This window comes from Thioclava electrotropha, assembly GCF_002085925.2.
GTDB lineage: Bacteria > Pseudomonadota > Alphaproteobacteria > Rhodobacterales > Rhodobacteraceae > Thioclava > Thioclava electrotropha.
The window spans coordinates 3,631,500-3,685,833 of the sequence record NZ_CP053562.1 but is presented as its reverse complement, the minus strand read 5'-3'; the positions used below and the strand labels follow the sequence as shown (position 1 = coordinate 3,685,833).

The following is a 54,334-nucleotide window of genomic DNA, read 5'->3' as shown; positions in this document are numbered from 1 at the left end:
CTTCGCGCGACACTTGCGGGGCTTCGGTGCGCGAGGTCGAGAGCTTCATCTCGCGGCTGGATTGGGTCATGCCTGCATAAGCGCCGAAGGCCAGGGCAAAGGCCAGCGGGCTAAGCATTGCGATACGGGCGTTGCGAGTCTTGCGGCTCATGGGTCTGCTCCTGTTGTTGAGCAAAACATGGGCGCGCCCCCGAGTCGACGCAACTCACCTTGCGGCGAGATGCGCTGATGCCGGTGCTTTTTCGCCGATCTCATCGGCGGAATTGTGTCCGAGAGGGAGTGCGGCTCAGCGCGCGCGGGCGGCTTTCAGCGCGTCGGGCAGAGCCGTAGCGAAGGCGTCTAGCTCGGCCTCCGGTCCGACTGAAACCCGGATGCAGCGATTTTGCGGGGCGACGAAAGGCATCCGCACGAACACCGCGCGCGCATCCAGTTCCTGCAGTACAGCCCGCGCGAAATCGCCGTCCTGCCCGCAGTCGACGGCGACGAAATTCGTGGCCGAGGGCAGAGTGCTCAGCCCGTTCTCGCGTGCGATCACGTCGATCCGGTCGCGCGCACCGGCCACCAGCAGCCGCATATAGGCCTGCCACGTCTTGTCCTGTAGCGCGGCCAGCGCACCGGCCTGAGAAATCCGGCACATGCCGAAATGATTGCGGATCTTGTCGAAGGCGGCGATCAGCTCGGGCGCGGCCAAGGCATAGCCCACGCGCGCGCCCGCCATCCCATGCGCCTTCGAGAAGGTGCGCATCCGGATTGCGCGGGGATCGTCGGCTTTGATCCGCGCCTCGGTCCCGTCGTCGGCGAATTCCACATAGGCCTCGTCCAGCACCATCAGCGTGCCCGCGGGCACCGCCTCGATCATCGCCTCGATCGTCTCGCGCGGATGATAGGTGCCCATCGGATTGTCGGGATTGGCGATATAGACGAGCTTCGCGCCCACCTCCGTCGCCTTCGCGATCAGCGCCTGCGGATCTTCGTGGTCATCGGCATAGGGTACTTTGTGCAGCACCCCGCCAAAGCCTGCGACGTGGTAGTTGAAGGTCGGATAGGCCCCGTCCGAGGTCACAACCGCGTCGCCCGGTTCGATCACCAGACGGCACAGATAGCCCAGGAGCCCGTCGATCCCTTCACCGACCAGCACATTCTCGACCGCGACACCGTGATGCTCGGCAATCGCCGTGCGCAGCTCGAAACTGGTCGAGTCGCCGTATTTCCAGACATCGCCTGCCGCCGCCGCCATCGCGGCAATCGCGCGCGGCGAGGGGCCGAAGCCGTTTTCATTCGCACCCAGCCGCGCGGCGAAGCGGCGGCCGGCAAGGCGCTCGTGTTCCTCGGGCCCGACGAAGGGCACGGTGGCGGGAAGGCTGTCGATCAGGCGGGTATATCGGGGTCCGGTCATGGCTACAGGCGTAAGCGCAAAGCGGTCATGCGGCAAGAGGGCGCTTCAATAGGTAGCGAGGGAAGCCGGAACACCGGAACCGGGGACTAGGCTAAGGGCTTGTCCCGGCGTAATCTTTAAAAATCACATATGTTTGGGAAGCCAGCCGATGAGCGCCAGCGACACCTCTTTCTCCACCTCCCTGTTCGAGACGCTGACAGGGGACCGCCCGGGAAATGTGAAGGAGTTGAGCGAGAGCGCCGCCGAGCACGAACCCGGCAGTTTCCTGCGCCATGTCGGCTCGTTGTCGATGACCAAGCTGGCCGACGGGCTGATCGATCCGAAACTGGTGTTGAGCTGGCTGATGCAGGCGGTGGGCGCGCCCGCCGCGCTGGTCAGCTGGCTGGTGCCGGTGCGCGAGGCGGGCTCTCTGTTGCCGCAGCTGTTCACCGCGCCGCATGTCCGCCAGATGCCGCAGCGCAAATGGGCCTGGGCGGCGGGGAGCTTGATCCAGGGGCTGGCGGCGGCTGCGATCGTGGTGATCGCGCTGACGATGCAGGGGATGGCCGCGGGGCTTGCGATGCTGGTTGCGCTGGGCGTGCTGGCGATTGCGCGCTCGCTGTCCTCGGTGAGCTACAAGGATGTGCTGGGAAAGACCGTGGACCGGACGCGGCGCGGCACGACGACCGGGATCGCGACGAGCGTCTCAGCCGCCGGGGTGATCCTGTTCGCAATCACCCTGATGACTGGGGTGGTGGAGCGGATGAGCCTCGTGATCGCGGCGATCTCGTTGGCCGCCGTGCTCTGGGTCGCGGCGGCGGCGTTGTTCTCGACGCTGCGCGAGGAAGATCAGCCGGGCGAGGACAAGGGCAGCATCGGCCTGTCAGAACTGAGCCTGCTGTGGAAGGACGCCGATCTGGGCAAGTTCGTGATCGCGCGGGTGCTGCTGCTGCCGACCGCGCTCGCGCCGCCCTATATCGTGCTGCTCGCGGCCCAGGCGGGCGATAACCGGTTCGGCGCGCTGGGGGCGATGGTGCTGGCCTCGGCGCTGGCCTCGCTGGTGAGCTCTTATATCTGGGGGCGGCTGGCGGATCGGTCCTCGCGCAAGGTTCTGATCTTCACCGGGCTGGTCGCGGCCGCGTTTCTAGCGCTGGCGGTGGTGCTTGGCTGGTCGGGGCTGATGGGCACGATCTGGGCCTCGCCGGTGGCGCTGTTCGGGCTGATGATCGGCTATCAGGGGGTGCGGCTGGGCCGCTCGACCTACCTCGTGGACATGTCACCCAGGGATGATCGCGCGGCCTATACGGCGGTGTCGAACACGACCGTGGGGATGATGCTGCTGGCCTTCGGGGCGGCAAGTTCGGCGCTCGCGATGGCGGGGCCGGAAATGGTGCTGATCGTCTATGCGGGGATCTGCGTGGTCGCCTCGGGCGTGGCCTTCACGATGAAGGAAGTGTCGGAGTAAGGCCTCCGCTCAGCTCATGGCGCGGGGCGACCAGCCCCGGGCCGCGCCCGACCCTCCCCCCGGGAGGGCGCATTGGCGATGTCGCACGCGCTCATCCGTCGTTCGGTCTTGCGAGATAAAGTGCAGACCTCACGTGTCGAGCCGCGCCCACCCGAGGGTCAGGCGCGGCCCTGATCGCTAAAGGCCTCGCTCAGCCCATCTCGGCCAGACGCGCCACGGCCTGACGCACTTTCTCGGCCTCTTCCTCGGCGCGGGCGAGGTTCTCGCGGGTTTCCACGACGACCTCGGGATCGGCATTGGCGATGAATTTCGGATTGTTCAGACGACCCTTCATGCCGCCGATTTCCTTCTCCATCTTGCCCAGCGCTTTCTCCAGACGCGCCTTCTCCTTGGCGATGTCGATCACGCCTTCCAGCGGCAGCCCGAAGAGCGCGCCCTGCGCCGGGATCGAGATCGCCCCTTTCGGGATCGGCGCCTCGGTGATGCTCTCGATGCGCGCCAGTTTGAAGATCAGCGCCTCGTTATTGGCGAGCGCTGCGCGCGCGGCGTCATCGGCCTCGGCCAGAACCATCGGCAGTTTCAGCCCCACCGGCACGCCCATCTGCGTGCGCGACGACCGGATCGCCTCGATCAGTTCGATCACCCAGTTCATCTCGCGGTCGGCGGCCTCGTCCACCAGATCGGCGGCTTTGTACTCCGGCCAATCGGCATGGACGAGCATCTTCGCGCGATCGCCCTGCGGTGCGGTCAGCTCCCACAGCTCCTCGGTGATGAAGGGCATGATCGGGTGCAGCAGCGTGTAGCACTGATCGAGCACCCAACGCATCGTGGCGCGGGTTTCCTCGGCATGCTCGCCGTCGAAGAGCGGCTTGGCGAATTCGACATACCAGTCGCAGACCTTGCCCCAGACGAAGCCGTAAAGCCCCAGCGCCGCGTCGTTGAAACGGTAGGCGGCGAAGGCTTCGTCCACCTGTTCGCGGATCTTCGCGGTCTCGCCGATGATCCAGCGGTTCACCGTATGGGTGGGCTGCGGAATCTCGGTCACGACCGGGCCTTCGAACACGCCGTTCATCTCGGCGAAGCGCGTCGCGTTCCAGATCTTCGTGCCGAAGTTCCGGTAGCCTTTGATGCGCTCCTCGGAGAGCTTCAGCACGCCGCCCATCGCCGCCATCGCGGTATTGGTGAAGCGCAGCGCATCCGCGCCGTAAGCGTCGATGATCTCGAGCGGGTCGATCACGTTGCCCGTCGTCTTCGACATCTTCTTGCCCTTCTCGTCGCGGACGAGCTGGTGCAGGTAGACGGTGTGGAAGGGCACCTGATCCATAACGGCCAGCTGCATCATCATCATCCGCGCCACCCAGAAGAACAGGATGTCGAAGCCGGTCACGAGGACATCGGTCGGGAAATACTTGCGCATCTCCTCGGTATCCTCGGGCCAGCCCAGCGTGCCGATCGGCCAGAGCCCCGACGAGAACCAGGTGTCGAGCACATCCGCGTCGCGCCAGACCGGGTAGACGAGCTGCGTCGGATCCTCGGTCATCTCGTATTGCGCGAGGCTCGCGGCGAGCACTTCGATCGCCTTGTGGCGGTCTTCGACCTCGACGATGCGCGCCACGTTCAGCGGCGTCGGCAGTTCTGCGTTCTGTGCCTTGAACCAGCCGATGACGCTCTCGAAATCGGAGGCGCAGTGGTAGCGGTCGTCGCGATGAACCATCTTGGTCTCGACGAGCAGGCGGCCCATTTCCACGAGGTCGATCGTTCCGTCGCCTTCGTCATCGCGGAAGTCGGGCGCTTCCATGTCCAGACCGTACCAGACGGGGATCTGGTGGCCCCACCAGAGCTGGCGCGAGATACACCAAGGCTCGATGTTTTCCAGCCAGTGGAAATAGGTCTTCTCGCCGGCTTCGGGCATGATCACCGTGTCGCCGTTGCGCACCGCATCCAGCGCCTTGCCCACGATCTTCTCGGCATCGACGAACCACTGATCGGTCAGCATCGGCTCGATCACCACTTTCGAGCGGTCGCCGAAGGGCTGCATGATCGGCTTGTCTTCGACGTAAGGAATGGTGGTTTCGGTCTCGTTGCCGTCTTCGTCGGTGACGGTCTTCGTGATCGTCACCGCGAGGCCCTCGTCGGTGATCTGACGGATCACGGCTTCACGCGCCTCGAACCGGTCGAGCCCGCGCAGTTCCTCGGGCACGAGGTTGAGCGCGTCGATCTCGGCCTCGGTGAACTCGGCCCCTTTCGAGATGTCCATCGCACGGGCCGCGCATTCCTCGTAGGACAGCCCGTCGGCGCGCATCGCGCCCTTGGTGTCCATCAGGCGATACATCGGAATGCCGCCGCGCTTGGCGACCATGTAGTCGTTGAAGTCATGCGCGCCGGTGATCTTCACCGCGCCCGAGCCGAATTCGGGATCGGGATATTGATCGGTGATGATCGGGATCAGGCGGCGATGCTCTTTCGGGCCAACCGGAATTTCGCAGAGCTTGCCCACGATCGGCGCGTAACGCTCATCGGACGGGTGCACCGCAACTGCGCCATCGCCCAGCATCGTCTCGGGGCGCGTGGTCGCGATCGAGATGTAGTCGCGCTCTTCGGTGAAGAGGACATTCCCGTCCTCGTCCTTCTCGACATAGGTATAGGTCTCGCCGCCCGCGAGCGGGTATTTGAAGTGCCACATGTGACCGGCGACTTCGATATTCTCCACCTCGAGGTCGGAGATCGCGGTCTCGAAATGGGGATCCCAGTTCACCAGTCGCTTGCCGCGATAGATCAGGCCCTTTTCGTACATGTCGACGAAGACCTTGATCACCGCGTCATGGAAATTGCCCTCGTTGCCTTCCGGCGCACCGGGCGCACCCGACATGGTGAAGGCGTTGCGCGACCAGTCGCAGGATGACCCCAGACGCTTGAGCTGGTTGATGATGGTCGAGCCGTATTCGCCCTTCCATTCCCAGACCTTCTCGAGGAATTTCTCGCGGCCCAGTTCCACCCGCTTGGGCTGGCTGGTCTTGGCCAGTTCCTTCTCGACCATCAGCTGGGTCGCGATGCCCGCATGGTCCTGACCCGGCTGCCAGAGCGTGTCGAAACCGCGCATCCGGTGCCAGCGTACGAGGATATCCTGCACGGTGTTGTTGAAGGCGTGGCCCACATGCAGCGCGCCCGTCACGTTGGGCGGCGGGATCATCACGCAGAAGGTCTCGTCGCGCGATGCGTTGGCCCCGGCCTTGAAGGCTCCGGCCTCTTCCCATTTCGCGTAGATCCGCGGCTCGGCGCTCGCGGCATCGAAAGTCTTGTCCATCGTCATGTCAGGCATCCTTGGCTCGGCTTGAGGGCTGTTTAGCCCGCGCAGGCGACAAGGAAAACCCCGTGCGCGCCGGTCCAAAAAGCGCGGCGGGCACGATCGGGTCAACAAACTGCCGCGATTGCCCCTGAAGATAAGAGAAACTTATCCTACATTGGATAGTATAAGCCCAACTTATCTGAGGAGCGCTGATATGCGCGGTCTCTTCGAGCGTGTGATCTCTGCCCTGCGTCGCCGCAGCCCGGAACGGGCCGAGGCGCGCGCGGCAGCTGGTGCAGGCCGTGGGCCGGTGGATCATGTTGTGCTGCTCGACGGGACGCTCGGCTCGCTGCGGCCCGACCGCCTCACCTCGATTGGGCTGATCTATCGCTTCCTGCGCCGGGCGGCGCCGAAAGTGTCGGTCTATTACGGGCGCGGGCTGCGCTGGCGGGACTGGCACGACATGTCGGATGTCTGGTTCGGCTGGGGCGTGAACCAGCAGATCTCGCGCGCCTATGGCTGGCTCGCGATGCGCTACCGTCCGGGCGACCGGATTTTCCTGATCGGCTATTCTCGGGGCGCCTTCGCGGCGCGCTCGCTGGCGGGGATGATCGGGCGGATCGGCCTCTTGCGCCCGGAACATGCGATCGAGCGGAACACCCGCCTCGCCTGGCGCCATTACGAGGAAGAGACCCCCGCGGACATCCTGCAAAGCTTCCGCAACAGCCTATGCCACGAGAATGTCGAGATCGAGATGGTCGGCGCGTTCGACACGGTGCAGGCGCTGGGCATCCGCGTGCCGTTCTTCTGGATCGTCAGCGAAGAGCGCGTGCGGTTTCACGATCACCACCTGAGCGATCATGTGCGCCATGGGTTTCAGGCGCTCGCGCTCGACGAGCGGCGCTCGGTGCTGGAGCCGTTGGTGTGGGAAAGCGACGAGGGGGCCTCGGAGGCAGATCCTCCCGCGACCCGGATCGAGCAGCGCTGGTTTCGCGGCGCGCATGGCGATATCGGCGGGATGCTGGGCCATTTCGGCGATGCCCGCCCGCTCGCCAATATCCCGCTCGTGTGGATGCTGGAACGCGCCGAGTCGCTGGGGCTGAGTCTGCCGCCCGGCTGGCAGGCGGAGTTTCCGCGCGATCCGAATGCGCCATCCGTCGGCACATGGACCGGCTGGGGCAAGCTGTTCTGGCTGCGTGCGCCGCGTGTCGTCGGTCGCGACCCCTCCGAGGGGCTGCATGAGAGCGTCGTCTTGCCCGAAGGCTCGCGCGCGATTTTCCGACCGCGCATCCTGCGCCCCGAAATCCGCCGCCTCGCGCGCGGCTCCGCGCCGGCCTCAGACCTCGGGCGTCATGACGAAACAGGTGGCGGTGCCGGTCGCGTAGAGGCGTCCATCCTCGGCGCCCCGGATCTCACCCCGCGCGACGCCAGTTGAACGCCCGATATGATCGAGCTGGCCTACGCCGATCACCTCGGTGCCGGGCTTGATCGCGCGGATCAGGTTCACCTTGAATTCGAGCGTCGTCTGCGTCTGACCCTTCTTCAGTCCGGTGATCACCGAGCAGGTCATGACCGTATCGAGCATCATCGCATACCAGCCGCCATGAATGCCGCCATAGCCGTTGGTCTGCGGATGCCCCGGCGTGCCGCGACAGGTGACGCGGCCTTCCTCGGCCTCGGTGATCCGGTACGCCATCAGCTTCTGCACGGTGGGGGAGGGGACGTCGCCGGTGACCATCTTGCGGACGTAGTCTAGCCCCGACATCGAGAGGACCTCCTCGAGCGGGAGGAAATCGTCGGGTCCTTCGGCAAAATATTGGTCGGGCATGTCTGGCTCCTGTTGGGTCGGGCGACAAGCTATCGCGATGGGCCGGAAAGGGAAGGGGGAGCGTTTGCGATCCGCGCCACAATGGGCGGCATTGCCCTCGGAGCCAGCATCGCGAGGCGCGGCGCGCCTTGATGGCGCGGCGACGTATTCATTTGAGAGCAGATCGGCTTGACTACGTTCCTGTAAGAAAAGCTATAAATTAAAAAAGCCCATTAACGTCAGGATCGTCATGAAGAAGTGGGTTTTTAGAGTAACAATTATCTTGATCGTCGTATATGCGGCTTCGCTTACTTACACTTTCTATCGAAAAGGCTACTTCAGCCTGCCAGACCTACCCGACGGAGCATACACGCTGTCTTCCGACAATGGTCTACGTGCGATCATTCTAGACGCGGATATTTCCAACGAGGCTGACTACACACCACCGAAATTTTTTCGAAATTTGGCAACTGCAAATCGAGATCGTAGGTACTTGGGTTTTCCGCTCGAGGTTGAGCCTTGGTTCGAAGAGGCTTGGTCTTGGTGCAAGAAGCCAACGGCTTTAGAAAGAGATGAACTTGAAAGAACCCCAGAGGAATTCAAGCGCCAGATCGCGAACGCCCGGTTCGAAGCTGTCTGTCGCATTGATGTCGATGGGAAAGAGATCGTCCGTGGACTGATTTTCTCTGTGCCTCGGCTCTGACGTTGCTCCAAGGGTGTTTGAGGGTTTTCTCCGGTGGATGGGCCGTCTTGTGCTATTCTCGAGCCTCACTCCGCGGACGGAGTGGGGCGTCTTGACCGTCTTCCGTTTTGATGGCCGCGCGCCGAACAGCCATTGGGAGGACGATCTCATGCAAATTGCTATCGTACAGCAACCGCCGGTCTACATGAACAAGACGGCGTCTCTGGAGCGAGCGGTCGAACTGGTCGCCGAGGCGGCTTCTCAGGCGTGCCGACTGATCGTGTTTCCCGAGACATGGTTGCCGGGCTACCCCACTTTCGTCTGGCGGCTCCCGCCGGGGGCAGGGATGAAGAAGACCGACGATCTCTTCGCGCTTTCGCAGGCCAATTCGATCGATCTCAGCAAAGACGAGCTTGCGCCGATAAAGGAAGCGGCAAAAGAGCATTCGATGGTGGTCGTGATGGGCCATCAGGAGGTGGATGGGGCGGTCAGCGGCAGCACGCTTTTAAACAGCGCAGCGATCATCGACGCCGACGGGACCCTTCTGAACAACCATCGAAAGCTGATGCCGACAAACCCCGAGCGTATGGTCTGGGGGTTCGGAGACGGCTCGACCCTCAAGGTCGTTGAGACCGCAGTCGGGCGTGTGGGCGCCCTGATATGCTGGGAAAACTACATGCCGCTGGCGCGGTTCGCGCTCTATGCCCAGAATATCGACATCTATTGTGCACCGACCTGGGACAGCGGCGATACCTGGCTGGCGACAATGCAGCATATCGCGCGCGAAGGCGGATGTTGGGTTCTCGGCTGCGCCACGTCGCTCGAGGCAAGCGACGTGCCCGCGGATCTCCCCTATCGTGACGAGCTTTTCCCTGACGACAACGAGTGGATCAATCCCGGGGATGCGGTGGTCTACAAACCCTTCGGCAGTTTGCACGCGGGCCCGATGAGGAAGGAAAAGGGGCTGCTGGTCGCGACGGTGGACGTGGATGCCGCCAGGGCTTCACGCCGCAAATTCGATGTTAGTGGTCATTACGCCCGGCCGGATGTTTTCACTCTCAACGTCAACCGAGCCAAGCAGTCGCCCATTTCCTTCGACTGACACGGTGAGGCCGCCCGCCGCCAAAGAAAAAGGGGCCCAGCCGGGCCCCTCCGTTCAATCCATTTGGGTGCCCTTTCAGGCCACTTTCTCCAGCACCGTGTCGGGCGTCACACCCAGCGCGTGGCAGACGTCGCGGGTCAGGCCGGGGCGGTTGAGCGTGTAGAAATGCAGGTCTTCCACGCCGCCCTCGATCAGCTTGTCGCACAGCTCGGTGCACAGCGCGGTCGCCAGAAGATGCTCGCGCCCGTCGCGGATCGCGGCCTCGAAGGCTTCCTCGACCCATGCGGGGATGGAGGTGCCGCAGCTTTGCGCGAATTTCTTGGCGCCGTTCCACGACTGGATCGGCAGGATGCCGGGGATGATCTTCGCGTCGATCCCTTCGCGCTCGCAGGCGTCGCGGAAGCGGAAGAAGGTCTCGGGCTCGAAGAAGAACTGGGTGATCGCCGAGGTCGCGCCCGCCTCGACCTTGCGCTTGAGCCAGCGCACGTCGGCCATATTGTCGGCGGCGTCGGGATGCGGCTCGGGATAGGCGCCCGCGCGGATCGTGAAGCGGCCATCCTCGGCCAGCGCCTCGATCAGCTCGACCGAAGAGGCGAAGCCCTCGGGATGCGGCGTGAAATGCTTGGCGCCCTGCGGCGGATCGCCCCGCAGCGCCACGATCTCGGTGACGCCAACCTCGGCATAGGCGTCCACGATCTCCATCGTCTCGGCCTTGGTCGCTTCCACGCAGGTCAGGTGGGCGGCGACATTGAGGCCGTAATTCTTGTGGATCGTGCCGACCGCCTCATGGGTCAGCTTGCGCGTCGTGCCACCCGCCCCGTAGGTCACGGAGGTGAACTCGGGTTTCAGCGGTGCCAGAACCTGCGCGGTTTCCCACAGCCGGAACGACGCATCGAGCGTCTTCGGCGGGAAAAATTCGAAGCTGACCTTGGGCGTCGTCATGGGAATCTGTCCTTTCGTTCGCTCTCTTGTGCCAGATCGGGCTTTGTGAGACAAACTCATAATCTTCAAAATCGTTATGAGTGTAACAACAAGATGCATCTCGAGTTCCGTCACCTGCGCACAATCAAGGCGATTCACGATGCCGGGGGGCTCGCGAAGGCAGCGGACGTGCTGCACATAACACAATCGGCGCTGTCGCACCAAATCAAAGGGCTGGAGGACCAGACCGGGGTGGAGCTGTTCGTGCGCCGCTCGAAACCGCTGAAGCTGTCGGCGGCGGGGCAGAAGCTGCTGCGGCTGGCCGAACGCATCCTGCCCGAGATCGCCGCGACAGAGGCCGAGTTCGACGCGTTGCGATCGGGTCGCGCGGGGCGCCTGCATATCGCGATCGAGTGCCACGCCTGTTTCGACTGGCTGTTCCCGGTATTGGAGCGCTTCCGCCACGCCTGGCCCGATATCGACGTGGATATTCGGCCCGGTCTGGCCTTCAACGCCTTGCCCGCGCTGAGCCGCGAAGAGGTCGATCTGGTGATCTCCTCGGACCCTGAGAAGATCGACGGCGTCACCTTCAATCCGCTTTTCGACTATGCGCCGACCTTCATCGCCGCCGCGAATTCTCCGCTGGCCGCGAAGCCCTATATCGAGGCGCAGGATTTCGCGGATCAGACGCTGATCACCTATCCGATCGACCGGGGCCGCTCGGATATCTTCACGCAGCTTCTGACGCCCGCCCGGGTCGAGCCGAAAGCCGTGCGGCAGGTGGAGCTGACGGCGGTGATCCTGATGCTGGTCGCCTCGAATCGCGGTGTTGCGGTGCTGCCCGACTGGGTGCTTCGCGAAGTGAAATACCAGCCCGATTACATCACCAAGCCGGTGACCGAACACGGGCTGACCAAGCGGCTCTATGCCGCGACGCGCTCCGAAGATGCCACCCAGCCCTTCATGGCGCATTTCCTGCGGCTTGCGCGCACCGAACCGGTGAAGCTGCAACGCGCCTGACCCTTCTTCTCGACCGAAATATCCCAGGGGGTGAGGCGGAAAATGCCGGCCTTCCAGTGGAAGGACGCTCCACCGAACGCCCGGAGCGCAAGCGGAGGGCTGGCAGCGAGCGGGGCAGAGCCCCTCCTCAGTTTGCCTGACGCGCCAAAGGTCTTGGATTTTCCACGCAACCCCTGTAAGGCGACCGCTTGAAACGCGAAGGAGCCCAGAGATGCAAGGCAGCGCAAACCTCAACCTGATGATCAAGGCCGCCCGCAAGGCAGGCCGCTCGCTGGTCAAGGATTTCCGCGAGGTCGAGAACCTTCAGGTCTCCTCGAAGGGCCCGGGCGATTTCGTCTCGAAGGCCGACCGCGAATCCGAGAAGATCATCAAGGACGAGCTGCGCGGCGCGCGCCCCTCCTATGGCTGGATCGGCGAAGAAACCGGCGAAGAGGCGGGCGACGACCCGACCCGCCGCTGGATCGTCGACCCGCTCGACGGCACCACGAACTTCCTGCACGGCCTGCCGCATTGGGCGATCTCGATCGCGCTGGAGCATAAGGGCGAAATCATCGCAGCCGTGGTCTTCGACGCGGCGAAAGACGAGATGTATTTCGCCGAGAAGGGCCTCGGCGCTTTCATGAACGACACCCGTCTGCGCGTATCGGGCCGTCACAAGATGATCGAATCGGTCTTCGCGACCGGCGTGCCCTTCGGCGGCAAATCGACGCTTCCGGCGACGCTGAAGGACCTTGCCAAGCTGATGCCGCAATGCGCGGGCGTCCGGCGCTGGGGTGCGGCCTCGCTCGATCTGGCCTATGTCGCGGCGGGCCGCTACGAGGGCTATTGGGAGCGCGGGCTGAACGCGTGGGACGTGGCTGCGGGCATGCTCCTCGTGAAGGAAGCGGGCGGTTTCGTGGAAGCCGTGCGCGAAGGGCGCGGCGTTCTCGAATCGGGCTCGGTGATCGCGTCGAATGCCGAAATGTTCCCGGCCCTCACGAAAGCGCTTCGGTCAAGCGACTGAGATATCTCTGAAATTTAGATGTGGCGGCGAAAGGCGGACGAAGGTTCACCTTTCGTTCATTCCGTTGTGCCAGCCTGATGCGGTTACCAGAAAGGGATGCCGCCATGGTTGGACAGGAATACGGAGCTACGTCGATCGCGCTTGAACAGCGTGCGTTGACTGCGCTGCACGGGCCGGGCGATTGCGCCGTCGACCGCGCGTTGGAAGAGTTGCGGCAGGCGGTCTCCGATCTCGCTTTTGCCGAGGCGGCCGACCTGATCGCGCGTCACCGGGTCGCGTTTCTGGACGAGATGATTTCGGGTTGCTTTGAGGATGCGGAAACGGCCGAGCCGGACACGGCAGCGGCCCTGCGTGCGGCGGCCGAAGGGCTGCAGGAAGAGCGGGTGACTCTGGCAGAGACATTGCCGCTGGAGCTTTCCCTGCGCGCCGATCAGCGCGACGCGGCCTGCGATCGCATCCGCGCCGCACAACGCCGCCTGCGCAACATTTCTCAGATGCCCGATCATTTCGGCTGTGCCTGGGCGTGTAGCCGCGTCGGGGCAGGGCCGTGCGAGGACGCGGCAGAGCAAATCCAGCAGGCGCTGCGTTTCGATGCGGAAGCCATCGCCGATATCGCCCGGCAGGAGGCCCGCGCACGTCTCAGCGACGGCTTCGCGGCCTTGCCGGTCGCATCGCCTCTCTCGCCTCGCCGCGGAGGTGATACGGGGACCACGGCGGCTCAGGTCGCCCGCCGCCTTGTCGAGGATGCGCGACGGAGACTTTGCTGAGCCGCGATCCCGTCTTGATACGGCCCGCTATGCCCCGCGTTGGAAGCTATGCAGACCCGAAGATCGTGCTAGCCTGTTGCGGCGCAAAAGGCGCATCGGAAAGAGGGTCTGAAATGATTCAGGAATTCAAGGATTTCATCGCCAAGGGCAATGTCATGGACATGGCGGTTGGCATCATCATCGGCGCGGCCTTCACCGCGATCGTCACGTCGCTGGTCGGCGACATCATCAACCCGATCATCGGCCTGTTCACGGGCGGGGTCGACTTCACCAATAATTATGCCGTGCTCTCCGGCGAGGTTCCCGCAGGGGCAAGCCTTGACGAGGCGCGCAAATCGGGGGCGTCGATCTTCGCCTATGGGGCCTTCGTGATGGCAGTGATCAACTTCCTCATCATCGCCTTCGTCGTCTTCATGCTGGTGAAAATGGTCAACCGCGTGAAGGCCGCGGCGGAGAAGCCCGACGATGTCGCGCCCGCGGTGGAAACCGGGCCGAGCCAGCTCGACGTGCTCCTCGAGATCCGCGACGCGCTTCGGAAGTGACGGCGCGGGGCCTCGCGGGCGGACGTCGCAGACAGATATGAGAACGGCCCGGGCAAAGCTCCGGGCCGTTTCGTTCGTGGGGCGGGGCGGCCCTTATTCGGCTGCGTGCTTCACCGCGTCCGGCGCATCGAGCGGCAGGTCGAGCGCTTCGGCCACAGCCTTGTAGGTCACCTTGCCCGCATGGACGTTGAGGCCCGCGGCCAGATGCGGATCCTCGGCGCAGGCGCGCTCCCATCCCTTGTCGGCCAGCGCGAGCAGGAACGGCTGCGTCGCGTTCGACAGGGCGAGGGTCGCGGTGCGTGCGACCGCGCCGGGCATGTTGGCCACGCAGTAATGCATCACGCCCTCGACCTCGTAGATCGGGTCGTCATGGGTTGTGGGGTGCGAGGTCTCGACGCAGCCGCCCTGATCGATAGCGACGTCGACGATCGCCGCGCCGGGCTTCATCGTCTTCAGCATCTCGCGGGTGACCAGTTTCGGAGCAGCAGCCCCGGGGATCAGCACCGCGCCGATCACCAGATCGGAGGCCGCGACCAGCGCCTCGGTCTCGGCTTTCGAGGCATAGGCGGTGCGGAAGGTGCCGCCGAACGTGTCATCGAGATAGCGCAGACGCGGCAGCGACTTGTCGAGCACGGTCACATCCGCGCCCATCCCGGCAGCTACGCGCGCGGCGTTGGTGCCCACGACGCCGCCGCCGATCACGACGACCTTCGCGGGCGACACGCCCGGCACGCCGCCCATCAGCACACCGCGCCCGCCATTGGCTTTCTGCAGGGTCCAGGCGCCCATCTGCGGCGCGAGGCGACCGGCCACTTCGGACATCGGCGCGAGCAGCGGCAGGGTGCCGTCTTTCGCGGTGACCGTCTCGTAGGCGATGCAGGTCGCGCCCGATTTCATCAGATCATGGGTCTGCGCCGGGTCGGCGGCCAGATGCAGATAGGTGAAGAGAAGCTGGCCCTCGCGCAGCATCGCGCGCTCCGAGGCCTGCGGCTCTTTCACCTTCACGATCATCTCAGCCTGGGCGAACACATCCGCCGCATCGCCGAGGATTTTCGCGCCGGCCGCCTCGTAATCGCTGTCGTTGAAGCCCGCGCCCTGACCTGCGCCGGTCTCGACCAGCACCTCGTGGCCATGGGCCACCGCCTCTTGTGCCGCAGCCGGGGTCAGCCCGACGCGGAATTCCTGCGCCTTGATCTCGCGCACCGTACCGATCTTCATCGCGTGTCCTCCTCCAAAAAATGGAAACGTCCTGTGCCCAGTATGCGCTCCGTCACAAGCAAGTGCTTTGCCAATTTGCCGGTTGTGGATGGGGTGGGTCGCTCGTATCTTCGATAAAATACGCAAAGATCGGCAGGATATTGCATGAGCGACAAGCTGGACGCGACAGATCGTCGGCTGCTGGAGGTTTTGCAGCGGCAGGGGCGAATCTCCAATGCCGAGCTGAGCGAGCGGGTAAACCTATCGGCTTCGGCCTGCCATCGCCGGGTGCAGCGGCTGGAGGAGGAGGGCTACATCCGCGATTACGTCGCCCTGCTGAACCCGCGCAAGCTGGGGCGGACCACGACGGTCTATGTCGAGATCAAGCTGTCGAGTCAGGCCGACGAGGTGCTCGATGCATTCGAGAAGGGCGTGAAGCAGGTGCCGGAAGTGCTTGAATGTCACCTGATGGCGGGGGCTGCGGATTACCTGCTGAAAGTGGTGGCCGCCGATGCCGAGGATTTCGCGCGGCTGCACCGGGCGAAGCTCGCCAATATTCCGGGCGTGGCGCAGATCCAGTCGAGCTTCTCGCTCAAATGCGTAGTCTCGACCACGGCGATGCCGGTCTGAGGCTCAGGCCCGCCAGAAGCGCGGCAGGAACACGACGAGGATCGCGAGCATCCCGATCCGGCCCAGCAGCATTGCGAGCGTCAGCAGCCAGGTCGCGGCGTCGCTGAAATCGATCATCGTACCGGTGCGATCGGTGAGCGGGCCGACCCCGTAGCCGATATTGCCAAGCGCCCCCCATGTCGCGAAGAGCGCCGAGACGAAATCGGCGCCGGTCATCGAGATCCCGACCGAGATCAGGCCGAGCGTCAGCATATAGCCGGTGAAATAGAGGATCAGGGAGGAGAGCACGTCCTCCTCCAGCAGCTTGTCGCCGAGGCGCGGTTGCAGGACTCGGTGCGGCATCTGCAGGCGGCGCACGGCTGCGCGGATCACCGCGCCGAGCGCCTGCCAGCGGAAGACCGACAGCGCGCCGGAACTGGACCCGGTGCAGCCGCCGATCAGCCCGACCCAATAGGCCAGCACCATCGCGAAGCTTCCCCAATTCGCGACATTGGCGGTGCCGAAGCCGGTGCCGGTCATGATCGAGGACAGGTTGAAGGCGGCGGAGCGGAAGGTGGGTTCGATCCCGTCGGGCGCGTGGGTGTAGAGCCAGATCAGGAGCGCGGCGAGCGCGAGCGCGAACCAGCGCAGGAAGGCGTGGATTTGCGGGTCGTCCCAGAACGGGCGCAGATCGCCGCGGCCAAGCTGGACATAGCGGATGAAGGGCAGGGCCGAGCCCAGCATGAAGATGACACCGGCATATTGTGCACCCGGCGAGAAGCCCGCGAAGGAGCTGTCATGCGTGCCGAAGCCGCCCGTCGCGATTGTCGCCATCGCGTAGCAGATCGCGTCGAACGAGCTCATGCCCGCGGCGGCATAGCTGATCGCGCAGGCCAGCGTCAGCGAGACATAGACCCAAAGCAGCGAGCGCGCGATGTTATGGGCGCGGGGCATGACCTTGCCCAGCGTGTCGAACCCTTCGGCCTGGAAATAGCGCATGCCGCCGATGCGCAGCACCGGTAGGAAGATCATCGCGACGAAGGCGATCCCGAGCCCGCCGAACCAGTTCAGCATTCCGCGCCACAGCACGACCCCGCGCGGCAGGGTGTCGAGATGTTCGAAGACCGTGTAGCCGGTGGTGGTGATGCCCGAGGCGGCCTCGAAATAGGCGTTGGTCCATGTCGCATGCGGCGCGCCCTCGATGAAGGGCAGGGCCGCGAAGATCGGCAAGCCGAGCCAGATCGCCGCCGTGAGCAGATAGGCCTGACGCGTGTTGAGCCCGTTCGCGCTTTTGGTTCGGGTCGCGAGCGAGAGAACCATCCCGATCAGCGCGGTCTCGACCGCCGCCTCGAAGAATTCCTGCCAGTTCGGATTGAGATCGCTGAAGTCCATTGCCGCCGGGACCAGCATTGTTGTCCCGAGGACTGTGAGGATCAGGCCGAAGAGATGCAGGACGGGCCGGATATCGGACATGTGAAAGCGGTTCCCGCCAGAACGAAGTGCTGGCGCTAGGGTAGGGGGCGCGGCGCTTTAGGCAAGATCAAAGCGGCGTCGGTTGCGCTTTCTTGTGGAGGTGTCTTCCAGAAACCAAAAACCCCCGCGGCCAAGCCTCGGGGGTCATCGGTGCGGGCAAGCCCGCCAGCATTTTCAGGCGCCTTTTCAGACGCGGAGCGGTGCGCTTAGAGCGCGCCTTCGCGCTGAGCCTTCTTACGTGCCAGTTTACGGGCACGGCGGACGGCTTCGGCTTTCTCGCGCGCTTTTTTGACCGAGGGTTTCTCGAAATGCTGCTTGAGCTTCATTTCGCGGAACACACCCTCGCGCTGAAGCTTTTTCTTCAGAGCACGGAGCGCCTGTTCGACGTTGTTGTCGCGAACGCTGACCTGCATGTGGTGTCACCACCTTCCTAAGTTAGAGTTGCAGTTGCTTGCAGGAGCGCTCCATATAGTCACCAAAAGGCGGTTTGTCTACCGCCAAAGCTGAGAGAGGAAACGCGATGAAAAACGACCATCTCGATATGGACCGCACGCGATCCGAGCTGTTGGCGGCGATCAAGCCGCATGTGCCTTTCGACGGCTGGTCCGAGCCTGCCTTCAAGCTCGCGGTCTCCGATCTGGGGCTCGATCCGGGGCTGGCGCGGGTCGTGTGTCCGCGTGGCGCCGTCGATCTGGCGGTGGCCTATCACCGCGAGGGCGATGCCGCGATGCTCAAGCGTCTGGAGGAGGCCGATCTGTCGGGGATGAAGTTCCGCGACCGGATTGCGACCGCCGTGCGCTTCCGTCTGGAAGAGGCCGATCCGGAGCTGGTGCGCCGCGGTGCGGCGATCTTCGCGCTGCCGCAGAATGCAACGACCGGCTCGAAGCTGATCTGGGAGACCTCGGACAAGATCTGGCGTGCGCTCGGCGATGTCAGCGAGGATTACAACTGGTACACGAAGCGGATGACGCTTTCCGGGGTCTATAGCTCGACCGTGCTTTACTGGATGGGCGATGAGAGCGAGGGCAAGGGCGACACCTGGGCCTTCCTCGATCGTCGGATCGAGGATGTGATGCAGTTTGAAAAGGTAAAGGGCGCTGCGATGAAGCTGCCCTTCCTGCCGAAGCTTCTCGGCGGCATCCGTGCGCCGAAAGGCACTGACGACATGCCGGGCCGGGAGGCGCATTGATGAAACCTGTCGAAATGCCGACCGAGATGCGCTGCGTCGAGATTTCCGAACATGGCGCGCCGGAGGTGCTGACGGAAGTCACCCGCGCCGTGCCGGTCGCAGGTCATGGGGAGATACTGATCGAGGTGGCCTATGCCGGGGTGAACCGCCCCGATGCGCTGCAACGCGCAGGCGCCTACAACCCGCCGCCGGGCGCGTCGGACCTGCCGGGGCTGGAATGCTCGGGCCGGGTCGCGGCGATCGGGCCGGGCGTCACGGATTGGGACGTGGGCGATCAGGTCTGCGCGCTGCTGCCCGGTGGCGGTTACGCCGAGTATGTGAGCTGTCCGGCCGAACATGCGCTGCCCGTGCCTGCGGGGCTCGACCTGAAATCGGCGGCCTGTCTGCCCGAGACCTGCTTCACCGTCTGGTCGACCATGGTGATGCGCGGCGGCTTGCAGGCGGGCGAGCGGTTCTTGGTGCATGGCGGCTCTTCCGGGATCGGCACGACCGCGATCCAGATCGCGACGGCGCTGGGTGCGCGGGTCTTCACCACTGCGGGCAGCCCCGAGAAATGCGCGGTCTGCGAAGAGCTTGGCGCGACGGCGATCAACTACAAGACGGGCGATTTCGTCGAGGTTCTGAAGGCCGAAGGCGGCGCGAACCTCGTGCTAGACATGGTGGGCGGCGACTATATCGCGCGCAACATCAAGGCGATGGCCAATGATGCGCGCCTCGTTTTCATCGCCTTCCTTGGCGGGCCCAAGGCCGAGATCAACTTCGCGCAGGTCATGGTGAAGCGTCTCACGATCACCGGGGCCACGCTGCGCCCGCAATCGGATGCGGCCAAGGCCGAGATTGCGCGGCAGTTGCGCGCCAATGTCTGGCCGATGATCAATTCGGGCAAGCTGCGCGTGATCCATGACAACACTTTCCCGCTGGCCGAGGCCGCAAAAGCCCATGAGCGGATGGAGACCAGCCAGCATATTGGCAAGATCGTGTTGGAAGTTGCGGGCGGCTGAACTTTCGTCACGCGCGCGCCGGGTGTATCATTATGGCGCGCGCGCACCAACGAGGGGAGGCGGTCATGAGCGACGGACGCTTTGAATTTCTGGATGGGTATCCGGCCGATGTGCTGGCATTCGAGGCCAAGGGCACGATCGGCGCGGAGGCTTACGAACAACACCTGATCCCGGCGGTGGAGGCCAAGATCGCCGCTGAGGGAAAGGTGAAGCTGCTCTATATCATCGGCGACGCATTCGACGGCTACACCGCGAAAGCGGCATGGGACGACACCAAGCTGGGCCTGTCGCATCTGGGCGATTTCGCCGCGGTGGCGCTGGTCAGCGATGTCGACTGGATCCGCTGGGGCGTGCAGGCCTTCGCGCCAATGATCCCCGGCACGGTCAAGCTGTTCCGCCTGAGCGAATTGGATCAGGCCAAGGCGTGGATTTGCGCCGCGGGCAAGGCTGAGGAAGACCACAGCCACGACGTCGCCGCGCGCCACAAGCTGCCCACGTTGGAAGATCGCCAGCCGCCGCTCGAGGACTGATCCCTCAGCGCACCTTTTCCATAAGTGCGTCGGACAGGCTGCAATCGCGGATCGTATCGGAGCCGCATTTGCGCGGCTCGAGATCCTTGGTCAGGCAGATGCGGGCCTCCTGAATGCGGCCCGATTTGCAGGTGATGGTGATCTCGTCGGCATCGAGGCCGGGATTGGCCTCCAAAAACGCCTGCTCGACCACCTTCGCGGGCAGTCGGACGTCGCGATCGAGATTGGCCAACACCTCCGGGATTTCGATGCTCGCATAGGCTTCGCGTTCCAGCGCGAAATAGTCCGTGGCCGACAGGCCCGAGCAGCGCCCGTGTTTTTTCCACTCGTACCAGGCCAGTCCCGGCGCGCCGGTCAGATCCTCCATTGCGGCGGTCTGCTGGCGCGAGGGATCGCGATGCGGCGTGCGGCAAAAGCTGGGCCAGCCGCGCTCGTATTGCGGCCAAAGCCCGTGCAGCACGAAAGAATGATCGTGCTTCGGATCGCATTGCGGAGAGTTGCGCGCATCGCCGGTCAGCGCGCACCAAGTGGGCGACCAGCTGAGTGAGAGGACGTAATAGTCGAAATCGCCCGCGCGCTCGCCTTCGGCATGGGCGGGCAGGGCGGCGGTCGAAAGCGCAAGCAGGGCTGCGGCCAGAAGGCCCAAACGAGTCATTTTCTCTTTTCTCCCGACGCGCGATTGACTATATGAGGCGGCAATTCCCCTTCCAGAAATGGACCGCGGCAGGGAATTCCCGCGCCGCAGCCGATTTCTCGGCCCGGGAGAGATATGTAAAGGATGGCTGCAATGACGAACAAGCCCCTGATGGCAAAGGCCACCGCCGTGTGGCTGGTGGACAATACGACGCTCAGCTTCAAGCAGATCGCGGATTTCTGTGGCCTGCACGAACTGGAAGTGCAGGGCATCGCCGATGGTGACGTCGCAACCGGCGTGAAGGGCTTCGATCCGGTCGCCTCGAGCCAGCTCGATCAGGAAGAGATCGACAAGGCCGAGAAAGACCCGATGCACAAGCTCAAGCTGAAGTTCAACAAAGCTGCCGTCGGCGAGGACAAGCGTCGCGGGCCGCGCTACACGCCGCTGTCGAAGCGTCAGGACCGTCCGAACGCGATCCTGTGGCTGGTGAAATTCCACCCGGAACTGGCCGATGCGCAGATCGCGCGTCTCGTCGGCACCACCAAGCCCACGATCCAGTCGATCCGTGAGCGCACGCACTGGAATATCCAGAACATGACCCCGATCGATCCGGTCGCGCTGGGTCTGTGCCGCCAGTCGGAACTGGATATCGAAGTGCAGAAGGCCGCGAAGAAAGCCGCCGCCGAAGGCGTGATGAGCGATGACGAGCGTCGCAAGCTGGTCTCGACCGAGCAGTCGCTGGGCATGCCCGACGAGCCGCGCCTGCCCTCCGGCATCGCCGGTCTGGAGAACTTCTCCTCTTCCGATCTCAAGCAGGAGAACGAGGAAGAGGACGACGCCGCGGATAACGCCGATTATTCGGACGCGGACAGCTTCTTCAACCTGCCCGAGGATGATGACGACGAGGATGAGGACGACAACCGCAAGTAAGCTGTCGTCGCCGCGAAAGATCAGGGCCGCTCCATAGGGGGCGGCCTTTTTCGTTGCGGTGCAACGGGTCGCGTCGTTGAGGCTTTAATGGGAACACGGGCGACGGATGAACCGCCGCCCGTATCTCAAAGGTTGGTGTGAGCTGCCGGAGAACCGACGAACTCCCGCGACAGGCGCGGCTTACTGCTTCAGCACCACGGGTTGGAACGAGAACACACCTTCGGATTTCGGATCGACCGTCATCTCCACCCAGCTGTTGTCGCTGCTGCCGAAGACCTCGACGCGGGTGAAGTTCGCGGTGCTGCGGCCATCGGGCTGGAGCATCGGTTTGTCGACCTTGAAGTAATGCGAGTCGCCGTGGACCAGCAGGACCTGACCGTCGAAGTTATGCGTCTCGTCGACGAGGGTCTTGTAGAAATCGGTGAAGCCATTCTTGTCGTCGAGGGTCGGCAGGAAATCGTCCTCGTAGCCGCCGTCGCTCAGCTCGAACGGGAAGAAGATGTCGGCTTGAATGTCGATCAGGATGCCCGCGTCGTTATTCTCGCGCGCCTTCGCGAAGGACTCCTTGAGCCATTCCACGTTCTTCGGATTGCGGGCTTCGTATTCCGCAGTCGCGGCATCGCAATCGGCCTGCGTGCGGTCGGACTTCTTGGTGCATTGCTTGTCGGTCGCGACGAGGTTGTTGTTGCTGCCCGGCACGTTGAGGGCGACGAACATCACGTTGTTGCGCTCGAAACGGCTGTTCTCGCTGTAGGCTTCGCCCGGGGCGCCCTGACGTTCGACGTCGATCGGGTTCGAGCCCTGCGACTTTGCCGCATCGAAGAAGGTCTTGCGCAGGTAGGACAGCCGCTCGACCGGGTCGTAGCTGCCGTTGTTGGTGCGGTGGCAGTCGACCCATTCATTGTCGCCGAGGGCGTAGAGCGTCGGCATGTCGAGGCGGTTGAAGATCGCCTGCACGTCCGCCCCGATCGCCTGATCGGTGCATTCGCTGCTGCCGCTCTTGGTGTCGCCGGCGAAGATCGTGAAGTCGAGGTTGTGATCGTTCATCGAGGCGACGGTCTGGTCGATCCAGTTCGCCTTCTCTTCGGGGTCCTTGCTGTAGAACTCGTCGCCCCAGAGCGCGACCTTCAGAACGCCCGCGTCGGAGGCGGATTGCGCATGGGCCGGAGCCACCAGCGCGGTGGAGAGGAGGGCGGCGTTGAGCACTGCGGACAGCGTGAACGAACGGGAAAGGCGTGGCATATATACCCCCAAAGGTGACTTGATATGACGAAGGCCCTGAGGGCGAGGTGCCGCGTCGGACGGCGGGTCGTCGGCTCGGGGCTTCGGGCGTCATAATACCCCGGGCTGTGACAGCCCGCTGACGCCGGGGCGAAGGATTTGTGACGTAGGCCCTGTCGTCGCCGTCTGGACAGTCGTTACGTCGGGCGCGATGCTCTCCGCGAAAAGAGGAGGAGCAGATGCCGGAATTCGCTAACTATCCAAGCCTGAAGGGCAAATCCGTGATCGTGACCGGGGGCGCCTCGGGGATCGGGGCGCTGATCGTCGAAGGCTTCGCCGCGCAGGGGGCGAAGGTCGGGTTTCTCGACCGTGATGCCGAGGGGAGCGCGGCGATCGCGAAACGGTTCGGCGTCGATTACGAGCTGTGCGACCTGCGCGACATCGCCGCGATGAAAGAGGCGCTGGCTCGGCTGCGCGAGAAGATCGGCCCGGCGGATGTGCTAGTGAACAATGCCGCGCGCGACGACCGCCACGACTGGCGCGAGATCGATGCCGAATATTGGGACGAGCGACAGCACACCAACCTGCGCCACATGTTCTTCGCGATCCAGACGGTTGCGCCGGACATGATCTCGAAAGGGGCGGGGTCGATTATCAATATGGGATCGAATTCGTGGTGGGAGGCCGGTAGCGGCTTTCCGGCCTATGCGACGGCGAAAGCGGCGGTGCATGGGCTGACCCGCACGATGGCACGCGAATTGGGCGGGCATCGCATCCGGGTCAACACGGTCGTGCCGGGCTGGATCATGACGGATCGGCAGAAAACGCTCTGGGCCACGCCCGAGGCGCTGGAGGAGCATCGTCGCAACCAATGCCTGCCCGATCTGATCCAGCCGGAATATGTCGCGCGGATGGTGCTGTTCCTCGCCTCGGACGATGCGGCGATGTGCACGGCGAACAACTACATGGTCGAGGCGGGCTCGATTTAATCGTGTTGCGGCGCGCTGCCGGGCGGCGCGTCGCTTTGCCCATTCTCCACCGGCCCGATTTCCTCCGGCTCGATCTCGATCTGCGCCAATTCAGCTTCGAGGAATTTCTCGAACGCGTCGAAATCCAGCGGCTCGAACTGGCCGAACCCTTGAATCCATGTCGTGGCGGCGGACATCGCGAGCGGCTCCAGCTTGCACCATTTCACCCGGCCGCGTTTCTCCTGAGAGATCAGCCCGGCATTGGTCAGGATCGCAAGGTGCTTGGAGACGGCCGCCAGCGACATCTCGAAGGGCTCGGCCACGTCGGTCACCGCCATGTCGTCTTCGAGCAGCATCGTCAGGATCGTCCGCCGGGTCGGATCGGCGAGCGCGGCGAAGATCGCATCGAGAGAAGGGGTGGGCGGCGGTAGCATCGCTCCTTGATGGGGCGGCGCGCGATAAACGTCAACCGATCGGTTGAATATGCGATTGCTCGCATTTGCGTGAGCTTGGTGCGGCGCGAATTTGAGGCCTATTTTCAAAATCGTTACGGATCAATGGGTTGCGAGGTGCTTTCGGAGGCCTATACGGAATTGACTCAGGCGGGGGCCACGGCTATCACGGCTGAGACCTGAGTGGGGGGCCGAACCATGCCTGATCACCGCTCCGACGAGCCCGATCCCGAGCGCCTCGCAGCGCTTGAGAAGAAGCTTGCGGCAGTGAGAAAGACGCAAGAGCCGCCTCCGCAACGTGCCGATCATCATCTGTCCCAGGCGAATATGGCCTGGCGTATGGTGATCGAAATGGTTTCGGGGCTGGGGATCGGCTTCGGCATCGGATACGGGCTGGATGTGCTTATGGGCACGATGCCTTGGATGATGGTGCTGTTCACGCTTCTCGGGCTCGCGGCCGGGGTGAAGGTGATGCTTCGCTCGGCCAAGGAAATGAACGAAGAGCGTGCGGCCGACATGGCCGATGAAGAGGAAGACGACCGTGGCAACTCTTGAACAGGAAATGCGCAGTGAACTGACCTTCCACCCGATGGATCAGTTTATCGTTAAGCCCCTCTTCGGCGATGGCCCGGTTCACTGGTACACGCCGACCAATGCGACGCTGTGGATGGCGATCGCCGTTCTGGCGATCTTCTTCATGCTCGTGATCGGCACCCGCGGCCGCGCCGTTGTGCCCTCGCGCGCCCAGTCGATCGCGGAGCTGTCCTACGGCTTCATTCACAAGATGGTCGAAGACGTCGCGGGCAAGGACGCGCTGAAGTTCTTCCCCTATATCTTCACGGTCTTCCTGTTCATCGTCTTCTCGAACTTCCTCGGCCTGCTGCCGCGCGGCTTCACCACGACCTCGCATATCGCTGTGACCGGTCTGCTGGCGATCGCCGTGTTCGTTGCGGTGACCGTGATCGGTTTCGTCAAGAACGGCGCGGGCTTCCTGAGCCTGTTCTGGGTGGCCTCGGCGCCGCTGGCGCTGCGCCCGATCCTCGCGATCATCGAGATCATTTCCTACTTCGTGCGCCCCGTCAGCCACTCCATTCGTCTTGCAGGCAACATGATGGCTGGCCACGCGGTTATGAAAGTGTTCGCCGCCTTCGCGCCGCTGATCCTGTTCTCGGGCGTCGGCATCGCCGTCACCCCGCTGTCGATCCTCGCGATCACCGCGATGTACGGGCTCGAAGTTCTCGTGGCCTTCATCCAGGCCTATGTCTTCACGATCCTGACCTGCGTCTATCTGCGCGACGCGCTTCACCCGGCACACTGACCGGATAACGGATCGAACCAGTTCACCAAATTTCTGCCACTTCCAACCTCAAGGAGTTACGACAATGGAAGGCAATATCGTTCAAATGGGTGCTTACATCGGCGCTGGTCTGGCCTGCATGGGCATGGGCGGCTCGGCTATCGGTGTGGGCAACGTTGCCGGCAACTTCCTGTCGGGCGCACTGCGCAACCCCTCGGCGGCCGCTGGCCAGACCGCGACCCTCTTCATCGGCATCGCCTTCGCAGAAGCGCTCGGGATCTTCTCGTTCCTCGTCGCGCTGCTGCTGATGTTCGCCGTCTGATCCAGCACGCTTTTCCTTGAGGGCGGGTGGGCTCATTCGGAGCCCATCCCGTGACCCGCAAGGGGATTTGTGATCAGGGTCGAGGGACGACATGGCAAGCGAAACGCAAAATACAGCGCACGCAGCCGCTGATGCGGCCCAAGGCGCGGCACATACCGCGCAAAAGGCCGGTATGCCGCAGCTCGACTTCTCGAGCTACCCGAACCAGATCTTCTGGCTCGTGGTCGCTCTGGTCGCGATCTACTGGCTGCTGACGCGCATCGCACTGCCCCGGATCGAGGCAGTTCTCGCCGATCGTCAGGGCACGATCGCGGGTGACATCGCCGCGGCCGAAGACTTCAAGCGCAAGGCCGAAGAGGCCGAAGCAGCTTACGAGAAGGCTCTGGCCGAAGCACGCGCTCAGGCGCAGAAGATCGCAGGCGAAACCAAGGCCGAGATCCAAAAGGACCTCGACGCGGCTATCGCCAAGGCAGATGCCGAGATCGCCGCACGCTCCGCGGAATCGGAAGCCCGCATCGCGGAAATCCGTGACGGCGCGCTTGCAGCGGTCGATCAGGTCGCCAAGGACACCGCCGGCGAGATCGTCGCGGCTCTGGGTGGCAACTCGGACGCATCGGCTGTCAACGCGGCTGTCGAACAACGGCTGAAAGGGTAAGACGATGAAGAAACTCTCGCTTCTCCTTCCGTTCGTGGCGGCACAGCCCGCCTTCGCAGCGACGGGCCCGTTCTTCTCGCTTTGGAACACGAACTTCATCGTGACCATCGCCTTCATCATCTTCGTGGGCATCGTGCTCTACGCGAAGGTGCCGGGCATGCTGGGCAAGATGCTCGACAAGCGCGCGACGAACATCCGCTCGGATCTCGACGAAGCGCGCAAGCTTCGTGACGAGGCGCAAGCGGTTCTCGCCAGCTACGAGCGCAAGTCGCGGGAAGTGCAGGGGCAGGCCGACCAGATCGTCGCCGCCGCCAAGCGCGACGCCGAAGCCGCTGCCGAGAAGGCCAAGGAAGACCTAAAGGTCTCGATCGAGCGCCGCCTGAAGGCCGCTGACGAGCAGATCGCCTCGGCCGAGGCGCAGGCTCTGAAAGAGGTCAAGGACCGTGCCGTGTCGGTTGCCGTGGCCGCCGCTGGTGACGTGCTCGCCAAGCAGCTGAGCGCGTCGGACCGTGCCGCGATGATCGACAGCTCGCTGAACGAAGTCGAACAGCGCCTGAACTGATCTCCCCTAATGGGTGACATTGAAAACCCCGGTCCGATGGGCCGGGGTTTTTCTTTGTCTTGGTGGCAGAGGTGATGTGGGCTCAGCGGTTATGTTCGAGACGTAAGCGCGCGGTGGCCTCGTTGCGCTCGGCCCGGCGCATCGCCGCCATCTCGACTTCGACAAATTCCATATGGGCCGCGATGGCCTTGCGCGCGGCAGAGGCGTCGCGGCGCTGGATCGCCTCGTTGATCGCGCGGTGCTGGTCGAGCAGCTTGCTGCGCGTGCCGCGGTTCCGGAACATCATGGAGCGGTTGTAGAACACGCCCTCGGCGAGCAGGTCGAACATCGCGCGCATCATGTGGATCATGATGACGTTGTGGCTCGCCTCGATGATCGCCATGTGGAACTGCGCATCGAGCTGCGCCTCCTGCGTGGGATTGCGCTTGGAATGGGCCGCTTCCATTTGGGAGAACAGCGTCTGGATCACCGCGAGATCGGTGTCAGAGCCGCATTGCGCGGCGCGCTCGGCGGCGAGCCCCTCCATGTCGCGACGGAACGAGATGTAATCGAACAGCGCCTGATCGTTGCGCGCAAACAGCCGGATCAGGGCAGGCGAGAAGGCGGAATCGAGCACTTCGGCGACATAGATCCCGGCCCCGGCGCGTGTGGTCAGGAGACCCGATTCCTGCAGTTCCGCGACCGCTTCGCGCAGGCTCGGACGCGAGACGCCAAGACGTTCGGACAGCTCACGCTCGGAGGGGAGGCGCTCACCGGGGCGCAGAATGCCCTGCAGGATGAGCTGTTCGATCTGGCGCACGACAGCATTCGCGAGCTTCTCGGATTCGATCTTCTGAAATGGCATGCACCCCTCCATGTGGTAAAGATGTATGACCAGATCGGGTCGTCGGCAATGAAAAAAGGCCGGGTTTCCCCGGCCCTTTTCCCACTCTGACGAGCGATTTAGTTGTTCGGACGAATGATGAATTCGACCCGGCGGTTCGCCTGACGACCCTCGGGGGTCAGGTTGCTCGCGATAGGTTGATCCTCGCCACGGCCCGTCGGGATCACGCGGTAGCTCGGAACGCCGCCATTGATCAGGACATTGGCCACCGACTGCGCGCGCTGACGCGACAGGCGCATGTTGTAGGCCGCATCGCCGGTGTTGTCGGTATGGCCGACGACTTCGACGGTGGTGTCCGGATAGCGGTTGAGGCTGCCTGCGAGCGTGTACAGATCGCGCTGCAGATCGGGGCGCACGGCCGCGCTGTCGGTCGCGAAGAGCACGTCTTGCGGCATCGTCACGATCAGCTGGTTGCCCTGACGCACGACGCTGACGCCGTTGGTGGTCAGGTCGCGGCGCAGTTCCTGCGCCTGACGGTCGAGCTGCGAGCCGATCGCGCCGCCGATCACGCCGCCGACGATCGCGCCGGCTGCGGCTTTGGTCAGCTTTTCGTCGCCTTTGCTCTTGGCGCCGAGGGCGCCGCCGATGAGCGCGCCGGTGATCGCACCGGCATTGCGGTTTGCGTTCGGGCTTTGGTCGGGGTTGTTCGCCCCGGTGTAGCCGCCCGGCACACAAGCGGTGAGCGCCATTGCAGCGGCGGCGCTCAGAAGAATGGTTTTGGTCTTGAGAACGGTGGTCATGTTCTGTCTCTGCCTTCTCTGGTCGCCCCATGTCTCGAGGCTTGCCGGAAGATACGCGTAAAATTCGCGCAGGTTCCATGCCCTTTTCGTGAAGCGCGGAAATCCGCGCATCATCTGGCGGTAGAAGCGGCGGAGGGACGCTCAATCGGCCTCTGCGCGGGCGCCTTCCCAGCCCAGAATCGCGCGTTTGACGCCCAGACCCCAGTGATAGCCGCCCAATCCGCCCGATTTGCGCAAGGCGCGGTGGCAGGGAATCAGGAAGGAGATCGGGTTGCGGCCCACGGCAGTGCCCACGGCGCGCACGGCCTTGGGGTTGCCGATCGCCTCGGCGATGCCGGAATAGGTGGTGACCTGCCCCGAAGGAATCGAGAGCAGCGCCTCCCAGACCTTGATCTGGAAGGGCGCGCCGATCAGCGTCAGCTTCGCTTCGCCGTGGCGGCTGAACGCGGCCTCGACCCAAGGACGCAGCGGCTCGGGGTCTTCGGTGAAGCGGGCGTCGGGCCAGCGGCGGGCGAGGTCGTCAAAGGTCTCGCGTTCGCCCATCTCGGCGGTGAAGCCCATACCGCACAGGCCCTGATCGGTGCCCATCGCAATCACCGGGCCGAAGGGGCTGTCGAACCGTCCCCAGCGGATCGCGACGCCGCCGCCGCCGCGGGCAAACGCGCCGGGCGTCATGGCTTCCCAGCGCAGCACCAGATCGTGCAGCCGGCCTGTACCGGACAGCCCCGCACGGTCGGCCACCTCGTCGAGCGGCAGGCGCTGGCTCAGCAACTCGCGCACGAAGTCGAGTGTCAGATATTGCTGGTAGCGTTTCGGAGAGACCCCGACCCAGGCCGAGAACAGCCGCTGAAAATGCGCGGGGCTCATCGAGAGCCGTGCGGAGATCGCCTCGAGCGTCAGCAACTCGCCCGCCGCCTGCGCCGCGTCGATCTCGTCCAGCGCGCGGGCGATGACCTGATAGTGGTAGCTCTCGGCAATGTCGCTGTGGTCGTTCATCACGCACCTCTTGGGCTTTTCCCGATCCTAGGGCGCGGGCGGCAGGCGCGCGACCCGAAAGCTGCGGTTTGCGCGCGGCCTTGCCCTTCGCGCGCGTGGCGGGCATTAGGAAAGCATGGCCAAGCAATTCGATTATGCCACGATGAAAGAGGTCTTCGCGCGGTTCGAAGCCTCCGAGCCCCATCCCAAGGGGGAGCTCGAGCACGTCAACGCCTATACGCTGGTGGTGGCCGTGGCGCTATCCGCGCAGGCGACCGATGCGGGCGTGAACAAGGCGACGCGGAAGCTTTTCGCCGTGGCCGACACACCCGAGAAAATGCTGGAGCTGGGCCTCGAGGGCGTGACCGAGCATATCAAGACGATCGGTCTGTTCCGGCAGAAGGCGAAGAACGTCATCAAGCTGAGCCAGATCCTCGTCGATCAGTATAACGGTGAGGTGCCGTCGTCCCGTGCCGCGCTGCAATCGCTGCCCGGCGTGGGGCGCAAGACCGCGAATGTCGTGCTGAACATGTGGTTCGGCCATCCCGCGCAGGCAGTCGATACGCATATTTTCCGGGTCGGCAATCGCAGCGGCATCTGTCCGGGCAAGGACGTCGACGCGGTCGAGCGCGCCATCGAAGACAATGTGCCCGTCGAATACCAGCGCCACGCCCATCACTGGCTGATCCTGCACGGTCGCTATATCTGCCTGGCGCGCAAACCCAAATGTCAGGCCTGTCCGATCAAGGATCTGTGCCAGTTTGAGGAGAAAAACCTTTGAAACAGTATCAGGTCGTCGGCATCGGCAATGCCGTCGTGGACGTGATCGCGCAATGCGACGATAGCTTCCTCGAGCATATGGGCATCGAGAAAGGCATCATGCAGCTGATTGAACGTGAACGCGGCGAGACGCTGTACGGCGCCATGAAAGAGCGCACGCAGGCGCCGGGCGGCTCGGTCGGCAACACGATCGCGGGGCTGGGCAATCTCGGGCTCACGACGGCCTTTATCGGCCGGGTGCGCGACGACACGCTGGGGCGCTTCTACGAGGCGGCTCTGCATGGCGAGGGCACGGATTTCCCAAACCCGCCGGTCAAGGATGGCGAACTGCCGACCTCGCGTTCGATGATCTTCGTGACGCCCGACGGCGAGCGCTCGATGAACACCTATCTGGGGATCTCGGCGGAGGTCTCGACCGAGGATGTCAGCCTCGACGTGGTGGAGAACACGCAGATCCTGTTCCTCGAAGGCTATCTCTTCGACAAGGATCACGGGAAGGCTGCGTTCCTGAAGGCGGCGCAGGGCTGTCACCGGGGCGGCGGCAAGGCCGGGATCGCGCTGTCGGACCCGTTTTGCGTCGATCGTCACCGCGCCGATTTCCGCCGTCTCGTGCGCGACCAGATGGATTACGTGATCGGCAACCAGCATGAATGGGAATCGCTCTACCAGACCGATCTGGACGCGGCGCTGAAGCAGGCCGCTGAGGAATGCGAGCTGGTGGTCTGCACCCGCTCGGGCGACGACGTGATCCTGATCCGTGGCGAGGAACGCGCGACGGTTCCGGTCAAGCGCGTGGTGCCGGTCGATGCGACAGGCGCGGGCGATCAGTTCGCTGCCGGCTTCCTTTACGGCTACGCGACGGGGCAGAGCCTAGAGACTGCGGGCAAGATGGGCTGCGCTGCGGCGGCCGAGGTGATCGGCCATTACGGCGCACGGCCCGAGATCGATGTGAAAGCGCTGTTTGCAGAGCGCGGGCTCATCTGAGCCTGTCTGGCGCGCCCGGGATAAGGGCGCGCCGCAAGACTTAACGCATCAGCAGCATCGGCCCGAGCGGGCGACCTGCGAGAATGTGCAGGTGGTAATGCGGCACTTCCTGCACGCCATTCTCGCCCGCATTGGTGATGCCGCGATAGCCTTCGCCGCCTTCGCCCGGGCTCGCGCCGGTCATCTTGCAGACCTCGGCCACGGTGCGGTGGAAATCGACGATCTCGGCATCGCTCGCCTCGGCGCAGAAATGATCGAGCGCGACATAGGCGCCTTTCGGAATCACCAGCACATGCTCGGGCGCTTTCGGGGCGATGTCGCGGAAGGCAAGCGTATGCTCGGTCTCCAGAACGGTGTCGTTCGGAATCTCGCCGCGCAGGATCTTGGCGAAGATGTTCTGGTCGTCATAAGTATAGGCCATGGCCTCTCTCCTCAGTCGCGGAAGATGTAGTCGAGTTCGGCCAATTCCTGCGCCATATCGGAAGGGATGTCGAGCGCATGGGCCAGCGCGCGGGCGTTGTCCTCGATCTCGCCGCCCTCGCGCATGAGCGCGTAATTCTCGAACTCGGCGTCGCGGAGCCGCTCGGATTCGTGGTGCAGATCGGCGCGGATTGTCGGCAGCATCTGCTCCACCACCTGCGGCGGCGTGTGCTGCCCCGCGAGGCCGACGCGCTGCGCGTGCCCCTTGAGATAGTCGTCGGAGAACTGACACTCGATCTCGAGGATGCGGGTCTGGCATTTGTCGCGGGTGAAATCTTCGATCACGTCGAGCTCGGCGGGATCGACGCAGATCACCATGCGGTCAGCGTTCTCGTGGTCGAAGACCATCCGCATCAGCGCGCGGCGGTGACGGTTACGCTTTTCCGGGCTGGTCTCGATCCCGCCGAGATCGGGCAGAGGGCCCATCTCGTTGAAGACGTAATCGAGCGCGGGGATCGAGGAGCGTTTGCGGAACTCGGCCACCAGCCGTTTCGCGACATGCCATTTCTTGCACAGGATCAGGGTCAGCGTGCGCTCGCGGCCCAAAGTCGCCTCCGCCTCCCAGAAGCGCGGTGCGAAGCGACGGCCAATGCGGCCGCGCCCGGTGAGGAAGCGATGCAGCGCGCGGCCCTCGTTCGAGACGGCGAAGTCCACGCCCTCGCGCGTCCACAGCTCGCCCAGACGCTGCTTCAGGTCGCGCGCCTCGGGGCTGATCTTGCGCGCGAAGAGGTAATCCTGCGCCAGCAGCAGATCGTAATGGTCGTTGTAGAAATTCGCGGGCATCCCGTAATCGGTGAACATCAGGAAGGTCAGCGTCCGGGTGCGGATCTCGGTCTCGGGAATCAGATGATGGACGATGGTCTGGAAGAAGGTTTCGTCCGGGATCCATGTCGTGCGGAAGAACCGCATCACATCGGGCCGCGCCTTGATGAAATCGAGCACCTGTTCCATCGTGCGCCGCCGCAGGCACCACCATTGCGAGCCGATCATCATCTGAAGATCGCCGGGCACCTCGCGCGACAGCTTAAGCTGCTTTTGCAGGTTATAGGCGAGGTAGAACCGCTTGGGCTGATTGCGCTCGTTGAACCAGTGGCGATAGACCAGCCGGTCTTCCTTCATCCCCGTCTTGATCCAGCCCGACGAGAAGAAGTCGAAGCTTTCGATATAATCGACTTCTTCGGCATCGAGGAAGTTATGGGCGTATTCGGCCGATTTGATCTGCATGCAATCGCCCGAGAGCATGTAGAAATGCGTGGCGCGCGGGAAATCGGCGACCGCGGCTTTTACCGCCTCCAGGGTCGCGGCGACGAGGCTCCATTCGCCCCAGCCGCATTTGACGCGCTTTTTCGCGAAGGTGACATTGGGATTGGCATCGAGCGCGCTGCGCAGCTTGCGGTAATGTTCGGGCTTGGCGCGCGCGTCGAAATGGATCGCCACATAATCGCCCGTCTGCGTCAGCCGTTCCGCCTGCGCGATGATCCCGTCAGGATCCTTATGGGTCAGAAGAATAAAGGCGATTCGGGCCATACGGGAAACGATGCGATGTCACTTGCTGGTATTATCCGACTTGTTAGCCGGAATGAGCGTTGAAAAGACAGGACTTCTTTGCTCTTTACTCGATATTTATTATGTCTGCGTTACCCGGTCACGGGTATGCGACCTTCTGGAGGGCTTTGAATGGGATTTCCCGGAACCTGGATGACCGAGAGCGAAAGCATGGTGTATCGCGTCGTGCCGAAATGCGCCTGCTCCTCCATCGGGCAGATCATGTTCTATTCCGATCACGGGAAATTCTTCGACGGCGATATCCACGATTCCAAGACCGGGCTGCACAAGTGGTCGCAGGACGAAAGCCAGACGCCGATCACCGAAAACGTAGTGGCGCATAAGAGCTACGCCTTCACCTGCGTGCGCAATCCCTATCAGCGCATCCTGTCGTCCTTCTTCGACAAGATCGCGGGCATCCAGCGCAACGGCAAACGCTATCGCGGCAAGCTGGTGCCGCAGCTGATCCAGAAATACGGGATCGAGGTCGGCTCTCCGGAAGACAATTTCGATTTCGATCAGGTCGCCTCGTTCCGCCGCTTCCTGCTGTTTGCGCGCGACACGATCCGTTGGCGCCGCCCGATGGAGCCGGACATTCACTGGTCGGCCATGTCGGGCCATATCTCGACCTTCATCGTCAATGGCGGGCGCTACGACAACATCTTCTTCACCGAGAAGTTCAACGAAGGCATGCAGTCGGTGCTCGACGCGGTCGAGACGCCGGTGAAGGTCGATCTGGCCAAGGTGCCGCGGTTCAACGAGTCCGAAGGGCACGGGCCGAAGCGCGCGCATAAGGTGAGCGATTATTTCGACGACCTGTCGCGCCACCTGATCTGGGAAATCTACAAGAAGGATTTCCAGCTGTTCCAATACGATTTCGACGATCCGGACAACAAGATACCGGTGGGCGAGATCGATCTGGACGAGGTGCACGCCAAGCTGGGCGACTGATCACCAGCGTTTCAGCGCGTCCTCGTCTTCATCCTTCGCAGCGACCCAGGAGGTGCCCTCGGGCCCGTGTTCCTTCTTCCAGAAGGGGGCGCGGGATTTCAGGTAATCCATCAAGAATTCGGCGGCTTCAAACGCCGCGACGCGGTGGCGGGCGGCGGTGGCGACCATCATGATCTGCTCGCCCACGCCCAGCCGTCCGTGGCGGTGGATGACGGTCACGTCCGACAGGGTCCAACGCTCGACCGCCTGATCCACGATGCCAGCGATCGCGCGTTCGGTCATGCCCGGGTAATGCTCCAGCTCCAGCGCCTCCATCGCGCCGGTGTCGTCGCGCACGATGCCGGTGAAGCTGACGACGGCGCCGACATCCGCGCGGCCCGTGCCGAAATCGGCAAGCTCTGCGCCCAGATCGAAGGGCTCGGCCTGAACGGAGACTTTCATCTCAGCCCCCCGTCATCGGCGGGAAGAAGGCCACCTCGCGCACGCCTTCGAGCGGCGCATCGAACTCCGCCAGATCCTGATCGAGCGCGACGCGCAGCGCGGAAATGTCGGCAAAAGCCGCCTCATAGCGCGGCTCGCGTGCCTTCAGCTCTTCGACGAGGTCGGCCACAGTCTTGGCCTCAGTCTCGACCTTTTCGCGTGGCAGGCCGATCCGCTCGCGGACCCAAGCGAAATAGAGAACGTCAATCATGGCTCGGCTCCTTCAGATAGGGCAGGGCCTTGCGAAAATAATCCCAGCCGGTGATCGCGGTCAGCACGGCGGCGATCCAGATCAGCGCGAGGCCGACATGGGTCGCGAAATCGGCGGGTGTGGCGCCCAAGCGGATATCGCCTTCGCCTGCGCGCGGGGCCTGACCCTGCTCGAGATAGGCAAGCCCGGTGCCGAGGAACAGCACGGCAATCGCCACCATCTGCGCGGTGGTCTTCCATTTGGCGAGCTTCGTTACCCGCAGCCGCCCGGCATCCGCGCCGAGGAATTCGCGCAGCCCCGAGACGAAGACTTCGCGGAACAGGATCACGGTCGCGGGCAGGATCAGCCACGGGTTCATGCCCGAATAGCCGGTCAGCACCACCAGCGCGATCACCACCATCGCCTTGTCGGCGATCGGGTCGAGCATCGCGCCGAAGCGGCTCTCCTGTTTCCACGCCCGTGCGAGGTAGCCATCGAACCAGTCGGTGACCGCCGCGCTGATGAACAGCGCAAGCGCGAGCCAGTCGGCCCAGGGGCGAGAAAAATAAAGGAACAAGACCGCCACACCGGGGGCAGCCAAGAGCCTGAGCACGGTCAGGATATTGGGAAGGGTCCATTTCATGGGAGGCAACCTAGCTGCGTGGTTCGCAAAGCGGAAGAGGGCGCGTTAACGGGTCGCGGGATCGCGATATGCATGCACCGTCCCATTGCGGTCGGTAACGCGCCAGTCTCCGGGGCCGTCGCCCGGTGTGAAGTGGTCCGAGGTGATCGGGACCTTGCCGTGGCCGCCGGGGATATCGAGCACGTAGCTGGGCAGCATCGTCCCCGAGCAGCGGCGGCGCAGCTCGGCCATCAGCGCGCGCCCTTCCGCGATGGTGGTGCGGAAATGCGAGGTGCCGCGCGCGAGGTCGCAATGGTGCAGGTAATAAGGTTTGACGCGCAGCTTGGTGAGGGCGCGGAACAGCACCTCCAGCGCGTCGGCACTCGCGTTGACGCCCCGCAGCAGCACGGTTTGCGACAGCATCGGGATGCCGCGATCCACTAGCCGCGCGATGGCATCGCGGGCGGCCGGCGTCAGTTCCTGCGCGTGGTTGGTGTGCAGCACGATCCAGGCGGTCGGGGCGGCGCGCAGGAGGGCGCAAAGCTGTTCGGTGATCCGCTCGGGGGCGACGACCGGCACGCGGGTATGCAGCCGGATCTGGTCGATGTGCTGGATCGCGGAGAGGCACTCCAGCACCGCGCCAAGCCTGCGCGTCGAGAGCGTCAGCGGATCGCCTCCGGTCAGGATCACCTCGCGAATGGCCGGGGTCGCCGCGATATAATCGAGCGCCTGCGTCAATTGGTCTTCCGGCAGCGGCCCGGTTTCGCCCACCGTCTCGCGGCGGAAGCAGAAGCGGCAATAGACGTCGCAGGTCTTCGTGATGTGCAGGATCACCCGGTCGGGATAGCGATGCGTCAGCCCCGGAGCGGGGGAATGGGCGTCGTCGCCGATCGGATCTTCGAGCTCTTCGGGACGGGTGACCAGCTCGGCCGCCGAGGGCACGAATTGCGCGGCCACCGGATCGGTCGGATCGGCAATCGCCCCGCGCATTTCGGGTGTGACGCGGATGCGGAACTCTTCGGCTACGCGCTCGAGATCGGCGCGGGTGTCCGAGGCGGTCAGCCCGTCGCGTTCGAGATCGGCCACGCGGGTCAGCGCGCGGGGGTGGCGGCTGTGATCGGTCATCTCAGCCCTTCTCGTTGAAGAAATTGTGGATCGTCTCGGCCATCGCCTCGGAGATGCCGTCGACCTCCATCAGGTCGATGGGGGCGGCGCGGCTGACCGCCTTGGCGGAGCCGAAATGCGTGAGCAGCGCGCGCTTGCGGGCCGCCCCGATGCCTGGAACCTCGTCCAGCGGGTTCGCCATCTGCGCCTTGGCGCGTTTCGCACGGTGGGTGCCGATGGCCCAGCGGTGCGCCTCGTCGCGCAGGCGCTGGATGTAATAGAGGACCGGCGATTGCCGGGGCAGGGCGATGGGGCGCTGACCCGTGCGGTGGAACTCTTCCTTGCCGTGGTCGCGGTCCACGCCTTTCGCGACGCCGACCATCGCGACGTCGCTCACGCCCATCTCGTCCATGATCTCGCGCACCGCCGAGACCTGCCCGGCGCCGCCGTCGATTAGCAGTAGATCGGGCCAGGCCTCGGATTTCCGCTCTGGGTCTTCCTTCAGCAACCGGGTGAAGCGGCGGGTCAGCACCTCTTTCATCATCCCGAAATCGTCGCCCGGCGTCAGCTCCGCGTTCTTGATGTTGAACTTGCGATACTGGCTTTTGATGAAGCCTTCCGGCCCCGCGACGATCATCCCGCCCACGGCATGCGCGCCCTGAATATGCGAGTTGTCGTAGACCTCGATCCGCTGCGGCGGCTTCTCCAGCCCGAAGGCCTCGGCGACGCCCGCCAGCAGTTTCGCCTGCGCGGCAGATTCCGACATCTTCCGACCGAGGCTCTCGCGGGCATTGCGCGCGGCATTCTCGACCAGCTCTGCCTTTTCGCCGCGCTGCGGGACGGTGATCTCGACCTTGCGCTCGGCGCGCTCGGAGAGGAATTCGCTTACCAGTTCCTCATCCTCGACCGGATGCGATAGCAGGATCAGCTTCGGCGGCGGGCGGTTGGTGTAGAACTGCGCGATGAAGGCCTGCAGGATTTCGGGCGCTTCGGCGCCGGAGCCGGTCTTGGGATAGAAGTCGTGATTGCCCCAGCTCTGGTTCGCGCGGATGAAGAAGACCTGCACACAGGCCTGCCCGCCCTCCTGATGGAGAGCGATCACATCGGCCTCGGCGGTGCTGCGCGGGTTGATCCCCTGGCTTTGCTGCACGTTGGTCAGCGCCTTGATCCGGTCGCGGAGCGCAGCGGCGCGCTCGAATTCCATATCGTCGGAGGCTTGCTGCATCTGTTCGGCCAGCTCGCGCTGGATCGTGGTGGACTTGCCTTGCAGGAACCGCTTCGCATCGTCGACCAGCGCTGCGTAATCCTCCTCGGAGATCTTGCCGACGCAGGGCCCCGAGCAACGCTTGATCTGATATTGCAGGCAGGGGCGCGTGCGGGTCTCGAACATCGAGTCCGAGCAGTTGCGCAGCAGGAAGACCCGCTCCAGCTGGTTTAGCGTGCGGTTCACCGCGCTCGCGCTCGCGAAGGGGCCGAAGTAATGGCCCTTTTCTTTGCGCGCGCCGCGATGCTTCTTGATCATCGGATAGGGGTGGTCCGTCGCGATCAGGATATTGGGAAAGCTTTTGTCGTCCCGTGCGAGCACGTTGTAGCGCGGTTTGAGCTGCTTGATCAGGTTCTGCTCGAGCAGCAGCGCCTCGGTCTCGGTCCGCGTCGTGAGGAACATCATCGAGGCGGTCTCATGGATCATCCGGGCGATCCGCGCCGAGTGTCCCGAGGGGCGTGCATAGTTCGAAACGCGCGCCTTCAGGTTGCGTGCCTTGCCGACGTAAAGCACCTCGCCCTTCGCGTTCAGCATCCGATAGACGCCGGGCGATCCGTCGAGACGCTTGAGGTAATCCGCGATCAGCGCATGGCCCGTCATCCCGTGTTGCGGGCGCGTGGCCGCCGGGGGATCGAGGGCGTCGTTGCTGTTTACGTCGTCATTCATGAGCAGGCTTCGATTCTCCCCTGTGGCTGCAACCTCGCGAAGACGTTTTCAAGGAAAAACATGTCCACGAAATTTGGGGATAACTCTGTTGGCAAACATGTGGGACCGTGGGTTCCGACCTTAATATAAGGGTTGATAGAGTGTTTGCTCATTTTTTGAGCAAGTTACGAGTACGTTGATTTCATTGAGAAATTTTTCGCACACTCGCCAAGCTATTGAAAGGATTACTACTTTTGTGACGGTACTGTTACAAGCCGCCGCGCAGTGCACAACTTTGGCCTGCGATTCGTTTTCAGGCTCATTCCGGACCTAATACATCGGGGGTCCGCCAGCCCAAATGTTGGCCTCCATCGACGCAGAGCAACTGCCCTGTGACGGCCGGCGCGTCCATGAAATATCCCAGCGCCGCGACGATATCTGCAGGGTCTGCGCCGCGTTCGAGGATCGTCGCCGCGCGCTGCCGGTTGAAGTGCTCTTCCGACTGGCGGGCGCCTTGCAGGGTCGGGCCGGGGCCGATCGCGTTCACACGTATAGCGGGAGCCAGCGCCTGCGCACTCGTCTGCGTGAGAGTCCACAGACCCATCTTCGCTAGCGTGTAGGTCATGAACTCCGGCGTCAGCTTGCGCATCCGCTGGTCGACCATGTTGATCACCAGCGCGCGGGCCTTGGGCTCCGCGCCCGAGCGGTCGGCATCCGGGGCCTGCGCCGCGAAATGCTGGATCAGCACGAAGGGTGCGCGCAGGTTCGACCCGATATGCCTGTCCCAGCTTTCGCGCGTGGCTGAGCGGATCGTGTCGTATTCGAAAATCGAGGCGTTGTTGATCAGCAGATCGAGCGGCCCGTCGAGAAGTCGCGCCGCGCGCGGCACCAGTTCCGCCGTCGCGGCCTCGTCCAGCAGATCGGCCTGCACGATCTCGGCGCGCACGCCTTTCGCGCGGGCCTCCGCCGCCGTGGCCTCCGCCTCCTCGGCGGAGCCGTGATAATGGATTGCGACGTCCACGCCGCGCTCGGCCAGATAAAGCGCCATCGCGCGTCCCAGCCGTTTCGCGCCGCCTGTCACCAATGCTCGTTTCATGCGCTGCCTCCAATGAAGAGGGCCACCATATAGGCCAGGTACGCGGCGGTGAAAGCGATGCCGATGCCTCGGGTGATCACGCGGTTGCCGAAGATGAACGGGGCCAGCGCGATCGAGGCCGCGGCCATCACCCAAAGGTCGACATGCAGCATCTGGCTCGGCACCGGAATGTCGCCGAACAGGCCTGCGACGCCGATGATGCAGAGCAGGTTGAAGATGTTCGAGCCCACGACATTGCCGAGCGCGAGGTCCGACCGGCCCTTCATCGCCGCGGTGATCGAGGTCGCCAGCTCCGGCAGCGAGGTGCCGAGCGCGACCAGCGTCAGGCCGATCACCGCATCCGAGACGCCCATCGCGCTTGCGATTTCCGACGCGCCGCTGACCAGCCAGCTCGCCCCCAGAGGCAGCCCGATGAGCCCCGCGAGAACATAGAGCCCGATGCGCCAGAGCGGCATTTTCGGATCGACGCTCTCGACCTCTTCATCGGCTTCGGTCTCGGGTCCGGCGCCCGCGCCGCGATTGGCGCGATGGGCGCGCGCCTCGCGGATTTGTCGGAACAGGATGATGCCGAGCGCGAAGAGCAGAAGCAGCGCCTGCGCCCAGCCGATCGGGCCCATGAAGCAGACGAGGATGAAGAGGATCGTCGCCCCCATCATCAGCACGAAGCTCTCGCGCGTGTCGTGAAGATCGGTGCGTATCGCGGAGATCATCGCAGGCAGGCCCAGCACCAGAAGGATATTGGCGATGTTCGAGCCCACGACATTGCCGAGCGCCATGCTGGGCGCCTTGTCGAGCACGGCCGCGACCGAGACCATCAGCTCGGGCGCGGAGGTGCCGAACGCCACTACGGTCAGGCCGACGATCAGTGCTGGAATGCCAAGGCGCAGCGACATCGCCACCGCGCCTTTCACCAGCAGATCGCCCGCCACGACCAGCAGCACCAGCCCGGCAATGATCTCGCCGAAATCCCAGATCATTTACGGCGCTCCGTCTTCTTCGCAGTCTTGCTATTGGAGGTCGTCTTGCAGGGGCAGGGGCCCCGGCCGATTTTCGGACGTCCGCAATCGGGGCAACGGGCCGATAGCCTGCCGGGTCCGCGCGGGCCCTTGAGTTTCGGCATCCGCAGCTTACCGAACATGGCGAGCACCGCCATGACGACGAGGAAGAGTGTCATGCCCTTGATGAGCATCGGGTTACAGCCCGTAGCGCGCCCAGAGCGCGCGCTCCTCGGTCGTGTCGATCAAAGCGCCTGCCGTGGCCGCCGCCATCTCGCCCCCGATCTGCGCGCCGAAGCGCCGGAAGATCGAGCGTTTGGGTGCGTAAGGCACGATGCGGGTCTTCTCGCCGTAGATCTCTTTCAGCTTCGGCACCGCATGGCCGAGCCCGTCGATCAGTCCGGTATTCTCGGCCAGCGCCTGCCGCCCGGTCCAGATATCGCCGGTGAAGAGGTCGCGATCCTCGGGCAGTTTCGCGCCGCGCCGGGACTGCACATGCTCCTTGAACGAGACATGCATGTCGTCGAGCAGCTTGTTGAGCCGCGCGACGTCTTCGTCCTTCTCGGGGCGGAACGGGTCCATGAAACTTTTCGAGCCGCCCGCCGTATGAACGCGGCGCTGGATGCCGTGGCGGTTGATGAACTCGTCGAGCCCGAAGCCTGCCGAGATCACCCCGATCGAGCCCACGACCGAGGTCGGGTCGGCCCAGATCTGGTCGGCGGCGCAGGCCAGCCAATAGCCGCCCGACGCCGCGACGTCTTCGACGAAGGCATGGACGGGAATGCCTTTTTCATCCGCAAGTCTGCGGATGCGCCCCGCGATCAGCGCCGATTGCACGGGCGATCCGCCGGGCGAATTGATCAGCAGTGCGACCGCGGCCGGTTTGCCGCGCGCGAAGGCACGCTCGATGATCGGGGCCATTGCGGCGTCCGACAGGCCGGGCGCTCCGGGGCGCGACATGCCGATGGCACCGTGCAAACGGATAACCGCGACGAAGGGCGATTTCTTGACGAAGGGGAGGCGTTGGATCAGGCTCATGTGAGGGATGTAGAGGCTCACCCCTGCCCGCGCAAGCGCAGCAATGACGGTTCCTGTCCGCGCCTGTTCGCGATTGAACCAGTCGTGACTTGCTGGCCGGGGCATGCTCGCCCCATCATCGGGGCCGGGAGGATGGATATGACCGAAGACGACAGGCTCGCCGCGATTCTGGCGGATCATGCGGGGCGCGAAGGTGCGCTGCTGCCCATTCTTCACGATGTGCAGGCCGCTTACGGCTGCGTGCCCGCCGATTGCTACCAGCCGATTGCCGATGCGCTGCGTCTGAGCCGGGCCGAGGTGGCGGGCGTCGTCTCCTTCTATCACGACTTCCGCGACGCGCCCGCGGGCAAGCATGTGATCAAGCTGTGCCGCGCCGAGGCCTGCCAGTCGATGGGCGGGGCCGAGATGATCGCGCGGCTGGAGCGTGCGCTGGGCATGAAAGTCGGGGAAACGAAGGGCGATGTGACCCTTGAGGCGGTCTATTGCCTCGGGCTATGCGCCTGTGCGCCTGCCGCGATGGTGGGCGATCAACTGGTCGGGCGGGCGACGCCCGAGCGGATCGAGGCTCTGGTTGCGGAGGTCTCGGCATGAAGGTCTGGGTTCCCTGCGATGCCGCCGCCGTAGCCTGTGGGGCCGATGAGGTCGCCGCCGCTCTCGCGTCGGCGGCGGGACTGCGTGGCGAAGAGGTCGAGATCGTCCGCAACGGCACGCGCGGAATGATCTGGCTGGAGCCGCTGGTCGAGATCGAGCGCGACGGTGTGCGCCACGGCTTCGGCCCGATGACGCCCGAGGACGTGCCCGCGCTGTTCGAGGACGGCGATCACCCGAAGGCGCTTGGCCCGGTCGAGGAGATCCCCTTCTTCGCAAAACAGACTCGTCTGACCTTCGCGCGTTGCGGGCGCACCGATCCGCTCTCGCTGGCCGATTACGAGGCGGATGAGGGCTGGCAGGGTCTCAAACGCGCGCTGGAACTGGGCGGCGCGCAGACCATCGAAGAGGTCACCACCTCCGGCCTGCGCGGACGCGGCGGTGCGGGCTTCCCGACGGGTATCAAGTGGAAGACCGTCGCCGGGGCAGACGCCCCGCAAAAATACATCGTCTGCAACGCGGATGAGGGCGATAGCGGCTCTTTCGCGGACCGGATGCTGATGGAAGGCGATCCCTTCTGCCTGATCGAGGGTATGGCGATTGCCGGTCTCGCGGTCGGCGCGACCAAGGGCTTCATCTATATCCGCTCGGAATATCCGCACGCGATCCGTACGCTGAACGCGGCGATCAAGGCGGCGCGCGCTGCGGGGATCATCGGCGACAGCCTGATGGGGCAGGGCCCGGCCTTCGATCTCGAAGTTCGCGTCGGCGCGGGCGCCTATATCTGCGGCGAGGAAACGTCGCTTCTCAATTCGCTCGAAGGCAAGCGCGGCATGGTTCGCGCCAAGCCGCCGTTGCCCGCGCTGGAAGGCGCGTTCGGCAGGCCCACGGTCGTGAACAATGTGCTCTCGCTCGCAGCTGTGCCTTGGATTCTGGTCCATGGTGGCGCAGCCTATGCGGAGTTCGGGCTGGGCCGCTCGCGCGGGACGATCCCGATCCAGATCGCGGGCAATGTCAAACATGGCGGGCTGTTCGAGACCGGCTTCGGGATGTCGCTTGGCACGCTGGTCAACGAGATCGGCGGCGGCACCGCCTCGGGGCGTCCGTTCAAGGCGGTACAGGTCGGCGGGCCGCTGGGCGCTTATCACGGCCCCGACGATTTCGATCTACCGGTCTGCTACGAGGCCTTTGCAGATCAAGGCGGGCTCGTGGGCCATGCCGGCTTCGTGGTGCATGACGACAGCGCCGACATGCTCGCGCTCGCCCGCTACGCGATGGAGTTCTGCGCCATCGAGAGCTGCGGGAAATGCACGCCCTGCCGGATCGGCGCGGTGCGCGGCATCGAGACGCTCGACCGCGTGGCGGCGGGCGACCCGGCGGCGATCGAGCTGCTGCACGAGCTATGCGAAGTGATGGAGAAGGGCTCGCTCTGCGCGATGGGGGGCTTCACGCCTTACCCGGTGCGCTCGGCGATCCGGCTCTTCCCGCAAGAATTCTCGCTCTCACAGGAGGCTGCGGAATGAAGGATTTCATCATCCCCGACGGAGTGCACGGGCCGAAACTCTCCGACATGGGCACGCCTGAAAAATCGGGCCCGCCCGTGACGCTGGTGATTGACGGCATGGATGTGAGCGTGCCCGAGGGCACCTCCGTGATGCGCGCCGCCGCCGAGGCCGGGATCACCGTGCCGAAGCTGTGTGCGACCGATATGCTGGATGCCTACGGCTCGTGCCGCCTGTGTGTGGTCGAGATCGAAGGGATGCGCGGCACGCCTGCGTCCTGCACGACCCCGGTGCGAGAGGGCATGGTCGTGAAGACCCAGACCGATCAGCTTGCGCGGCTGCGGCGCGGGGTGATGGAGCTCTATATCTCCGATCACCCGCTGGATTGCCTGACCTGCGCGGCCAATGGCGATTGCGAATTGCAGGACATGGCAGGGGCCGTGGGCCTGCGCGACGTGCGCTATGCGCCGGGCGAGAACCATGTCGAGACGCGCGCGGCGGAGGGAGCCAATCCGCTCTACATCCCGCGCGACGATTCCAATCCGTATTTCTTCTACGACCCGTCGAAATGCATCGTCTGCATGCGCTGCGTGCGCGCCTGCGAAGAGGTGCAGGGCACTTTCGCGCTGACCGTGGACGGGCGCGGCTTCGACGCCCGCATCTCGACCGGGACGGAGGATTTCCTGAACTCCGATTGCGTCAGCTGCGGCGCCTGCGTCCAGGCCTGCCCGACTGCGACCCTGCAGGAAAAGACCGTCGACGAGATCGGCGTGCCGGAGCGTTCGGTGGTCACGACGTGCGCCTATTGCGGCGTGGGCTGCTCTTTCGAGGCCCAGATGCGCGGCGACCAACTCGTCCGAATGGTGCCGTGGAAAGAGGGCAAGGCGAACCGCGGCCATAGCTGCGTGAAGGGTCGCTTCGCCTGGGGCTATGCGAATCACGGCGACCGCATTCTGAACCCGATGATCCGCGACAGCATCACCGATGCGTGGCGCGAAGTGTCGTGGGAAGAGGCGCTGGAGTTTGCCGCGAACGGCATCAAGCGTGCGCAGGCCAAGCACGGCAAGGACAGCGTCGGTGTCATCACCTCCTCGCGCTGCACCAATGAGGAAACCTTCCTCGTGCAGAAACTTGCCCGCGCGGTGATGGGCACGAACAACACCGACACTTGCGCCCGCGTCTGCCATTCGCCCACGGGCTACGGGCTGAAGCAGACCTTCGGGACCTCGGCTGGGACGCAGGATTTCGACTCCGTCGAGCAGGTGGATTGCGCCGTGGTGATCGGGGCGAACCCGACCGACGGCCACCCGGTCTTCGGCTCGCGGCTGCGCAAGCGGCTGCGGCAGGGGGCGAAGCTGATCGTGGTCGACCCGCGCCGGATTGACCTGCTGGAGACCCCACATATGGGCGAGGGGCATCACCTGCCGCTGCGTCCGGGCACCAATGTCGCGGTGCTGACCGCGATGGCGCATGTGATCGTGACGGAAGGGCTGTTCGACGAGGCCTTCATCCGCGAGCGCTGCGATTGGGACGAATGGTCGGATTATGCCGAATTCGCCGCCGATCCGGCCCATTCGCCGGAAGCCGTCGAAGAGCTGACCGGCGTGCCGGCCGAGGCGCTGCGCCAAGCCGCGCGCACCTATGCCGCCGCGCCCAACGGGGCGATCTATTACGGGCTGGGCGTGACCGAGCATAGCCAGGGCTCGACCACCGTGATTGCGATTGCCAACCTCGCGATGATGACCGGCAATATCGGGCGGCCCGGTGTGGGCGTGAACCCGCTGCGCGGGCAGAACAACGTGCAGGGCTCCTGCGATATGGGCTCGTTCCCGCATGAATTGCCGGGCTACCGCCATGTGTCGGACGATACCGCGCGCCACGGGTTCGAGGTGGAATGGGGCGTCACGCTCGACCCCGAGCCGGGGCTGCGCATTCCGAACATGCTCGACGCGGCCGTCGCGGGGGATTTCAAGGCGATCTACATTCAGGGCGAAGACATCCTGCAATCCGATCCCGATACCCATCACGTGGCCGCTGGTCTGGCGGCGATGGAGTGTGTGATCGTGCATGACCTGTTCCTGAACGAGACCGCGCGCTACGCCCATGTCTTCCTGCCGGGCTCGACCTTCCTCGAGAAGGACGGGACCTTCACCAATGCCGAGCGCCGCATCAATCCGGTGCGCAAGGTCATGGCGCCGAAAGCGGGGCTGGCCGATTGGGAGGCGACGCAGGCGCTGGCCAACGCGCTGGGCGCGGGGTGGAGCTACACCCACCCCTCCGAGATCATGGACGAGATCGCGCGTACGACCCCGGCCTTCGCGGGCGTCACCTACGATCTGATTGACCAGATGGGCTCGGTGCAGTGGCCCTGCAACGATGCGCATCCGCAAGGCTCGCCGGTGATGCATGAGGATGGCTTCGTGCGTGGCGCGGGGCGTTTCATCCGCACCGCCTATGTCGCGACCGAGGAACGCACCGGGCCGCGTTTCCCGCTGCTGCTGACGACCGGGCGCATCCTGTCGCAATATAACGTGGGTGCGCAGACGCGACGGACCGAGAACTCTGTCTGGCACGCCGAGGACCGGCTCGAAATCCACCCCCATGACGCGGAGACGCGCGGTATTCGCGACGGCGATTGGGTGCGTCTGGCGAGCCGTGCGGGCGAGACGTCCTTGCGCGCGACGATCACGGATCGGGTCTCGCCCGGCGTCGTCTACACGACCTTCCACCACCCCGACACGCAGGCCAATGTGGTCACCACCGACAATTCCGACTGGGCGACGAACTGCCCGGAATACAAGGTGACGGCGGTGCAGGTGGGGCTCTCGAACGGGCCCTCGGACTGGCAGGAGCTTTACACAGCACAGACCAAGCTGACCCGGCGCGTCGAGGCGGCTGAATGACAGCGACGGATTGGCCCATGCCCAGCGGCGCGGTGCAGCGGCTCGCCGAGGAAGTGCCGGTCGCGCTGTCCTTCGACGGGGTGACGCAGGCGGTGATGATGGCCAGTCCCGCCGATCTGGAGGAGTTCGCACTGGGCTTCGCGCTCTCCGAAGGGCTGATCGCGGACGCGTCCGAGATCACCCGGCAGGAGCTGGAAGTGACCGAGGCCGGGATCGAGGCGCGCAACTGGCTGGCAGCGCCTGCGGGCGCGCGCTTTGCCGAACGCCGCCGCGCCACGATGGGGCCGGTGGGCTGCGGGCTCTGCGGGATCGAGCAGTTGGAAGAGGCGCGGCGCAAGCTTCCGCCGGTCGCACCGCCGCGTTTCACCATGACGCCCGAGCAGGCCACGGAGGCGCTCGAGACCCTGCGCGACCACCAGCCGCTGCAGGACGAAACCCGCGCCGCCCATGCGTCGAGTTTCTGGCAGCCGGGCAAGGGGATCGTGCTGACGCGCGAGGATGTCGGGCGGCACAACGCGCTCGACAAGCTGATCGGGGCGCTGATCCGGGGCGGGATAGACCCGGCGAGCGGCGCGCTGGTGATGACCTCGCGGCTCTCGGTCGATCTGATCCAGAAAGTGGCGACGCTACGTATCCCGGTGATCGTCGGCCCCTCCGCCCCGACCGCGCTTGCGGTGAGTGAGGCACGGGACGCGGGCCTTACCGTTATCGCGCGCGCAGGCCGGGGCCTCGCGCTTTACACCGCGCCGCAGGAGGCCACCGCATGAAGCCTGAGAAACTCGCCGGGATGGCCAATCAGATTGCACAGTTCTTCGAGAGCCAGCCCGGCGATCAGGCGCATGCCGTCGCCGATCACATCAATGCCAATTGGGCGCCCACGATGCGCGACACGTTCCTCGCGGCGGCCGACAAGCTGGAGCTGCATCCGCTGGTGAAGGCGGCCCTGCCGGAGATCCGCGCCCCTCAGCGAGGCTGATCGCCGGGCTTCACGACCGGCGCGAAGGAGAGGGTGAAGGTTTTCCCGTCCGCGAAGGGGTAGGGGGCCGCGAGCTGCTGCACTTCGCCGGTCGTCCAGTCGGGATAATCGGGGTAAGTCGCGCGCAGAAGGCCCGCGCCGGTTGCCGCATTCGTGCCGTCCCAGATCACGAAGGCCGGGCCGTCGGGCAGAGGTTTCGCAAGGCCCGAACTGGCATTCAGAACCGTCATCCGGGGCGCGCGATAGAGGATATTTGCGCCCTCCCATTGCGGCGCGATCAGGGTCGCATCCGCGCCAACGGCGGCCACCAGTTGCGGCACCAGCGTCTCGAAAGGGGCGGCATTGCGGCTCTTGCCCTGGAAGAAATGGATCGGCAGCGCGATCATCACCAGCACGAGCAGCACCGCGTAGACCTGCTGCAGCCGCCGCAGCCCGGTCGCGCTGAGCCGGGGCAGAAGCCAAAGGCCAACCGCGGGGCCTGCGAGGAACAGCAGCGGTTGCAGCCAGCGATCCTTGATCTGCCCCGCCCCGACCGCAAGCGCGCCGATCAGCAGTAGCACGAGGCCGATCACTATCACCCACAGCATCAGCCGCAGCAGCGGTTGCGGCGCTTCGGGTTTTCTCTCCCGGTAGCGCCAGTAGAGCAGCCCGCCGACCAGCAGCGGCAAAGCGAGGAAATTCAGAACACCCTGACCGGTTGCAAGAACCGGACCGACAAGCCGCGCGCCCAGTGAGACGTCTTCGGCGGCGTCGAATTTCTTTGCCGAGGCGAAGGCGATCTCGGGATGGTTCAGGATCCAGACATAGGGCGGCAGCGCGATGGCGGCGGCGATCAGCAGGGACAGGAACAGGCGACGGTCGCGGAAGGACGCACGGAGCTCCGGAAAGCCGATCAGCGCGAGGGTCGTCGAGATCGGCAGCAGCACAAAGTTGTATTTCGACAGCAGCCCCAAGCCCAGCACCAGTCCGAGCGTCACGAAGCCCGCGAGGCTGGGGCGGCGCGCGATCCACCAGATCGTCGCGAAGCATAACGCCGCCGAAAAGGTCGCAAGCACCGAATGGGTCAGGGCGCGCTGGCTCTCCCATGCGATCTGCGGCAGCAGCATGAGGCCCAGCGTCGCGACCCATGCCCGCCGCGGATCGAGCCGCGTGCGCATCAGCCCGTAGCAGGTCAGGACGGTGCCGCAGAGCAGGGTGTTTTTCAAAAGCGCGAGGCCGAACATCGTCGGCCCGGTCACCATGAAGACCAGATGTTGCAGCCATGCGAAGAGCGGCAGTTGCGGGCCGTAGCCCCACGCGAAGCTGCGCGCATCGAAGATCATCTGCGCATCGTCGAGCCCGAGCGCGCCGCCCAAGGCGGTGCGGTAGAGGGTCTGGAGGACGAAATAGGCGACGATGCTCAGGGGCCAGATCGCATCGGGAAGGGCGCGGCCTGCGGCTCGGGGCATCGGGTCGGCGCTCATGCGGGCGTGCCTGTGGGGACGCGCATCACGGGAAGGGTCTGGAGCATGGCGCACCTATTGGATGGCAGGATTGCCGCGCATGGCGGACAGAGAGGGCGATACCACTTTCGACAGGCGGGCCAAAGCGCGAGATGTCCGAGTTTCGCCGGGCGTGGCCACGATGCCGCGCCCTCGGTGAGCGCGGCTGTGCGACGGCTCAGGCCTCTTTCGAGCGCTCGATATAGGCGCGCAGTTCCTCGGCCTCGTGGCGCGCGTCGCGCAGACCATCCATCGCCGCGCGCAGTTCCGCCTCGGTCTGGCTGAGCTGATTGGCCAGTTCCGCCTCGCGCTGCTCGACATAGACGAGCGCCTGATCGCGGGTCTCTTCGGCTTCATGCAACGCCTGCGCCATCTGTTCCAGTTCGCCCATATCGGCTTGGCTCACGCGGGTGAGGCGGTGGATCAACCAGCTCGCGAACCAGCCGAGCGCGAAAGCCACGAAAAGGATGATCGCTGTGGCGATGATGAATTCTGTTCTGTTCATTTGACGTCCCTTCAGCCCTTCGACAGGTCCTCCGGCCGGGATTGCGGGCGCGGCGTTTGATCGCCGGGCGTCTCGACCGGAATTTCTTCTTCTTGCGGGGTGTTTTCCCCCGGTTCTGCGGCGGTGTCCCCATCGCCGTTTTCGCTTTGCGCGCCGTCCTCGGTGGCGGGCGCGCCGTCGTCGGTCACGGCGCCGTTCCAATGCGGCTCGCCGTCTTCTGCGGCGCCCGTTGCATCTGCGGTGGCATCGGGCAGTGCATCGTCGCCCACCGGCGCCTCGTCCAGCAGGACGAATTCGATCCGGCGGTTCTTCTCGCGGCCTGCTTCGGTGTCGTTCGAGGCGATCGGTTGCGCTTCGCCATAGCCCTTCGCTTCGAGATTGCCGATCAGCACGCCACGGTCCAGAAGCCCGCGGATCACCGCCTGCGCCCGTTGTTGAGACAGCTGCAGGTTCATTTCTTCGCGGCCCTGATTGTCGGTGTAGCCGGCGACTTCCATCTTGAAGTCCGTGCAGTTCTTCATCGATTTCGCCAAAGCGTCGAGCGCGTCCAGGCTTTCCGAGGCGACCTGCGCCGAACCCGGATCGAAATCGACCTTCTTCTTCTGCAGCGTCTCATTGAGGCGCGCGACGCATTCCTTGCCGGTCGGCAGGGCCAGCTGCTCATCGAGGCGCTTATCGTATTTCACGCTCAGGTCGATCTGCGCGTCTTCGCCAAGCTGGCTGGTCAGGATGCGCGAGATCGTGTCGGAAGCCTGCGGATCGCCCGAGATGCCGCTGACCGAGATCCCGTCGCGGGTGACCGTGACCTTGCCGTCATGGAGCACCGACAGCGCATCGAGCGCGGCCAGCGTGCGCACCGGCCAACCGGCGGGAAGCTCTTTGTCGACGCGGGTCGCGCCATGGACATTGTCATGGCCGAGCTTGGCGCGGGCGTAGCTTTCGATGGTCTGGCGTTCGCGCGCATCGGTCACGCGGCCCTTGAGCTCGACATGGCCGTCGCCATCGCGGGTCGCGGTGAAGCTGGCCTCGGCGGCTTTCGCATCGGGGGCCGGTTCGCGCTTGGCCTTGAGCGAGAACACTCCAGGCAGGTTCGATTCCAGCTCGCCCACGACATCGTCGAATTTCTGCTGATCGACGGTCGAGGGGGCATCGAGTGCGATATCGGCATCCGAGAAGGTCACCGAGCCTGCGCCGAGATCGCCGACCGCCTTGATCGCCATCTGCGCGGCCTTGGACCAATCGGGCGACGGGGTGCCCATGCCGATGGTGCAGGTCAGCGTGCCTTTCGCGCCTGTCGCCCGGGCGGCAGTCAGGATGCGGTCGCGCGCGCGCTCGTTATCGGCGGAGCAGGCGTCGAAATGCGGGCCTTCCTCCTCGTCGATGAGGAAGCGCAGGGTGAAGGGGGTGATCACGGGGCGCGGCGCGGAGATGTCGAAGCTGAGCTTGAGATCGGTGGGGCGGCGGCGTGCGAGCGACGTCTCCACCCGGCCTTTCTCGGAGGGGCTGTCGGTGATCGCCTGCACCGAGACCTTGCCGGCGGTGACCGAAATCTTAGAGCGCGGCAGCGTCTCGATCGTGGTCATCGCGAATTGCATCGCTTCGTCCCAGCCGCCGGGCACCGGGTAATCGGCGCTCTCCAGCATGTCGGTGACGCCATCCTCGCCCGCGACTTTCGAGAGCTTCTCGACGATCGCATCGCGGTCGACCGAAGAGGGCACCAGCCCGATCAGCGAGATGCCGTTCTCGTTGCGCAGCATCTCCAGCGAGAAGGCGGGGGGCGTGATCGGCTTGGTGATCTGCGTGTCGGTATTGTCGACGACCCGCGAGCTGTCGACGTATTTGTCGACCTCGGAGACGGCGCGGAAGCGTTCGGCCTCGGTTGGGGCGGTGCCGGAGAGGATCACCTGCAGCCCGTCGGTATGGATCCGCATCCAGCCGTAGCCCTGCGCCTCCATCGCGACGCGCACTTCTTGTTTCGTGGATTTCTCGACAACGGTCGCAGCGCCGCCCGCAATGACTGCGGAGACGACGAGTGCGAGGACAAAGGCGGCGATCGTCAACAAGGTGGCGCGGCTGCGCATCGGTCTCAGGCCCTCCCCCGGGGAATCTTTATCCCGTGTTCCTTAAGGCGCGGGCGCGCGAGGATCAATCGAAACGCCGTTACACGATTGCGCCAACGGCGAGAAACAGCGCAGCGATGAGGCCCGTGTCGCGGTTCGCGCGGAACAGTTTCAGGCAGGTATCCGGGTCGTCGATATCGAGCTGGCGCATCTGCCAGAGCATGTGCCAACCCATCGCCCAGGGCGCGAGTAGCGAGATCGCGAGGCGCAGCGGCGGCGCGCCGGGCATGAGCGCGCCCATCACGGCGATGGTCATCAGCGCAACAGAAGTCATCAGGAAGCCGCCGAGCCATTTCGCGCTATCGTCCCCGAAGAGCCGCGCGGTGGATTTCACGCCGATCAGTGCGTCGTCTTCCTTGTCCTGATGCGCATAGATCGTGTCGTAGAACAGCGTCCAGGCCATGCCCGCGAAGTAAAGCACAACGGGCGGCCAGCTGAGGCTGCCGGTATGCGCGACCCATAGCAGCAGCGCCCCCCAGTTGAACGCGATCCCGAGGAAGATCTGCGGCCACCAGGTGAAGCGCTTGGCGAAGGGATAGATCGCGACCGGCCCGAGCGACACGATCCCGAGGATGATTGCGGGCACGTTGAAGGTCAGCAGGATCGCGAAAGAGATCAGCGACTGGATCACCGCCCAGGCCAGCGCCTGTTTTGTCGAGACCTGCCCCGAGGGGATCGGCCGCGAGCGGGTGCGGGCCACGCCTGCATCGATGTCGCGGTCGGTGATGTCGTTCCATGTGCAGCCCGCGCCGCGCATCAGGAAGGCCCCGATCGACGCGCCCACCGCCAGCCACAAATCCCACCAGATGAAGCCGCCCGTCGAGGACGCCGCCAGCGCGATCGACCAGTAGCAGGGCAGCAGCAGCAGCCATGTCCCGATCGGTCGGTCGGCACGGCTCAGCCGCAGGTAGGGCCGCGTCCATGCCGGAGCCAGCCGGTCGACCCAGTTGCCGCGATAGGCATCCGCGACCGTGCCGTTCGCGTCGTTCGGGGTCTCGCCCGTGCTCGCGTTTGCCGCCTCTGGCGTTTCGGTTTTTCCGCTCATACAGTCCGCCTCATGGAACGTGCCAAGATCAGGCTCTGTGTAGAGCACCCGCTGGGCGCGGGGCAAGCCGCGCCTCTGACTCAGGACGAAGCGCATTACCTCTTTGCGGTGATGCGTCTGGCCGTGGGCGCCCGTGTCGCACTGTTCAACGGGCGCGATGGCGAGTGGACGGCTGAGGTCGTCGAGGCCCACAAGAAGCGCGGTATTCTGGCCTGCGTCGAGCAGGCCGCGCCGCAGCTCGCGCCGCCCGATCTCTGGCTGATCTTCGCGCCGATCAAGAAAGAGCGCACCGATTTCATCGTCGAGAAGGCGACCGAGCTGGGCTGCGCCAAGGTGCTGCCAGTGCAGACCGAGTTCACCAATTCCGCGCGCATCCGGCAGGACCGCTTGCAGGCCCATGCCAAGGAAGCGGCAGAGCAATGTCTGGGCACCTATGTGCCCCCGGTCGAGGATTTGCAGGGTCTCAAGAAGCTGCTGGATGGCTGGGATCCGAGCCGTCGCATCCTCTGGGCCGACGAGGCTTTGGTTGGGCCTGCAGAGACGCTCGCGGGGCTCCAGCCCGGCCCTTGGGCGATCCTGATCGGTCCCGAAGGCGGGTTCTCGGAGGCCGAGCGCGAAGCGCTCCGCAGCCTCGATTTCGTGACCCCCGTCAGTCTCGGCCCGCGCATCCTGCGCGCCGATACGGCGGTCTGCGCGGCGATCACGTTGTGGCAATCGGCGCTGGGAGACTGGCGGTGATCCGTCCCGAGGTCGCAGAAGGGTTCAAGCGCTGGGGCGAGGTGATCGCGGCTGGCGTCGTGGTGGCGTTCGGTGCGTGGTTGATCTGGCTCGGTGGATTAATCCTGATGCCGCTGGGGCTGGTCGCGGTCGCGCTCGGGCTTGGCTGGGCGCTGATCGGCTGGCGTCGGTTGCGCTTCGCGCGTGAAACAAGTGCGCCGGGTCTGGTCGAGATCGACGAGGGCCGTATCTCCTATTTCGCAGCCAGCCGGGCGCGCGCCATTGCAGGACCGGGCAGCAATGTCTCGGCCCTCGGGATGGGTGGCGAATTGCCCCTTCGCGAACTGGCGGAAATCCGTCTGCTCACGCTGCAGGGCCAGCAATATTGGCGGCTGCGCAGCCTCTCGGGCGAGGCGCTGCTGATCCCGCTCGACGCGGCGGGGGCGGATGCGCTCTACGACGCTTTCGCGAGCCTGCCGGGGATCGATATGGGGAAGATCTCCGCCGCGCTTGACCAGCAGACTGCCGCACAGAGCCTCTGGACCCGCAAACAGGTTTCACGCTTGACTTGAGCCAACCCCCGCGCCACCTGTGGCGCTCCATAAAGCGACGCGAGAAAAGACATGTCCATTCCGCAGCAGGGCGGTGGCCCGATCGAGCGCTTCGAGCAACTGGCCGAATATCTGGCCGAAGGTGAGAAGCCGCGCGACGACTG

Annotated in this window: 58 protein-coding genes (2 of these 58 only partly in view); 30 read left to right on the top strand and 28 right to left on the bottom strand. The window is 64.5% G+C overall.

What is annotated here, in order from left to right; translation table 11 throughout:
- Both AKL02_RS17515 and AKL02_RS17510 read right to left on the bottom strand, forming a co-directional pair.
- On the bottom strand, nt 1-151 hold the 5' portion of the coding sequence (locus AKL02_RS17515; RefSeq protein WP_083078318.1) for a hypothetical protein. The gene continues 56 nt to the left of window position 1, outside the view; only the first 151 of its 207 coding nucleotides appear in the window; it begins with the start codon at nt 149-151; the stop codon falls past the left edge of the window.
- Nucleotides 152-286: 135 nt separating this feature from the next.
- On the bottom strand, nt 287-1,396 hold the full coding sequence (locus AKL02_RS17510; protein ID WP_083078319.1) for a pyridoxal phosphate-dependent aminotransferase: 1,110 nt from the start codon (nt 1,394-1,396) through the stop codon (nt 287-289).
- Between the two features lie 148 nt (nt 1,397-1,544).
- Here AKL02_RS17510 and AKL02_RS17505 point away from each other — a divergent pair, with 148 nt between their 5' ends.
- Nucleotides 1,545-2,840: an MFS transporter gene (locus AKL02_RS17505; RefSeq protein WP_083078320.1), complete on the top strand. Its 1,296-nt coding sequence runs from the start codon at nt 1,545-1,547 to the stop codon at nt 2,838-2,840.
- 190 nt (nt 2,841-3,030) lie between these two features.
- Here AKL02_RS17505 and AKL02_RS17500 read toward each other — a convergent pair whose 3' ends face one another.
- Nucleotides 3,031-6,150 (bottom strand): valine--tRNA ligase, encoded by a 3,120-nt coding sequence (locus AKL02_RS17500; protein WP_083078321.1) that lies wholly within the window; start codon nt 6,148-6,150, stop codon nt 3,031-3,033.
- A 190-nt stretch (nt 6,151-6,340) separates the two neighbouring features.
- Here AKL02_RS17500 and AKL02_RS17495 point away from each other — a divergent pair, with 190 nt between their 5' ends.
- Complete coding sequence (locus tag AKL02_RS17495) at nt 6,341-7,561, top strand: T6SS phospholipase effector Tle1-like catalytic domain-containing protein (protein WP_083078322.1); 1,221 nt, start codon at nt 6,341-6,343, stop codon at nt 7,559-7,561.
- On the opposite strand, the gene AKL02_RS17490 is transcribed toward AKL02_RS17495, so the two are convergent.
- Nucleotides 7,463-7,954, bottom strand: coding sequence for a PaaI family thioesterase (locus AKL02_RS17490; RefSeq protein ID WP_083078323.1), 492 nt, complete (start codon nt 7,952-7,954; stop codon nt 7,463-7,465). The two genes, AKL02_RS17495 and AKL02_RS17490, sit on opposite strands and share 99 nt — an antisense overlap.
- A gap of 229 nt (nt 7,955-8,183) precedes the next feature.
- Here AKL02_RS17490 and AKL02_RS17485 point away from each other — a divergent pair, with 229 nt between their 5' ends.
- Together AKL02_RS17485 and AKL02_RS17480 are read left to right on the top strand one after the other, a co-directional pair.
- Complete coding sequence (locus AKL02_RS17485; RefSeq protein ID WP_133051970.1) at nt 8,184-8,636, top strand: hypothetical protein; 453 nt, start codon at nt 8,184-8,186, stop codon at nt 8,634-8,636.
- Nucleotides 8,637-8,727: 91 nt separating this feature from the next.
- A complete protein-coding gene (locus AKL02_RS17480) occupies nt 8,728-9,717 on the top strand; it encodes a carbon-nitrogen hydrolase family protein (RefSeq protein WP_232621657.1) in 990 nt (329 codons plus the stop codon).
- Nucleotides 9,718-9,792: 75 nt separating this feature from the next.
- Here AKL02_RS17480 and metF read toward each other — a convergent pair whose 3' ends face one another.
- Nucleotides 9,793-10,659 carry a methylenetetrahydrofolate reductase [NAD(P)H] gene (gene metF, locus AKL02_RS17475; protein WP_083078324.1) on the bottom strand — a complete coding sequence of 289 codons (867 nt, stop codon included), beginning with the start codon at nt 10,657-10,659 and terminating at the stop codon, nt 9,793-9,795.
- Between the two features lie 93 nt (nt 10,660-10,752).
- Between metF and AKL02_RS17470 the strand changes: the two genes are divergently transcribed.
- The 4 genes from AKL02_RS17470 (at nt 10,753) to mscL (ending at nt 13,970) form a co-directional block, all read left to right on the top strand.
- Nucleotides 10,753-11,658 carry a LysR family transcriptional regulator gene (locus AKL02_RS17470; RefSeq protein WP_075773886.1) on the top strand — a complete coding sequence of 302 codons (906 nt, stop codon included), beginning with the start codon at nt 10,753-10,755 and terminating at the stop codon, nt 11,656-11,658.
- A gap of 211 nt (nt 11,659-11,869) precedes the next feature.
- The gene (locus tag AKL02_RS17465) at nt 11,870-12,661 is read left to right on the top strand and encodes an inositol monophosphatase family protein (RefSeq protein WP_083078325.1); all 792 of its coding nucleotides are present in this window, start codon (nt 11,870-11,872) and stop codon (nt 12,659-12,661) included.
- Between the two features lie 104 nt (nt 12,662-12,765).
- Nucleotides 12,766-13,428 (top strand): hypothetical protein, encoded by a 663-nt coding sequence (locus tag AKL02_RS17460; protein WP_083078326.1) that lies wholly within the window; start codon nt 12,766-12,768, stop codon nt 13,426-13,428.
- A 113-nt stretch (nt 13,429-13,541) separates the two neighbouring features.
- Complete coding sequence (gene mscL / locus AKL02_RS17455) at nt 13,542-13,970, top strand: large conductance mechanosensitive channel protein MscL (RefSeq protein WP_078542275.1); 429 nt, start codon at nt 13,542-13,544, stop codon at nt 13,968-13,970.
- Between the two features lie 93 nt (nt 13,971-14,063).
- On the opposite strand, the gene ald is transcribed toward mscL, so the two are convergent.
- Nucleotides 14,064-15,188 (bottom strand): alanine dehydrogenase, encoded by a 1,125-nt coding sequence (gene ald / locus AKL02_RS17450; RefSeq protein ID WP_078542274.1) that lies wholly within the window; start codon nt 15,186-15,188, stop codon nt 14,064-14,066.
- Nucleotides 15,189-15,332: 144 nt separating this feature from the next.
- Here ald and AKL02_RS17445 point away from each other — a divergent pair, with 144 nt between their 5' ends.
- A complete protein-coding gene (locus AKL02_RS17445) occupies nt 15,333-15,797 on the top strand; it encodes an Lrp/AsnC family transcriptional regulator (protein ID WP_078522451.1) in 465 nt (154 codons plus the stop codon).
- A gap of 3 nt (nt 15,798-15,800) precedes the next feature.
- Here AKL02_RS17445 and AKL02_RS17440 read toward each other — a convergent pair whose 3' ends face one another.
- Nucleotides 15,801-17,249, bottom strand: a complete 1,449-nt coding sequence (locus AKL02_RS17440) for a TrkH family potassium uptake protein (protein ID WP_083078327.1) — start codon at nt 17,247-17,249, stop codon at nt 15,801-15,803.
- A 206-nt stretch (nt 17,250-17,455) separates the two neighbouring features.
- The gene (gene rpsU, locus AKL02_RS17435) at nt 17,456-17,662 is read right to left on the bottom strand and encodes a 30S ribosomal protein S21 (RefSeq protein ID WP_011748553.1); all 207 of its coding nucleotides are present in this window, start codon (nt 17,660-17,662) and stop codon (nt 17,456-17,458) included.
- Between the two features lie 107 nt (nt 17,663-17,769).
- Between rpsU and AKL02_RS17430 the strand changes: the two genes are divergently transcribed.
- The 3 genes from AKL02_RS17430 to AKL02_RS17420 all read left to right on the top strand — a co-directional run bounded on the left by AKL02_RS17430 (nt 17,770) and on the right by AKL02_RS17420 (nt 19,969).
- Nucleotides 17,770-18,438, top strand: coding sequence for a COQ9 family protein (locus AKL02_RS17430; protein WP_078569777.1), 669 nt, complete (start codon nt 17,770-17,772; stop codon nt 18,436-18,438).
- A 14-nt stretch (nt 18,439-18,452) separates the two neighbouring features.
- The gene (locus AKL02_RS17425; protein WP_083078577.1) at nt 18,453-19,439 is read left to right on the top strand and encodes an NAD(P)H-quinone oxidoreductase; all 987 of its coding nucleotides are present in this window, start codon (nt 18,453-18,455) and stop codon (nt 19,437-19,439) included.
- A 65-nt stretch (nt 19,440-19,504) separates the two neighbouring features.
- Entirely contained in the window at nt 19,505-19,969 is a 465-nt protein-coding gene (locus tag AKL02_RS17420) for a SpoIIAA family protein (protein WP_083078328.1), read from the top strand.
- A gap of 4 nt (nt 19,970-19,973) precedes the next feature.
- On the opposite strand, the gene AKL02_RS17415 is transcribed toward AKL02_RS17420, so the two are convergent.
- Complete coding sequence (locus tag AKL02_RS17415; protein ID WP_083078329.1) at nt 19,974-20,624, bottom strand: ribonuclease T2 family protein; 651 nt, start codon at nt 20,622-20,624, stop codon at nt 19,974-19,976.
- A 132-nt stretch (nt 20,625-20,756) separates the two neighbouring features.
- Between AKL02_RS17415 and AKL02_RS17410 the strand changes: the two genes are divergently transcribed.
- A complete protein-coding gene (locus AKL02_RS17410) occupies nt 20,757-21,533 on the top strand; it encodes a DUF1013 domain-containing protein (protein WP_078542268.1) in 777 nt (258 codons plus the stop codon).
- A 180-nt stretch (nt 21,534-21,713) separates the two neighbouring features.
- Here AKL02_RS17410 and AKL02_RS17405 read toward each other — a convergent pair whose 3' ends face one another.
- Complete coding sequence (locus AKL02_RS17405; protein WP_083078330.1) at nt 21,714-22,775, bottom strand: hypothetical protein; 1,062 nt, start codon at nt 22,773-22,775, stop codon at nt 21,714-21,716.
- A 218-nt stretch (nt 22,776-22,993) separates the two neighbouring features.
- On the opposite strand from AKL02_RS17405, the gene AKL02_RS17400 reads away from it, so the two are divergent.
- The gene (locus AKL02_RS17400) at nt 22,994-23,743 is read left to right on the top strand and encodes an SDR family NAD(P)-dependent oxidoreductase (RefSeq protein WP_083078331.1); all 750 of its coding nucleotides are present in this window, start codon (nt 22,994-22,996) and stop codon (nt 23,741-23,743) included.
- Here AKL02_RS17400 and AKL02_RS17395 read toward each other — a convergent pair.
- Entirely contained in the window at nt 23,740-24,156 is a 417-nt protein-coding gene (locus AKL02_RS17395) for an ArsR/SmtB family transcription factor (protein WP_078522459.1), read from the bottom strand. The two genes, AKL02_RS17400 and AKL02_RS17395, sit on opposite strands and share 4 nt — an antisense overlap.
- 216 nt (nt 24,157-24,372) lie before the next feature.
- Here AKL02_RS17395 and AKL02_RS17390 point away from each other — a divergent pair, with 216 nt between their 5' ends.
- From AKL02_RS17390 to AKL02_RS17370, 5 genes are all read left to right on the top strand, one after another.
- Nucleotides 24,373-24,729, top strand: coding sequence for an AtpZ/AtpI family protein (locus AKL02_RS17390; protein WP_078522460.1), 357 nt, complete (start codon nt 24,373-24,375; stop codon nt 24,727-24,729).
- Between the two features lie 7 nt (nt 24,730-24,736).
- On the top strand, nt 24,737-25,492 hold the full coding sequence (locus tag AKL02_RS17385) for a F0F1 ATP synthase subunit A (RefSeq protein WP_093476999.1): 756 nt from the start codon (nt 24,737-24,739) through the stop codon (nt 25,490-25,492).
- 64 nt (nt 25,493-25,556) lie between these two features.
- Nucleotides 25,557-25,793: a F0F1 ATP synthase subunit C gene (locus AKL02_RS17380; protein ID WP_038144344.1), complete on the top strand. Its 237-nt coding sequence runs from the start codon at nt 25,557-25,559 to the stop codon at nt 25,791-25,793.
- Between the two features lie 91 nt (nt 25,794-25,884).
- Entirely contained in the window at nt 25,885-26,448 is a 564-nt protein-coding gene (locus tag AKL02_RS17375) for a F0F1 ATP synthase subunit B' (RefSeq protein ID WP_078522462.1), read from the top strand.
- Nucleotides 26,449-26,452: 4 nt separating this feature from the next.
- Nucleotides 26,453-27,010: a F0F1 ATP synthase subunit B gene (locus AKL02_RS17370; RefSeq protein WP_083078332.1), complete on the top strand. Its 558-nt coding sequence runs from the start codon at nt 26,453-26,455 to the stop codon at nt 27,008-27,010.
- A gap of 82 nt (nt 27,011-27,092) precedes the next feature.
- Here AKL02_RS17370 and AKL02_RS17365 read toward each other — a convergent pair whose 3' ends face one another.
- The 3 genes from AKL02_RS17365 to AKL02_RS17355 form a co-directional block, all read right to left on the bottom strand.
- The gene (locus AKL02_RS17365) at nt 27,093-27,854 is read right to left on the bottom strand and encodes a FadR/GntR family transcriptional regulator (RefSeq protein WP_078522464.1); all 762 of its coding nucleotides are present in this window, start codon (nt 27,852-27,854) and stop codon (nt 27,093-27,095) included.
- A gap of 98 nt (nt 27,855-27,952) precedes the next feature.
- Nucleotides 27,953-28,633, bottom strand: a complete 681-nt coding sequence (locus tag AKL02_RS17360) for a YiaD family glycine zipper/OmpA-like lipoprotein (protein ID WP_075773903.1) — start codon at nt 28,631-28,633, stop codon at nt 27,953-27,955.
- Between the two features lie 141 nt (nt 28,634-28,774).
- Nucleotides 28,775-29,629, bottom strand: a complete 855-nt coding sequence (locus AKL02_RS17355) for a bifunctional helix-turn-helix domain-containing protein/methylated-DNA--[protein]-cysteine S-methyltransferase (protein WP_083078333.1) — start codon at nt 29,627-29,629, stop codon at nt 28,775-28,777.
- 115 nt (nt 29,630-29,744) lie between these two features.
- Here AKL02_RS17355 and nth point away from each other — a divergent pair, with 115 nt between their 5' ends.
- Nucleotides 29,745-30,389, top strand: a complete 645-nt coding sequence (gene nth / locus AKL02_RS17350; RefSeq protein WP_083078334.1) for an endonuclease III — start codon at nt 29,745-29,747, stop codon at nt 30,387-30,389.
- The gene (locus AKL02_RS17345) at nt 30,386-31,372 is read left to right on the top strand and encodes an adenosine kinase (protein ID WP_083078335.1); all 987 of its coding nucleotides are present in this window, start codon (nt 30,386-30,388) and stop codon (nt 31,370-31,372) included. Before nth ends, AKL02_RS17345 begins: the two co-directional genes overlap by 4 nt.
- 40 nt (nt 31,373-31,412) lie before the next feature.
- On the opposite strand, the gene AKL02_RS17340 is transcribed toward AKL02_RS17345, so the two are convergent.
- Both AKL02_RS17340 and AKL02_RS17335 read right to left on the bottom strand, forming a co-directional pair.
- Entirely contained in the window at nt 31,413-31,793 is a 381-nt protein-coding gene (locus AKL02_RS17340) for an HIT domain-containing protein (RefSeq protein ID WP_075773907.1), read from the bottom strand.
- An 11-nt stretch (nt 31,794-31,804) separates the two neighbouring features.
- Nucleotides 31,805-33,379, bottom strand: a complete 1,575-nt coding sequence (locus tag AKL02_RS17335) for a DUF5928 domain-containing protein (protein WP_083078336.1) — start codon at nt 33,377-33,379, stop codon at nt 31,805-31,807.
- A 150-nt stretch (nt 33,380-33,529) separates the two neighbouring features.
- Here AKL02_RS17335 and AKL02_RS17330 point away from each other — a divergent pair, with 150 nt between their 5' ends.
- Nucleotides 33,530-34,348, top strand: a complete 819-nt coding sequence (locus AKL02_RS17330) for a sulfotransferase family protein (RefSeq protein ID WP_083078337.1) — start codon at nt 33,530-33,532, stop codon at nt 34,346-34,348.
- Here the strand turns inward: AKL02_RS17330 and AKL02_RS17325 are convergent, their stop codons facing one another.
- From AKL02_RS17325 to AKL02_RS17290, 8 genes are all read right to left on the bottom strand, one after another.
- Entirely contained in the window at nt 34,349-34,789 is a 441-nt protein-coding gene (locus AKL02_RS17325) for a molybdenum cofactor biosynthesis protein MoaE (RefSeq protein ID WP_083078338.1), read from the bottom strand.
- A gap of 1 nt (nt 34,790) precedes the next feature.
- Nucleotides 34,791-35,039: a molybdopterin converting factor subunit 1 gene (moaD, locus tag AKL02_RS17320; protein WP_075773911.1), complete on the bottom strand. Its 249-nt coding sequence runs from the start codon at nt 35,037-35,039 to the stop codon at nt 34,791-34,793.
- A complete protein-coding gene (gene pgsA / locus AKL02_RS17315) occupies nt 35,032-35,661 on the bottom strand; it encodes a CDP-diacylglycerol--glycerol-3-phosphate 3-phosphatidyltransferase (protein ID WP_078542255.1) in 630 nt (209 codons plus the stop codon). Before pgsA ends, moaD begins: the two co-directional genes overlap by 8 nt.
- 45 nt (nt 35,662-35,706) lie before the next feature.
- Nucleotides 35,707-36,765 carry a lysine-2,3-aminomutase-like protein gene (locus tag AKL02_RS17310; RefSeq protein WP_083078339.1) on the bottom strand — a complete coding sequence of 353 codons (1,059 nt, stop codon included), beginning with the start codon at nt 36,763-36,765 and terminating at the stop codon, nt 35,707-35,709.
- Nucleotide 36,766: 1 nt separating this feature from the next.
- A complete protein-coding gene (gene uvrC / locus AKL02_RS17305; RefSeq protein ID WP_108722395.1) occupies nt 36,767-38,608 on the bottom strand; it encodes an excinuclease ABC subunit UvrC in 1,842 nt (613 codons plus the stop codon).
- Between the two features lie 364 nt (nt 38,609-38,972).
- Nucleotides 38,973-39,749 (bottom strand): SDR family oxidoreductase, encoded by a 777-nt coding sequence (locus AKL02_RS17300; protein WP_083078341.1) that lies wholly within the window; start codon nt 39,747-39,749, stop codon nt 38,973-38,975.
- Nucleotides 39,746-40,726 (bottom strand): calcium/sodium antiporter, encoded by a 981-nt coding sequence (locus tag AKL02_RS17295; RefSeq protein WP_078569791.1) that lies wholly within the window; start codon nt 40,724-40,726, stop codon nt 39,746-39,748. The genes AKL02_RS17300 and AKL02_RS17295 overlap by 4 nt, the downstream gene beginning before the upstream one ends.
- A 216-nt stretch (nt 40,727-40,942) precedes the next feature.
- Nucleotides 40,943-41,782, bottom strand: coding sequence for a S49 family peptidase (locus AKL02_RS17290; RefSeq protein ID WP_078542249.1), 840 nt, complete (start codon nt 41,780-41,782; stop codon nt 40,943-40,945).
- A gap of 138 nt (nt 41,783-41,920) precedes the next feature.
- On the opposite strand from AKL02_RS17290, the gene AKL02_RS17285 reads away from it, so the two are divergent.
- From AKL02_RS17285 to AKL02_RS17265, 5 genes are read left to right on the top strand one after another with little or no spacing between them, the layout of a single operon-like run.
- On the top strand, nt 41,921-42,373 hold the full coding sequence (locus AKL02_RS17285) for a formate dehydrogenase subunit gamma (protein ID WP_083078342.1): 453 nt from the start codon (nt 41,921-41,923) through the stop codon (nt 42,371-42,373).
- Nucleotides 42,370-43,893 carry a formate dehydrogenase beta subunit gene (locus tag AKL02_RS17280; protein ID WP_083078343.1) on the top strand — a complete coding sequence of 508 codons (1,524 nt, stop codon included), beginning with the start codon at nt 42,370-42,372 and terminating at the stop codon, nt 43,891-43,893. The genes AKL02_RS17285 and AKL02_RS17280 overlap by 4 nt, the downstream gene beginning before the upstream one ends.
- Entirely contained in the window at nt 43,890-46,775 is a 2,886-nt protein-coding gene (fdhF, locus tag AKL02_RS17275) for a formate dehydrogenase subunit alpha (protein WP_083078344.1), read from the top strand. Before AKL02_RS17280 ends, fdhF begins: the two co-directional genes overlap by 4 nt.
- Nucleotides 46,772-47,542, top strand: coding sequence for a formate dehydrogenase accessory sulfurtransferase FdhD (gene fdhD, locus AKL02_RS17270; protein WP_083078345.1), 771 nt, complete (start codon nt 46,772-46,774; stop codon nt 47,540-47,542). The genes fdhF and fdhD overlap by 4 nt, the downstream gene beginning before the upstream one ends.
- Entirely contained in the window at nt 47,539-47,751 is a 213-nt protein-coding gene (locus tag AKL02_RS17265) for a formate dehydrogenase subunit delta (protein WP_078549052.1), read from the top strand. The genes fdhD and AKL02_RS17265 overlap by 4 nt, the downstream gene beginning before the upstream one ends.
- Here the strand turns inward: AKL02_RS17265 and AKL02_RS17260 are convergent.
- The 4 genes from AKL02_RS17260 to ubiA all read right to left on the bottom strand — a co-directional run bounded on the left by AKL02_RS17260 (nt 47,739) and on the right by ubiA (nt 52,902).
- A complete protein-coding gene (locus tag AKL02_RS17260; RefSeq protein ID WP_083078346.1) occupies nt 47,739-49,214 on the bottom strand; it encodes an ArnT family glycosyltransferase in 1,476 nt (491 codons plus the stop codon). The two genes, AKL02_RS17265 and AKL02_RS17260, sit on opposite strands and share 13 nt — an antisense overlap.
- Before the next feature lie 196 nt (nt 49,215-49,410).
- Nucleotides 49,411-49,737, bottom strand: a complete 327-nt coding sequence (locus AKL02_RS17255) for a hypothetical protein (protein ID WP_078522484.1) — start codon at nt 49,735-49,737, stop codon at nt 49,411-49,413.
- 11 nt (nt 49,738-49,748) lie between these two features.
- The gene (locus AKL02_RS17250) at nt 49,749-51,818 is read right to left on the bottom strand and encodes an OmpA family protein (RefSeq protein ID WP_083078347.1); all 2,070 of its coding nucleotides are present in this window, start codon (nt 51,816-51,818) and stop codon (nt 49,749-49,751) included.
- Nucleotides 51,819-51,897: 79 nt separating this feature from the next.
- Nucleotides 51,898-52,902 (bottom strand): 4-hydroxybenzoate octaprenyltransferase, encoded by a 1,005-nt coding sequence (gene ubiA / locus AKL02_RS17245; protein ID WP_083078348.1) that lies wholly within the window; start codon nt 52,900-52,902, stop codon nt 51,898-51,900.
- A gap of 12 nt (nt 52,903-52,914) precedes the next feature.
- On the opposite strand from ubiA, the gene AKL02_RS17240 reads away from it, so the two are divergent.
- The 3 genes in view from AKL02_RS17240 to AKL02_RS17230 are tightly spaced (at most 51 nt apart) and all read left to right on the top strand, a layout consistent with a single transcriptional unit that may run on beyond the window.
- Nucleotides 52,915-53,640: a 16S rRNA (uracil(1498)-N(3))-methyltransferase gene (locus tag AKL02_RS17240; protein WP_083078349.1), complete on the top strand. Its 726-nt coding sequence runs from the start codon at nt 52,915-52,917 to the stop codon at nt 53,638-53,640.
- A complete protein-coding gene (locus AKL02_RS17235; protein ID WP_083078350.1) occupies nt 53,637-54,191 on the top strand; it encodes a hypothetical protein in 555 nt (184 codons plus the stop codon). The genes AKL02_RS17240 and AKL02_RS17235 overlap by 4 nt, the downstream gene beginning before the upstream one ends.
- A gap of 51 nt (nt 54,192-54,242) precedes the next feature.
- Nucleotides 54,243-54,334, top strand: partial view of a glutamate--cysteine ligase gene (locus AKL02_RS17230; RefSeq protein ID WP_083078351.1) — the 5' end (the start) only. Its footprint extends 1,279 nt past the window's final position; the window shows 92 of its 1,371 coding nt (coding positions 1-92); its start codon is at nt 54,243-54,245; the stop codon falls past the right edge of the window.

Coding starts and splice junctions, on each gene's coding strand:
- mscL (WP_078542275.1), top strand. CDS start 13,542: ATGATTCAGGAATTCAAGGATTTCATCGCCAAGGGCAATGTCATGGAC.
- AKL02_RS17295 (WP_078569791.1), bottom strand. CDS start 40,726: ATGATCTGGGATTTCGGCGAGATCATTGCCGGGCTGGTGCTGCTGGTC.
- AKL02_RS17365 (WP_078522464.1), bottom strand. CDS start 27,854: ATGCCATTTCAGAAGATCGAATCCGAGAAGCTCGCGAATGCTGTCGTG.
- AKL02_RS17385 (WP_093476999.1), top strand. CDS start 24,737: ATGCGCAGTGAACTGACCTTCCACCCGATGGATCAGTTTATCGTTAAG.
- fdhD (WP_083078345.1), top strand. CDS start 46,772: ATGACAGCGACGGATTGGCCCATGCCCAGCGGCGCGGTGCAGCGGCTC.
- AKL02_RS17415 (WP_083078329.1), bottom strand. CDS start 20,624: ATGACTCGTTTGGGCCTTCTGGCCGCAGCCCTGCTTGCGCTTTCGACC.
- ald (WP_078542274.1), bottom strand. CDS start 15,188: ATGAAGATCGGTACGGTGCGCGAGATCAAGGCGCAGGAATTCCGCGTC.
- pgsA (WP_078542255.1), bottom strand. CDS start 35,661: ATGAAATGGACCCTTCCCAATATCCTGACCGTGCTCAGGCTCTTGGCT.
- AKL02_RS17265 (WP_078549052.1), top strand. CDS start 47,539: ATGAAGCCTGAGAAACTCGCCGGGATGGCCAATCAGATTGCACAGTTC.
- AKL02_RS17370 (WP_083078332.1), top strand. CDS start 26,453: ATGAAGAAACTCTCGCTTCTCCTTCCGTTCGTGGCGGCACAGCCCGCC.
- AKL02_RS17250 (WP_083078347.1), bottom strand. CDS start 51,818: ATGCGCAGCCGCGCCACCTTGTTGACGATCGCCGCCTTTGTCCTCGCA.
- AKL02_RS17445 (WP_078522451.1), top strand. CDS start 15,333: ATGAGCGACAAGCTGGACGCGACAGATCGTCGGCTGCTGGAGGTTTTG.
- AKL02_RS17255 (WP_078522484.1), bottom strand. CDS start 49,737: ATGAACAGAACAGAATTCATCATCGCCACAGCGATCATCCTTTTCGTG.
- fdhF (WP_083078344.1), top strand. CDS start 43,890: ATGAAGGATTTCATCATCCCCGACGGAGTGCACGGGCCGAAACTCTCC.
- AKL02_RS17405 (WP_083078330.1), bottom strand. CDS start 22,775: ATGCCACGCCTTTCCCGTTCGTTCACGCTGTCCGCAGTGCTCAACGCC.
- ubiA (WP_083078348.1), bottom strand. CDS start 52,902: ATGAGCGGAAAAACCGAAACGCCAGAGGCGGCAAACGCGAGCACGGGC.
- AKL02_RS17280 (WP_083078343.1), top strand. CDS start 42,370: ATGAAGGTCTGGGTTCCCTGCGATGCCGCCGCCGTAGCCTGTGGGGCC.
- AKL02_RS17510 (WP_083078319.1), bottom strand. CDS start 1,396: ATGACCGGACCCCGATATACCCGCCTGATCGACAGCCTTCCCGCCACC.
- moaD (WP_075773911.1), bottom strand. CDS start 35,039: ATGATTGACGTTCTCTATTTCGCTTGGGTCCGCGAGCGGATCGGCCTG.
- AKL02_RS17375 (WP_078522462.1), top strand. CDS start 25,885: ATGGCAAGCGAAACGCAAAATACAGCGCACGCAGCCGCTGATGCGGCC.
- metF (WP_083078324.1), bottom strand. CDS start 10,659: ATGACGACGCCCAAGGTCAGCTTCGAATTTTTCCCGCCGAAGACGCTC.
- AKL02_RS17485 (WP_133051970.1), top strand. CDS start 8,184: ATGAAGAAGTGGGTTTTTAGAGTAACAATTATCTTGATCGTCGTATAT.
- AKL02_RS17335 (WP_083078336.1), bottom strand. CDS start 33,379: ATGGCCCGAATCGCCTTTATTCTTCTGACCCATAAGGATCCTGACGGG.
- AKL02_RS17360 (WP_075773903.1), bottom strand. CDS start 28,633: ATGACCACCGTTCTCAAGACCAAAACCATTCTTCTGAGCGCCGCCGCT.
- AKL02_RS17310 (WP_083078339.1), bottom strand. CDS start 36,765: ATGACCGATCACAGCCGCCACCCCCGCGCGCTGACCCGCGTGGCCGAT.
- AKL02_RS17440 (WP_083078327.1), bottom strand. CDS start 17,249: ATGTCCGATATCCGGCCCGTCCTGCATCTCTTCGGCCTGATCCTCACA.
- AKL02_RS17285 (WP_083078342.1), top strand. CDS start 41,921: ATGACCGAAGACGACAGGCTCGCCGCGATTCTGGCGGATCATGCGGGG.
- AKL02_RS17290 (WP_078542249.1), bottom strand. CDS start 41,782: ATGAGCCTGATCCAACGCCTCCCCTTCGTCAAGAAATCGCCCTTCGTC.
- AKL02_RS17380 (WP_038144344.1), top strand. CDS start 25,557: ATGGAAGGCAATATCGTTCAAATGGGTGCTTACATCGGCGCTGGTCTG.
- AKL02_RS17420 (WP_083078328.1), top strand. CDS start 19,505: ATGAGCGACGGACGCTTTGAATTTCTGGATGGGTATCCGGCCGATGTG.
- AKL02_RS17325 (WP_083078338.1), bottom strand. CDS start 34,789: ATGAAAGTCTCCGTTCAGGCCGAGCCCTTCGATCTGGGCGCAGAGCTT.
- AKL02_RS17495 (WP_083078322.1), top strand. CDS start 6,341: ATGCGCGGTCTCTTCGAGCGTGTGATCTCTGCCCTGCGTCGCCGCAGC.
- AKL02_RS17240 (WP_083078349.1), top strand. CDS start 52,915: ATGGAACGTGCCAAGATCAGGCTCTGTGTAGAGCACCCGCTGGGCGCG.
- AKL02_RS17430 (WP_078569777.1), top strand. CDS start 17,770: ATGAAAAACGACCATCTCGATATGGACCGCACGCGATCCGAGCTGTTG.
- AKL02_RS17395 (WP_078522459.1), bottom strand. CDS start 24,156: ATGCTACCGCCGCCCACCCCTTCTCTCGATGCGATCTTCGCCGCGCTC.
- AKL02_RS17505 (WP_083078320.1), top strand. CDS start 1,545: ATGAGCGCCAGCGACACCTCTTTCTCCACCTCCCTGTTCGAGACGCTG.
- AKL02_RS17470 (WP_075773886.1), top strand. CDS start 10,753: ATGCATCTCGAGTTCCGTCACCTGCGCACAATCAAGGCGATTCACGAT.
- AKL02_RS17390 (WP_078522460.1), top strand. CDS start 24,373: ATGCCTGATCACCGCTCCGACGAGCCCGATCCCGAGCGCCTCGCAGCG.
- AKL02_RS17400 (WP_083078331.1), top strand. CDS start 22,994: ATGCCGGAATTCGCTAACTATCCAAGCCTGAAGGGCAAATCCGTGATC.
- AKL02_RS17490 (WP_083078323.1), bottom strand. CDS start 7,954: ATGCCCGACCAATATTTTGCCGAAGGACCCGACGATTTCCTCCCGCTC.
- AKL02_RS17330 (WP_083078337.1), top strand. CDS start 33,530: ATGGGATTTCCCGGAACCTGGATGACCGAGAGCGAAAGCATGGTGTAT.
- uvrC (WP_108722395.1), bottom strand. CDS start 38,608: ATGACGGGCCATGCGCTGATCGCGGATTACCTCAAGCGTCTCGACGGA.
- AKL02_RS17460 (WP_083078326.1), top strand. CDS start 12,766: ATGGTTGGACAGGAATACGGAGCTACGTCGATCGCGCTTGAACAGCGT.
- AKL02_RS17260 (WP_083078346.1), bottom strand. CDS start 49,214: ATGAGCGCCGACCCGATGCCCCGAGCCGCAGGCCGCGCCCTTCCCGAT.
- AKL02_RS17300 (WP_083078341.1), bottom strand. CDS start 39,749: ATGAAACGAGCATTGGTGACAGGCGGCGCGAAACGGCTGGGACGCGCG.
- AKL02_RS17355 (WP_083078333.1), bottom strand. CDS start 29,629: ATGAACGACCACAGCGACATTGCCGAGAGCTACCACTATCAGGTCATC.
- AKL02_RS17425 (WP_083078577.1), top strand. CDS start 18,453: ATGCCGACCGAGATGCGCTGCGTCGAGATTTCCGAACATGGCGCGCCG.
- AKL02_RS17340 (WP_075773907.1), bottom strand. CDS start 31,793: ATGGCCTATACTTATGACGACCAGAACATCTTCGCCAAGATCCTGCGC.
- AKL02_RS17465 (WP_083078325.1), top strand. CDS start 11,870: ATGCAAGGCAGCGCAAACCTCAACCTGATGATCAAGGCCGCCCGCAAG.
- nth (WP_083078334.1), top strand. CDS start 29,745: ATGGCCAAGCAATTCGATTATGCCACGATGAAAGAGGTCTTCGCGCGG.
- rpsU (WP_011748553.1), bottom strand. CDS start 17,662: ATGCAGGTCAGCGTTCGCGACAACAACGTCGAACAGGCGCTCCGTGCT.
- AKL02_RS17410 (WP_078542268.1), top strand. CDS start 20,757: ATGACGAACAAGCCCCTGATGGCAAAGGCCACCGCCGTGTGGCTGGTG.
- AKL02_RS17500 (WP_083078321.1), bottom strand. CDS start 6,150: ATGACGATGGACAAGACTTTCGATGCCGCGAGCGCCGAGCCGCGGATC.